Here is a 57671-nt window from a genome sequence, read left to right as displayed (position 1 = left end):
AGCAGCTGTTTGAAGCGACTATGCGAGGTCTAGCTTCTGGTGACAGGAACGGGATGTCTGAGACCTATGCCGAAATCGTGCCGGAACACTTGGATCGATGGCGGGTCAAGGACTTCGCGTCGATGTTGTCAATCATCCCGAAAGACCGGTTCAACGAAGATGATGCTTTTCGTGACGACCTAACAGCTCTTCTGCATAGCTTCGTTGAAAAGCTCACTGCGGCGATTGGCGCAGCTGACGAAGCCGAGCGCCGTTCAGGCTCAAGCCTAAGTTTGGAGTTTTCCAATTGCATTTGGGACTTGGCAGCGCTGTGCGAGAAATTGCCAATTGAAATCGTTCGTAGTGCAATCATACCACTGTTGTCTCAGTTGCCCCAAGAGCCGAGGAGCGAAGTTCTCTCGACTTTCGCAAATGCGTACTCCTGCATGCGAATTCTGGATGCACCGAAAGTTCCAGCGGGCATTGTTGGTGTTTTACTCGACATCTTTGAGGCGGTTGAAGATCATCCCGATTGGAAACGTCCTGAGTGGCGGGAGGACTATGGTCTTCCTGATCAGCTTCACAAATTGGTTCGTATCGCAATGGGGGCAAATTGGGATCGGCCAGCAATGGGGGCGGCCCGCTTCGCTAACAGTGAATGGTCTGATGCAAGGCTACTTGACCCATTGATCGATTGGATGCTCCAAAGATTTGGCCACCTGCCGCAGGTCATGCAAGCATTCTTGCTCCATGTTGAAAGGTCATTCGATCATCGCGAGAGCGAATTCCTCGCTTCGAGGTTGGATGGAATCGCGCCCACCGTTTGGCAGTCTAGAGGGTTCTGGTCCGGGGGAAGAACTGCACAGCTCGCCGGTCTAATTCAGTCCTTTGCCGAACGAGATGCCCCATTGCAGCCTGATGTCCACGTTGAGTTCTTGAAAATTCTCGATCACTTGATTGAACTTGGAGATCGTCGTGCAGCTGCGCTTCAAATTAGCTCGCTCTTTGACCTGCCACGTTTCAAAAAGCCGCCACAGGTTGCAAAAACCGAAATTTCGAAATGAGTCCCCACCACAATTTCGCGTCCAAGTTTCGTTTTGTTGGTCAAGGCCTCACCCGTTTGCATATGCGGCCAATGACCAGATTCCGCCCTTCTTGCGTAAGGTGGTCAAATCGAACAGGTGAAGTCAGGTAGGTTACGACGGTTGCGCCCTCCCGCAACCAATATCACCAAACAATACCAAAGCCTTAGGCCTCGCATCACGCGAGGCATTTTGCTTGTGTGCATTCCATGTCAACGCTACGTCAACGTTTGACGAGTCGCATAAAAAATATTCAATGGAAGCAACGCCACAGCTCGAATGCAGGCACTCTTTTATCGCAGGCAGTTTCCGGATGCGGCTCATTGAAACTGATCCCGAGCAATCGCGATGTCAAAGAAAACACTGATTAAAGCCAATCTCAAAACGCTTGGCGCGCCCAAAGTCACCGATCTCGTGATGGACTTGGTAAAGGGGTCCGCAGTCTTGCAGCGTCGCGCCGTGATGGAGCTAAGCGCAGCACCGGCCCCGCGTGCGGTGCGCAGCAAGAATGCCACGCCAGTTCAAACTCGACAATGACACTCGGTCAGTGTGAAATGCAGACATCAACCTAGGGGGCGGGGAGTTGTCGTACGTACGAGAGCCGCTCGATTCGCCGAGCTGTATTCTATCAAATGAAACTCTAAAAGCTCTGCTGTCTGCGCCTTGCTTCCGTCGGAGAGTCACGCTGCGAAGGTCCGCGGTTTCTGCTGGAGCTTTTCCTTTAAACCGAAGTTGTGGTTTAAGCTCGCACCGAAGTAATCCTCTCCATCTGTCCTATGGGGGCACTTTTCCGAAGCTGGTTTCCACCACGCTGTTCCGCGGCGCAATTGACGATCGCGCAATTCATGTCAACGTTACGTCAACCCGTACAGGCCTATTTGGCTCGGTTTGGCCAGACCCCGCATCACGAGATCAGAGAAGCTGAAGAACACGCCCGCCAAAAGGGCCAAGACAGATCCGGCGGCCACGAGGATCAGGGTTATCATCTCAGTAATATCCTAGCTGGACAGGCCGACGGCGCGCCCGATGTAGAACCGGTCGGTCAATTCTTCGGCAAGGAACCGGGCAACATCGCTTCGGGCGACCTTCAGGTCGAGACCACGGGCCGTATTCGGGACATCTTTGACAACCGGCCTCAGCGTTGCGCTGTCGGTAAAGGCGGCGGGCCGCACGATTGTCCAGTCGAGACCGCTGGCCTGAACCAGCTTTTCCTGCACCTGGTGATCGCGAAACACCGGGGCTAGAAGCGCGCCGAACATGACGAACTTCCACCAGAAATTGAGGGTCTGCCAACTCTCGCCGATGCCCAATGTCGATTGGCAGACAAGTCGAGAAACGTCATGCGTATGCATGGCCTTGATGATGTTCAGGGTGCCTTCCGAGCGCACAACACTTTTGCGGGACATACCTGACCCAAGCGTGACGATAACGGCGTCCTGTCCCCGGACGGCCTGTGCGACATCCTCGGCGTTCAAGGCATCGCCGGACATACGCCGCAGATTCTCGTGGGAAAGCCCAAGCCGTTCCGAAGCGCGCGCGAAGGCGGTGACGACATGACCGGCATCGAGCAAGGTTTCAACGGTGAGGCGGCCGACGGATCCTGTGGCCCCAAAAACAACGACTTTCATTTTCTCTATCCTTCTAGTTTGGGCGAATATTGCTTGACACTGTGTACAGTTGACAGTGTGTCAATTAAGCTTATCTTGACACCATGTCAAGTGATGCACCCCCTACCCGCACTCGTATTTTAGAAACCACCCTGAACCTGGTAGGTTCAGGCAGTTCCAAGACGCGCATGTCCGATATTGCCAAAGCAGCGGGTATCAGCAGACAAGCCTTGTATCTCCACTTTCAGAGCCGCGCCGATCTCCTGATTGCCGCAACCCGGCATCTCGACACGATCAAGGACGTCGACGCACGGATGGCCGCAAGCCGGGCGGCAGCGACGGGACAGGCCCGCTTGACGGCCTTTGTCAAAGCCTGGGGCGATTACATTCCGGAGATTTATCAGTGCGCGTTGGCGTTGCGCGCGATGCGTGCCGACGACCCAGAGGCCGCGGCTGCTTTGGATGATCGCATGCAGGCGGTGCGTGAGGGGTGTGCGGCAGCGGTTGCGGCACTTGACACTGACGCAGCGCTGCGGCCCGAACTGTCCAAAGAGACAGCAACGGACATAATCTGGACCATGCTGTCTGTTGAAACCTGGGAACAACTGACCCAGCAATGCGGGTGGGCGCAGGACCAGTATATAGCGTTGATGCAAGCCCTGACCGCTCGCGCGGTGTGCCGGGAAGATTATCATACATAGGCTGCGTTGCGCTTGACGACCTATGATATCACCATTGCTACAACCTTGAACAACGGGCCCGGCAGCGCGACGCGGTACGGCCGAGCAACGCCTTCAGGCTTTTTCGGGAATGTCCGCGCCCAAACCCGCCCAGATCGCGGCCATAACCTGTCCGATCGGCCGGTCCCGTCGTCGGATCGCAAAAATCTCGGTGTGGCGCGGGGGAAATCCCTCGACGTTAAGGGGCACCAGAGCACCGGTCGCCAAATCGTCCTCCATCAGATGCTCGGGGATACCGCCCCAGCCCAGTCCGGCCTTGATAATCGATTTCTTCGCCTGAAAGTCCGAAACCGTCCACCGCTGACCACCGGACAGAAGATCGCGGCTTTGATCAAAGTTGCGGCCACCGGTGCCGGACACGACGACTTGGGTGTAGGCTTGCATTTCGCGTCTTGAGCGGACTCCGGAACGCTCTGCCGCGGGAAAATCCGGGCTGGCGACAGGACGTATGGTTATTGTACCGACGGCGAGGGTCTCCACCTCCCCAATGGGGACATCGGCAAGGCTGGCGATGATCAGATCGGCCTCGCCGCTGATCAATCGCTCCAATGGTCCGCCCATCATTTCGCTGGCGACCTTGATTTGTGTGCTTGGGAACCTGCGCCCAACCTCCTTCAGAACGTCCAGGATCGGATCAAGCGACATGGTGGCGCTGATCGCGATGGAGATTATCGGTTCTTGATCACTTCGCAGCCCGGCGGCCACTTCCTTGAGCCAATTGACGTGTTCGAGAACGCGCGTTGCCTCACGAAAAAAGACTTCGCCCTCCGATGTGAGCTGCGGGCGATAAGAGTCGCGGGACAGGAGGAGAAAGCCCACTTCCTCTTCCAGCTTCTTGATCTGGTGGCTCACAGCGGATTGCGCCTTGTTCAGGCGCTCCGCCGCAGCGCGGAACGTGCCCGACGCCACGATCGCATCGAGAGTCAAGAGTTGGTCCAATGTCATGGGGCCTCATATGATCGTATTTCTAGATCATATAAATGAAAACTCGATATTATCAATCGGTGTGCATCGTTGCTACCTGTCGGGCACAACGAACATGGAGCGTTTTATGAAACTCTACTACAAATCCGGTGCCTGCTCTCTTGCGAGCCACCTCATGCTGACCGAGGTTGGCATACCCTTTGAGATCGAAGCCGTTGATACGGCTGCCGGGCGGACAGAAAGCGGGAAAAACTACCGCGATATCAATGCCAACGGCTATGTACCAACGCTTGAACTCGATAGCGGGGAACGCATCAGCGAAGGCGCCGCGGTCCTGCAATACATCGCAGACTCCAATCCGGCGCGTGCCTATGCACCTGCACCGGGCACGGTGGAACGCGCGCGCGTGCAGCAATTCGTAAACTACGCTGCCACGGAATTGCACAAATCATGGGCCCCCGTGTTCAGCGACAGTTCTACAGAATCCGAAAAAGCCGCAGCGATGGCCAAAGTCAAAAGCAAGTTCGACTACCTCGAAACGGTCTTTGCCGATGGCAGGGCGTATCTGGTCGGGAATACCTTCTCAGTCGCCGACGCGTACACCTTCATCCTCGTCTTCTGGGCCAACTTCAAGGACATTGATCTGTCTGGCTGGCCCAACCTGTCTGCCTTTGTGGATCGGATCGCTGCGCGACCCGCGACCAAGTCGGTCTTTGCGGCAGAGGGCCTCGCATGACGGGCGCGCCTGATGAAGTGGCTGTCAGAAGCCTGATGAAGCGGTATTTCGACGGGCTCTACCACTCGGACAGCACGGTTTTGCGCAGCGTGTTTCACGACGATCTGACGTATGTGAACGGGACAATCGGAACATACGAACACATGGGCCTTGAGGCATACATGACCCGGATCGATGCTCGTACGCCGCCTGCTACGCGTGGCGACCCCCGCGAAGAGGTCATCGAGCGCGTTGTCTTCAAAGGCGATCAGATCGGCCTTGTCGAGGCGCGCATGACCATGATGGGTCGCAACTACCAAGACCTGCTGACACTCATCAACACGGAGGACGGATGGCGGGTGCTGACCAAGGTATTCTCAATCGTCGAACGAAAGGAATGAACCAATGCCATACGTGAACATCAAGGTGACACAAGAGGGCGGCCCGCAGGGAACCGGTCCCTCGGCGCAGGAAAAGGCCCGGCTAGTTGCAGGGGTCACGGAACTGCTGTTCGAGGTGCTGGGCAAAAACCCTGCGACAACTTTCGTCGTGATTGACGAGGTGTCACTCGACAATTGGGGGATGGATGGCAAGCAGGTGCGGACAATTCGCGCAGCGCAAGGCTGATCGCGCTATCCAGACCTTCAGTCAGAAACGGCATATGTCGGTGCGCTCCAACGCGCGCCGGCGTCTACGCGGGGGGCTTTATGCAGCGGAAGCTATACAAAAACCGGGAAGTGCTCGCAGGTTACGGCTGGATGTCGGTCGCTGTCTTGATATGGGCCAGTTGGCTCGTTCTTACGTCCAGCGGGCGCGTGACCGCGCTGTCCGTTGTGGACCTCGCCTGGTTTCGCGCGGCAATTCCGGCGGCGGTCCTCCTCCCCGTTCTCTGGCGTAACCGGGAGCATGTTGCACGGCTTGGGGTGAAACGCTGTGTGCTACTGTCGGCCTATGGCGCGCCGTTCACCTTATGCGTCGGATATGGTCTCACCTTTGCACCGGTCGCGCATGCCGGTGCGATGGTCCCGGGCCTCATGCCCGTCTTTGCGATTGCCCTTGGGGCGATCTTCTTGGGGCAACGCATCTCGCCCCGGAAAGCTGTGGCAAGCCTTTTCATTCTTTCGGGCACCGGGGTGATCCTGTGGTACACATCAAGTGCCCCTGAGGGCGACGCGGTTTGGGTCGGGCACGTGCTTTTTCTGCTGGGTGCACTTTGTTGGGCCTGTTTTGCCGTGACGCTCGGGCGATCTGACGTCGGACCTTTCGTGGCAACGGCCATTGTCGCAGCCCTGTCGGTCTTGGTGCTGACACCGATCTTGGCGTTCCCCGGTGTATCGCAGATCAGCAGCGCCGACCTCCGCGATGTTACTTTTCAGGCAGTGTTCCAGGGTGTTTTGGCTGGCCTTGTGTCTCTCTTTGCCTTTGGCCGCGCGCTTCAACTTATCGGAAGCAGGGCCGCAGCACTGACCGCGCTCACACCGGGCATTGCGGCTGTGTTGGCAATTCCGGTTCTCGACCAATTCCCGCACGGCGCTGAGGCTGCCGCTTTGATCCTCGTCATTCTGGGTCTTTTTGTCCAAGCTACGGATGCCGCCAACGCACCAAAAGCCAATCACCAAACCCATGCGCGAAGGGACTGAGCATGGCGCACGACCGACAAAAGCGCACCCTTGGGGAGTTCTGGTCCGTCCTGCGAGAAGAAGCCGAAATCGTGGTGCGATCCGAACCCTTCTTGGCCCCGGTCCTGCAAAACGCAGTTCTGCGCTGGAACGCCTTTTCTGACGCGCTCGCCCGGCGGCTCTGTGACGCCCTTGGCTGTCATGAGGTCGCCCGCGACACTTACGGTGCGCTGTTCTCGGACACCATCAAGGCTGATCCAACGATTTCGACCGCGGCGGCACAGGATCTTTTCGCGATTTACAGCGGTGATCCGGCGAGCCTGACATTTGTCCAGGCCTTTCTCAGTCACAAGGCGTTCCACGCTGTGCAGATGCATCGCATTGCCCACCGTCTTTGGCTGGACGACCGGCGCGAACTTGCGCTTTGGCTGATGAACCGCGCATCAATGACCTTGGGTCCCGACATTCATCCGGCTGCCCGGCTCGGGGTTGGATTGATGTTGGATCATGGGGCAGGAATCGTGATCGGCGAAACCGCCGTTGTCGAAGACCATGTCACAATCCTGCAAAACGTGACGCTGGGTGGCACGGGAAAAATCCGGGGAGATCGCCATCCCAAGGTACGGCAGGGCGTGATGATCGGTGCTGGGGCAAAAATTATCGGCAACATCGAAATCGGCGCGTTCAGCAAGGTCGGCGCGGGCAGTGTCGTGCTGAAAGATGTGCCTGCGCGGTGTACAGTGGCCGGGGTTCCAGCCCGGGTCGTGCGCCTCCACCCGCAGAGCACCCCGGATGCGGGGACAGCCCGGTACTTTCAGACTGAGCATTAAAGCGTCATGCGAAAAACCTGAATCACATGACGCATTGACATCCGTCATCTCAGACAATGATTAGTCGGTCAGGTTTCTCGCACCGGGCTTCAGGCAACACCGTCGCGGTGAAGAGGCCGCAGCCCCATGTGCCGGTTCACGTCCTTATACAGCAAATACCGAAAATCACCGGGGCCACCCGCGTAACACGCCTGCGGGCAAAAGGCGCGCAACCACATGTAATCGCCCGCTTCGACCTCGACCCAGTCGTTGTTCAGCCGGTAGGCGGCCTTGCCTTCCAGAACATATAGCCCATGCTCCATCACATGGGTTTCGAGAAAAGGGATCACCCCGCCCGGCTTGAAACTGACTATGGTGACATGCATGTCGTGGCGCATGTCGCCCGGGTCAACGAAACGCGTCGTGGCCCATGCCCCATCCGTGTCAGGCATCACCGTTGGCGCAATCTCCTGTTCGTTTGTGATGATCACGTCGGGCTGCTCAACACCCGGCACAGCCTCATAGGCTTTGCGGATCCAGTGAAACACCAGCGGGTCCGATCCCTTGTTGTGCATTGTCCAGTTGCATGATGGGGGCAGATAGGCATAGCCGCCGGGTTCTAGAACATGTGTTTGCCCGGCAACCGTCAGGGTTGCCTGCCCCTCGACAACAAAAAGAACGGCCTGCGCCTGTGGGTCGGTTTCCGTGCGGTCCGACCCGCCACCGGGCGAAATCTCCATGATGTAGTGGGAAAACGTCTCGGCAAAGCCGGTCATCGGACGCGCCAGAACCCACAGACGGGTGCCCGTCCAGAAGGGCAGAAAACTCGTCACGATATCGCGCATCGTCCCCTTGGGGATCACAGCATAGGCCGGTGTGAAAATCGCACGATCCGTCAGCAGGGTTCTCTGATCCGGGTGTCCTCCTTTGGGGGCGAAATACTGCGCGGACATGATGGCTCCTTTCAGGCTTGCAAGCGCAGTATCGGCAAGGGCTCACTGTCTAACCAGACCGAATAACGCGACAACACCTTTCGGCTTCATTTGAAAATGCCGCGAGATCAGAGGCAGACCCAGGCCCCAAGGTGACTGTCATCAATGTCGGCAAAGTGTATCTTAAGCGGCTCGTGATCATCAACGAATGACGATGCAAACCCACGCTGCGGCAGCGACCGGCGCACAAAGAAACCGGCGATCCAGACACCCAACAGCAACCCGTTCTTTTCGCGCAACTCGATCCGGTGGCCCTGGATGTCGCCATAATCCAGCGTACCGCTCATGTTGGACATACGTGCATCGAAACACACAAGGCCATTGCTGTAAAAGCGCCAGCGCACAGCCCCCCAATCGCATTCATCTATCGTCGCAGGCCCTGTCCAGAGATATTCCCGCCAGCGCAATTCGCCCTTGGCACCCTCGTTCAAAACTCCCTGCGAAGAGGCATCATTGTTTTGCGCCTTCCAGCGGACATAGCCGACGGGCTCGTCCTCGCGGCCGATTGGAATACCTTCACTGGACAGGCCAAATGTCTTTTTGAGGATATTGTCGCCGTCTACACCCTTCTTCTTGGCGTCATCGGCAAGGTTAGAGACAAGCTTGGATGCAACTGACCAGATCATGGTTCCCCTTTCGACGTATCCCGTAAGCAGGCCCGTTCAGACTGGGGAATAACACTGCCCGGTTCAAGGAAAGACTGCGCACGCCCGCGGCACGGGTGGTCAGATCAGTTCAGCGCGACGCGCATCCGGGCAGAACTGCAAAAACAACGCTGCGCGTATTCAACCTTGCGCAGGGCAGAGGCATCATATCCGACGGCAATGTTGCAATCTTCGCGTGCAGCACCGGCCATCTGAAAGGCGGCACCGCTGCGGCGCGCGGCGGCAAGTTGCGCAAAAAAACTTTCCGCTTCGGACAGGCGCGATTCAAGGTCCGTTTGCAATTCATCGCCGACAGAGGACGCCGTGAGCGGAACTTCGCGGTACGTTCGGCAGGCCGCCAGCATCTCGCCCAAGGTCACGGTGACACGCCGGTTCAACCGTTCAGGCCCCGCGACACTCACAAGCAACTCACGCTCGCCACGGCTTGAGACCGTACCGATCCGGTCGACGCTGACCCCCTGTTCCAACAAGGCAGCTGAGACCGCATTCGCGCGGCGCAGGCCCAGTTGATCATTATAGCCTACACCACCAACAGCATCCGTAAAGCCAATGAGTACAGTCGGTTTATACGAAGGGTTTTCCTTCAACTGCTCGGCAATCTCGACAATCTTGGCCTGCGCCTCGGCATCCAGTTCAGCCGAGTCAAAGTCGAAATTGATCGTCCCGATATCTTGTGCGGACAGTGAAACAGGCAAGAACAGGCAAAGCGCCAAGAGCATTCTGAACAACACGTGGGATCCAACCAGCTAATCTACAGTTGTTAAAAGTGATACTGCACTGTCACACTCTGCACAAGAACAGAACAAAAATGAGGCAACTTCTGTACAATTCCCAGTGGAGACTATTTGTTATGTGTTAAAAGAGCAGAATAAAAAATCACAGTGGGTTGCAAGTTATGATGTTGTCCAAACAGGCACTGATGAAGACGAAAACAAGCATCCTCGCTTTCGCGCTGGGGTTGTGTATATCGCAACCTGCGTCGGCGCTGTCGCTGGAAGACGCCATTCTGTTCGTGTTGGAAACCAACCCTGAGATCAAGGCCGCCGAAGCCAACAAGCAGGCGATTGAATTCGAACTTGATCAGGCCAGAAGCTTTTTCGCCCCGCGCGTTGAATTTGAATCCCGCGCCGAGGGCAGCATCAATGATGGCACGCGCACCAGTGATCTGACCTCCTCGGACGATGCGATTTTCGGCTATGAGGTCACGGGCCGCGTGACGCAGCGGCTTTATGACGGCAAGGCGACACGGTCGGAAGTGGAGCGGCAGGCCTACCGGATCGACGCCGCCGCCTATCGCGTTCTTGAGCGTGCCGAATTTTTGTCGCTCGAGGCCATTCGCGTCTACAGCGACGTTCTGCGCACCCAACGGGTGACGCAACTGGCCCGCGAAAACCTGACCTATCACCGTGACATCCTCGAACAAATCCGCAGCGGGTTTGACAATGGCATTCTCGGGATCGGCGATCTGCAACAGGCCGAAGAACGCCTGTTTCTCGCCGAAGACACCCTGCTGCAATTCGAATTGAACGAAATGGACACACGCGCCCTGTTTCTGGAAACCGTTGGCGTGACCCCTGATGGATTGAACGCGGTGCCAAGCCCTGCCGCGCGCTTGCCGGCAACGGTCGAAGAGACGCTTGCCACGGCGTGGCGGCGCAACCCGACAATCCTGTTCTTCCAATCCGACGTCGGGGCCGCCGAGGCCTTGTCGCGCACAGCGAATGCCAACAGGGCGCCCACGCTCGATCTCGAAGCGGTCACGCGCTACGGGGACGATATGCGTGGCTTTGAAGGGGAAGTGCGCGATGCATCGGTCGGCCTCGTTTTACGCTATGAATTTCAGGGCAACCGCAAGCGCGGCGAACGCGAAGAACAAGTGCGCCGCGTGGGAGAGCAACGCGCCCGGCTTTTGACGCAGACCCGTTTGGTTGAACGTGAAGTGCGACAATCCTGGGCGAACCTGCAGTCGGCCCTGCGCCGCGCCGATATCCTTGAGCGACAGGCCACCCTGTCCCGCGACTTGCTGGAAAGCTATACGCAGGAATTTGATGTCGGAAACCGCTCACTGCTGGATGTTTTGAACACGCAGAACGCGCTGTTCCAATCCGAAGTAAATTTACAGAATGCTAGGTCTTTGGAGGTATTCCTGAAATACCGTCTACTGGCTGCGGCAGGAATCCTGCTGCCATCACTTGGAATCGAGCCGCCGGAAGACAGCAATGCATATGCCGCCAGCGCCGAAGGGGCACCGGGGGTCAGTTCCGAACCCGTGAAGCTGCGCGATGACGCGCGCGGCTTTAGCGATTGGCGCAAAAGCGTACAGTCTGAGTGACCGCAGAACGGAGGGTTCCCATCTCCAAACCGGATAAACCAGCCAAATCGCGGGTCGCGCGTATCACCACAGGCAGCGGCACAGAGGCCAAAACACAGGAAATCGTCGCAAAGGTCACGCGGTCCAATCCGGATTGGGCACTGGACGCTGGCCCAACCGACCCTTTGGCGGCATCTCTCGTCGAAGCGATGCGCATCAGCGGGACAGACATCGCCGTCGAAGTGCTGACCGGGGGCCTTGGTCTGCCGTCCGATGGGCGTTTGTCACCCGAACTGGCCGTTTCTGCCGCTGAACGGCATGGCATGCGCGCGCGGCTCGAACGGCGCCGCTTGGGTGACATTGATCCCGCTGAATTCCCCGTCGTCTTACTGTTGCGCGGACGTGACGCCTGCGTTTTGACCGCCCGGAACGAGGATGAAACCTATTCGGTTTTGCGCCCGTCACAGGCGTCAGACACGCTGAAGATTACGCAAAAGGCCCTGCTGGATCTCTATGTGGGCCATGTGATCCTTCTGCAGCGTCAGGCCGAAACGCTGGGGGATACCAAGCTGCCCACGGCCTCCGGCCATTGGCTTTGGGGGGCGTTGCGCCCGTTCTGGCCGGAATACATGCAGGTCGTGCTGGCCTCGGTGCTGATCAATTTTCTCGCCCTCGCGGTGCCGCTGTTCACCATGAACGTCTATGACCGCGTCTTTCCCAATGCGGCCATCATCACGCTTTGGTCGCTTGTTGCGGGTGTTGCGCTGGCTCTGGGGTTTGACGCGCTGCTCAAGCTCTTGCGCTCGGGAGTTATCGACCGGGTGGGGCGCAAGGTCGATGCCTCGGTCTCGGCCAGCGTGTTCCGGCATGTCTCGAACCTGCGGCTGGACGAAGACGTGCCGCCATCGGGCAGCCTGATGAACACGCTCAAAGACTACGAACAGGTTGCGGATTTCTTTTCATCCCAGACGCTGTCGCATCTGATTGATCTGGCTTTTGCGGTGCTGTTTATCGCGCTGATCTATTACATTGGTGGGCCGCTGGCCTATCCCCCTGCCCTTGCGCTGGGATTTGTCCTGCTGATGGGCCTGATTATCCTGCGTCCACTGCGCGGTGCGTCCGAACACAACCGCGCGACCGGCGGGGCGAAAACCCTCGTGGCCTCGGAGGCTGTGTCGGAACTCGAAACCCTCAAAGCCGTGGCCGGGCACAACCGCATGCAATCCCGCTGGGAGCGGCAAAGTGCGGACGCCGCGATGACCCAAGCCAAAAGCCGCCGCCTTGCGACACTCGCCACGACACTGACGGCGCTGGCCACGCAGGCCTCCTCCATCGGGATCGTGGTGATCGGCGTCTATCTCGCGCTGGAAGGGCAGATCACCATGGGTGCGGTCATTGCCGCGATGATCTTGTCGGGCCGCGCGCTTGCCCCCACAGCGGCGGTCACAGGGCTGTTTGTGCGGGGGAGCTTCGCGATCTCGACCTTGCAATCCTTGGGCAAACTCATGAACCAACGCTCTGATGCGGATGGTCGGGGGCGCACGATCAACACGACCGATCGTTCCGGTGAGATTGAATTGAAAGACGTCTCGCTGAACTATCAGGGCGCGGTGGTTCCGGCCTTGAAAAACGTCTCTCTCAAGGTATCCGCCGGCAGCCACATTGGCATTATCGGACCGATCGGGGCAGGCAAAACATCGTTGACGCGGGTGATGGCCGGGCTGTGGCCCCCCACGGATGGGCTGATCCTGCTGGATGGTTTGAATACACGGCAGATCGCCCCCGAAACGCTGCGCCGCTTTGTGCAACTGGTCCCGCAGGAAGCGGTGCTTTTCACCGGCACCCTTGCCGAGAACATCGCCTTTGGCGTTCCCGGTGCACGAGACGAGGATATCCTGCGTGCCGCGCGTGACGCGGGCGTGGATCGGATCGCCGCCAGCCACCCGGATGGGTTTGGCATGCAGATCACCGAACGCGGGCGCAATCTGTCGGGCGGGCAACGCCAGATGATCGCGCTGGCCCGCGCATTGCTGCCGCAGCCGCGCGTGCTGATACTGGACGAACCGACTTCCGCGATGGATATGCAATCAGAGATGCTGTTTATTGACGGTGTTGAACGGGCGCTGGCGCGCAAACCCATGACCCTTGTGGTCTCGACCCATCGCATGGCGCTTATGCGGCTCGTTACACATGTGGCTGTCATGACCAGCGGCACCTTGCGCAGCTATGGACCCCGTGACGAGGTGCTGTCGTCGTTGAAAGACGCTGGCAAGGGCACGCCATCATGAGCGGCACGGAATGGGATTTCGAGGCGTCGCGCCGCCCCCGGTCGACTGGTCGCGGGCTGTTAACGCTGGTTTTTCTGTTGGTCCTTCTTGGCTTGCTGGTGGGGGCCGTGTCCTGGGCGTCTTGGGCACGCATCGAGGTGATGGCCCGTGCGCAGGGTGTTGTCGTACCCTCCGGACGTGCGCGGAATGTGGAAAGCCTTGAGGGCGGCATCGTGCGCGACATTCTGATTTCCGAAGGCGATGCCGTGACACAGGGTCAGGTGTTGATCCGCATTGATGACATCGGGGCCGCGTCGACCCTTGGCGAAATCACCGCGCGGCGCGATGCGATGCTGGCCAAGGCCCTGCGGCTCGAAGCAGAGTTGCTGGGCGAGGACGCTCCGGATTTTTCCAGCCTCGGGCTGGCCGAAGATCACCCGCTCGCCCTGCGGGAGATGGCGCTTTTCGACAGCCGTCAGGCGGCTGATCTGTCCCAGCGCACGGTGCTTGTCTCGCAGGTGGAGCAACGCTCTCAGGAGATCGAAGAGCTTGGCAGCGCCTTGGCCCGCATTGACGAAAGCCTCGAATTGCTCGACGAGGAAATCGCCTTGCGCACAGCTTCCGGCGTCGTGCCACGCGCGCAAATCATCCCGATTGAACGCGAGCGGACCAGAAAACGGCAGGAACGCGACTCCGTCCTCAGCCGCAGCCGTCAGGCCGTCACGGCACTGGGCGAAGCCGAAGCGCGCGTGCGCGAACTGAACCTCAACCGGCGCGCAGAGATCAACACCGAACGCTCGGATACCCTGAATGAACTCAGCGTCTTGGACGAAACCCTGAAACGCGCCTCCGATATCCTGAACCGCACCAGCCTGCGCGCGCCGGTCGAGGGCATCGTGTCGGTCCTGAACGTCAATACGCTCGGATCCGTCATCGCACCGGGTGAAGAGGTCGCGCGCATTGTGCCCGCCGATGACAATCTAGAGGTCGAGGCGCGCGTGCGGCCCGAAGACATCGCGTTCATCCGCCTTGATCTGCCCGCAAAGGTGAAACTCACGTCCTTTGATTTCACGATCTACGGCGCACTGGAAGGCCGCGTCGTGCGCATTGGCGCAGATGCGGAGCGCGATGAAACAACCGGCGAGACGTATTTCCCCATCATCGTGCGCACGGACTCGAATGCGCTGTCGCGCAACGGTGAAACCCACGAAATCCGCACCGGCATGATCGCCTCGGTCGATATTCTGACCGGGGAACGGACGGTACTGGATTACCTGCTCAAACCGCTGCGCAAAGCGCGCCTTGAGGCCCTGCGCGAGCGCTAGACGATGGCCGTTTGCGCAGCACCCACGCTGTCTTCGAAAATCACTTCGACCTGCGCCGGGATACCACCACCTGCCGATCCGACCTCGAACGCATTGCTGCCATCCACCTGCAAGACGCCGGTGGAATTGTCATAAGACACGCGGCCGCCAACGCTGTTCACACCATTCACAACTTCGCTCAGATCAATCTGATCGCCTGCGCCATAATCACCGATCTCATCCGCGATTGTCACGGGGCCGGAGGCGAGCACAAAGATGTCATCGCCCGCACCGCCAAGCAGCGTATCGCGCCCGTCGGATCCTTGCAGGATGTCATTGCCCGCACCGCCGTCAATCGTGAAGCCGCCCGCCGCCCCGCTGAGGTCGATGAAGTCAGACCCACCCATCAACTGGAACTCGGTGATCCCGGCATAATCGCGCTGCGTTGCCAGCCAATCCACGGCATCATCATTGTCGGTGCCTTTTGCGACGGTCCCGCCGAGCGTCGCATCCCCCGTGACATCCGTCATCAGGCTGCGCACAACACCGTCCGGACCCGTGACAACGGTGCCGCTGTCCTGCATCTGCAACGTATCAATATCCAGATTTGCCGTAGCTGAGGAGCGCGCAGGAACCGGGGCGCTATCGACAACTTCGTATTCCAGCACCGGTGTGCCGACGTATCCCGGCGGCACCGTGATGGTCACATCTGTCCCCGCGACGCTGATCTGAACCAATGGATCGGGTGAGGTGATGTTTTCCACCGTCATGGCCGTCGTATCACTCGCATTGGCAAGCAAATCTGCAAAAGTCACAACCTGCGACTGATCAAACGTAGGTGGCACATCGACCGGTGCGACAATATCCGGACGCGCGTTGATATTGACCGCCAAGGGCACATCCGGTGCGGTGCCATGATTGGTCGTGACCGAAACCGTGCCCGTGATATCGCCCGCAAAGCTGGCAGGCACCGTCAGGGACAGCGCCGCAATCGCCAGCGCAAAATCGGCAGGCGACAAAGCGCCGCGTGCGAAGGTCAGCGTGGAACGGGTCGCAGAGAGCGCGCCGTCTGATGCCAATGTGCCCGCAGGCAGCGGCTGATCAAAGGTCACAACCACCGTTTCAAGTGTTTCGGATGGCGTCGATTGAATATCCGTGATCTGCGCATCAATCCCCAGCGCGACCAGCAGATCCACGCCTTCCTGCTGTGCAAGGTCTGTGTTCGTCACACTGACATCGACATCCAACTCGCCGGTGATATCAAGATCAAAGCTCTCGCTTACGTTGCCGCCTTCATTCGTGGTGGCTGTCACGGTCGACGCAAGCGGCGTGCCGTTTGTGGCAAAGTCCGTCGGGAAGGTGATGACCAGCGCGTTAAACTCTGCCTCGGTCCCGGTAAAGACAAGCGTGCCACTTGCCGCAATATCGCCTGCACCGACGGAATAGGTGGTGCCCGCAGGCACGCCAGACATCTCGAAGGTGACGGAATCAATGCTCTCTGACCCGTCGGTATCGGTGACATCAAGGGCCACGTTTGACGAAGGCGTGAACGTCACCTGCGCATCCGTTTCTGGCAGGGTCACCACAGGGTCCGTCACCGTCACCGTCAGATCCGGCGTCGCGGTGATCGCGAGGTTCAGGTTCGCGACATCCGACAGTTCGGTGTCCGTGTAGCTGTAGGTTGTGCTCTCATCCGTTGTGATGGCCACAACATCAATCGACACATCCCCTGCGAAATCAGCAGGTGGTACAAAGGACACCGTCCCGGCTGGAATGAACCCGATGCCCGGCCCGCTAAAGCTCGGGTCCGGGATACCCGGAATGACGACGATACCGCTGGCCGGTACTGTTACTGGCGTCCCGCCGACAAACAGCGCACTGCCCGCAGGCAAGGTGACTTCAAAACTGATCGTTTCATGCACATCGGGCGAGGTAGCGGAAAGGGTGATATCATATTGCGTCCCATCATCCTCGGCCCCTCCGGTCGGGGAGATACTGGCCTGCACGGTCGGTTTATCCGCATCAGGTAGGACCCGCAGGACAAAATCGGTCACGCCCTGGTTCTGATCCGAGTTGGCCAGCTCCAGCGTGTTGATCGTGATGGAGACCGGGATTTCGGGCAGAATGGTTGCGTCTTCGCTGTCTGGCGTGCGGGCGTGTTCATCCACCAGTGAGATCGTCAGCGCATTCAGTTGGGACACCGGCACGGTGAACGTGTCGTCCCCATTGTCGATAATGCCGCTGGCACCGGACAGGATCACGTAATCCGGCAACGGCCCAATCACGGCAGAGGCTGTTTCCGATCCGTCCTGATCCGGCGATTGCGCGGTCTGGAATATCTCGCCAAAGCTGATGGGTTTGTCCTCAACGATGGTCACGATCGGTACAGGCCCCGTCGGGTCCGTCACCAGTGGCAGTCCGGTTTCGGTCGCCGTCTGATCCGGATTATAGACGAACTCGGGCGCATCAGCGACCGGGATGATATCAATCGTCCGCGTTGTTGTGTTTGACGCGACGCTACCGTCAATGTCTTCGCTGGACGCAGTTACGGTGATGTCCAAGGGTCCGCTGAAATGCTCTGCCGCACGGACTTCAAGTGTGCCCACGGCGTTTGGGCTCAGAGTAAAGGTGGGCGGATTGCCCGTCCCCGGCCCGGTGCCTGCATCCGGTGTCAATTCACCATTGGCGTCAAACAATCTGGCGTCCGGGTCCCCCCCCAAGGGTGATGACAACATCGCCTGTCGCACGCTCGCCCTCATCGACACTGGACAGGGTAATGTCAGCCGAGAAAGCGGTGTCTTCGAGGGCGGATGCCGGTGCGCCGATGGCAATCGTCGGGCCATCCACGACGGGCTGCACAAACACAGGCATTGTACCGGGTTGGCTCGAAAAACTATTGCAGGTGAAGTTGTTCAGAACCGATGTGGTCTGAATGTCGGGCAGGCTATCGTAAGGGTCAGCCGTACCGAATGTATCACCGACGGGGAACGGATTGCTTGGGCTCGATTCTTGCGGTGGTGGAGTGTAAGTCACTGTCCCAGCAGTCAAAAGCGGGTTGCTGCTGTCCGTTCCAAGGGCGGCAAAATCGATTGTGTACTGGCCGGTGATCGGATCAAACAGCACTGCACCCGGCGTTGAGGACGTCAGCGTCGCGCCCGGCGGCAGTGTCAGGCCCACGCCGAAATCACCACTCACACCCAAGCTGTCCACACCCAGTGGCTGACCGCTCAGATCATCAATGCTCTCCCACTGTCCGGGGACTTCGGTGAGCTGGATTTTCAGCTCATTGCCGGTGTCTTCGAATGCATCCCCAACAAAGGTCAATTCGGGGATCGGCAACTGCCGGGGGTCACCTGGCGGACAACTGCCACCACCGACCGCATTCCCGCTGGGCAGGACAATGATCGAGAAATCCGAGGAAGTCACACTGCCGCCCGTCAACCCGTCAATATCGTTCAAAACGTCCTGCACGTCGACACCCGGACCAATCTGGCGCACGCTGGACAGATCAACGTCGTTTTCTGTGACGATGGCGTTCAGTGTCAGGTTGAAATAGCTCGGATCGCTCACGGCCACATTCGGCACCACGGTCACAGTGGCCAGTTCCGCTGCGGTCACAAGGTAAGTCTCGCCGCTGGCATCTATGGGTGTGCCCCCGACAAAACGGAGTTCGGGCGGAATATCCGTGATGATGTAATACAGCGTCTCAGACCCATCCGGACCGCCGTCGGCAAAGAGGATCTCATCACGCGCACCCGTCAACGGATCCGCCGCTTCAAACGTATTTGTAACGGCCGGGTCATTGAATCCCAGCTGCAGCGCATCATCGCTGAGGCGTTCGATCAGCTGGAACGGCGTGTCGTCGAACCCGGCGTAGGCGTAGGCGAGATCCTGATTAGGCACACCGCCGGTTGTCCCACTTGGATCATAGATCGCATTGATCGTGGTCTTGTCGATCCCACCGGGTGTCGCGGCAGGGTCGGCGTCCTGAACAGCGACGTCCGGCGTGTCTGCGACGCCTTCGACGTTGATCGTCACGGTGCCAATGCCGGTTGTCGTCTCGGCAGGGCCGGGCGTACCCGGAAGTACGCTGGATTCGACATACGTCACCTCGACCTGAAAGACGACCGCCTCGTTGCTGTCCTGCCCGGGCAAGACATGCAGGTTTGGCGACTGCGCGGCAGTAATGTTGTAGGTGCCAGACGCATCAGGGGAAATCAGGTTGGAATAGATCGGATCGCCCGCAGGCGTCGTGCCCGTCTGATTTGGCACACCATCAAAAAACAGCGGCAGACGTCCTTCGCTATCGGCCTGAACATTGAAAATGGTATAGGCGTCTTCGATGATTTCCGGAGATTCCGGCGTCTGGTCGATGATATTGCCATCCAGAACAACGCGCACCGCCTGATCTTCGAGTGTGCGGAACGTCTCGCTGGGGTTCCCGCCATCCGCGACCGGATCAATGCTGATGGTAGCGGTCGACAGGTTCGTCACGCCGGTCGTGCCATTCGCCTCAAGGGTCACGATGTCGACGGCAATCGGGATATCGCCAGAGAAATGCTCCGGCACACCGCGCAGTTCAACGCCTTGCCACTGATCTTCGTTCAGGCTCCAGTCCAGTGTGCCATCGCCGTTGATCTCGGTCAGCAATGCCGGGATTTTCGGCCCGCTTGGATTGGCCGGGTCGGTCACATAGACAGTCAGGAAGTTCGGGATATTGCGCAACACGGCAGAGATGATCGTCTCCGACCCATCCATATCCTCGATAAAGGGGGTAAAGGAGAAATCGAATGTACCACCGGCGGCATCAATCACCGCCTCGTTTCCGCGTGGGAACGCCTGCACAAAGGCCTCGTTGTTGACCGGATCGACATCAACGTCGACCGTCACATCAACACTCAGATCCCGGGTCGTAACCGTGTTTCCATCCGTGGTGGTCAGCGCGAAATTCAGATCAGCGCCAAAGAAGTTGCCATCATCCGTGAACGGATCCCCATTGGCACGATCCACATCGTAGTCTTCGTAAAGTGCTGGGTAAACTGCGACCGTTCCGGCGAAATCGGTCACATCCGGCAAGAAAGCGATGGTCAGTTCGCCGGTATTCGCGTTGTAGGTCGCCGTGTCGATCTTGTCGAATTCAGCCTGCGCGATCGCGCCAGTGCCCGTGATGTTGAAGAACATCGACTGGTTCAGTGTCACGTTCTGCGTGGTTTCCGCCACGCCGATCCAGGATGACGGGATGTTCGACACCACGATTTCGGTCAGCTCTTCGGAGCCATCCGTGTCGGGCGTCAGCGCGCTGAGACGCAGGAACGCCTGAACCTGACCCTCGCCGGTGCTGTCGTTGGTGCTTTCGATCAAGGTCAGCGTCGTTGTGTCCTCAACCGTCGGGTTCGCCCGTGTCGCCACCGCGCCAACTTCATCCGTGCCCGCTGCGACGACGAAATCGGTATCCACGACAAACACACCGGCATCCAGCGTGGCTTCGGTCACGGGTCGCACGGTCACAACGGTCGAGAACGCGGCACTGCCGAAATTGTCGACAAAATCGATCTCTTCGTCGCCCGTGTCGGTCTCTTTCCAGAAGACTTCGCCTTGCGTGGTCAAAACACCGGAGAATTTCTGCGGCACACTATAGCGCAACCCGGTAATTGCCGAGGCAAAGTCTGTATCGCTCACCCCGGCAGGTCGGGTCAGAGCAATGCTGATTTCATTGTCACCGGGAACAGGGTCCGTGCGGGCCACGTCCACAGAGCTGTCGCGCCCGTCGAAATTCAACACCAGATCGCTGAGGCTTGCCGGATCGAACGTATCGCTCAATGTATCCACGGTGACGGTGAAAATGACGGCGGTAAAGCTTTCCGAGGCATCGGTGTCCTGAAGCTCAAGCCGCGTGATACCCGCATCGACCACGCGGCGGTTGCCGAGGTTTTCATTCGTGTTGCGGTCACGCGTGCGCAGGTTGATATCGTCAACAACAGCGTCAAGGTTGACATCAACACCATCGCGCGCCGTGGCGGTATCGCTTGGCAGTCCGGCAGCGGTATCAACCGACGTGACCGTGGCCAGAAGATCACCGCCTGTCAGGGTCTCCACGTCCTGATCCTGATCGCTCAGCGGAATCATCTGAAGCTGCGCGTTGAACGCCACGACATTCGGATTCAGGGTGATCGTCAGCGTCGTTCCCACCACATCGGCGCTGGCCACATCACCGCCACCGGTTGCAAAACGCGACGCATCGACGGCACCATCCCCTGCTGTCAGCCATCCGGCTGGCACGTTTTCAATCACGATTTGCTGTAGCGCTTCGGACCCGTCCTGATCCGGGGTGGTGGCATCAATCTGCAACAGGAAACCATCGTCAGAGGTTCTGTTCGTATCCTCGCCCGCGTCTTCCTTGACAGAAAACGCGTCAGGGCCGACCGACGTGACAAAGGCACCCGGCACCACTGTCAGGACAATTTCGGGTTCGGCCACGGGGGTGACCTCAACGGTTGTCGAAACGCTCTCTCCTGCGGGGCCGGTTTCATTGGTCACAACCGTTGTTGTCAGGTCAATCACACCGGAGAAATGCTCCGGGAAACGCACAATCGACAGGCCCGAAAGGTCGCTCAACGTGGTGCCCGTCCAGACATTGGAGCTGGCCGTCAGAAGCGTGCCATCAGACAGTTCGACGGGGCCATTGGTTGGCAGCCCCGTGAAAGTCACGGACAGCGCGGTCAGCGTTTCAGACCCATCCTGATCGGTGATCGCCGCCGTCAGGCCAAGGTCAATCGGCGTGCCGAGGTCTTCGATCACAACGGAATCGACACCTGCGATGAACACATCCGCCTCTGGCGTGACCTCGATCGTGATTGCCTGCGCCAGATTGCCCGTCCCCGGTGCAGGCGTCGTTTCACTGTTGAGAATGGCCTCATCAGTGATGAAATTCAGCGTGCCGGTAATCGCGCCCTCGGGGCGTTGCGTCGAGAAATCATCCGGCAGGCGCAATACCACTGCTTCGAATTCAGCTAGAGACGAGACCTCGAAATTAGCAGAACCCGGTGTGCCAAAAGGCGCAAAAGTGGCCCCGCCATCCAGAGAAATCTGCGCATCCACTGGCAGGTCCGCCAGCGTAATGATCACACGACTGATTTCTTCTGACCCGTCCGCATCTGTTGGGCTGGCCGTCAAGACATCCGCCAAACGCACATCCTGCGGTATTTGCACGGTCCCGTCTAAATCAAACGCACCCGGCGCATCGTTTTCACTCAGGGTCACTGTCCCCGTGCCGATCAGCTGCAAATCGCCCTCGGCGGAGACGGTGACATCGAATGTCTCGTTCGCTGAACCAAATTCATCCGTTGTTGCGATGACGGTGCCCGTCAGCGTCGTTGCAGGCGACTGGGTTGAGAAATCGGCAGGCAGCCGAATGACAAGCGCGTCATATTCCGCAAGCGTGCCGACGAAATTCAGATCAAAGCTTGCTGTCTGAAAGGTCACGCCATCTCTTGAAAACTCCGTGCCTGTGGGCAGCGCATTGAAGGTGACATTGACCAGTTGAACGGATTCCGACCCATCCGCATCCGTGGCGATGGGGTCAAGATAATCAGAAGGCTTGAAATCAATCGGCGCATCCGTTTCGACAAAATCGGCCGTTCCGATCCGGTCAATCCGCACGTCGCCTTCGGGTTGGACCGTGACATCAATTGACGCTGTGACCGGGGCGTTCAGAACACCATTCTGGATACTGACCACGACCAATTCCGCTTGCAGGGGCAGGTTCGGGTTTTCTGATGAAAAGTCCGTGGGAAAGGTCAGGGTTATGTCTGCCGGATCGACAAGAGGTTCGGCCGTTGAATCAAACACAAAGGTAAATAACCCGGACCCGTCAGGGGTGAACGTGCCAACAGGCTGTCCCGCGCCATCGAGCGCTACCATCCCCGCAGGCAAATCCGGCAGGGTGAAAACCAGTGAAGACAGGGTTTCATTCGCTGGGTTGATTGTCAGGTTGATGAAGTCGGAAAACAGCACGGAAACCGGGCTATCCGTTTCCGTGGCAACGATTTCACCGCTGATATTGATGTCAGGTGTCGGTGTGATCACGATTGCGGTCGGGCTGCTTTCGACGCCTTCCAGCGTTGTCACAGTGACATTCGCCAATGTGGTGCCTGCATAATCGCCCGGAAAATCAATTTCAAGGTTGCGCGCGTCGTCGACCGTGCCGGTCCAGTTTGTCCCGGTCAATGTGCCGGTGGTAAGGCTTGCCCCCGGTGGCAGATCGGTAAACTCAATCGTAACCTCAGCGCTGAAGGGGGAGCCCGCCACATCCGTTTCGGACCCGTCATTGTCTGTGATGTCGATCAGGATATTCAGCGGGACCCGCACGCCAATGCTGCTGTTTTGGACGCCGCCGTCTTCTTCGGCTGTGATCTCCAGCGCGAGCGTGAGGTCGATATCCTCGACAAAATCCACGTTGACAAAAGACTGTGCGGTGGCTTGCCCGCCTTCGTCCGTCTGGGCGGTCGCGCTGACCGCAATCGGCTGGGTCATGCCTGCGTTCAAATCGGAGCGGTTGGCGGTTGAAAAATCGACCGGCAGACTGATGGTCGCGGCATCGAACGCGGCCTGAATATTACCGCTGTCAAAGACAGCCGTCAGCGTTTGCGTGCCGTCAACAGGCGATGTTGCAAGCGACACACTGGATCCGAAACCAGACACATTCGCCAGCGTGAAATCAATCGCGGGCAGGCCGGTAATCTCGACCGAGACGGACGACAGAGCTTCCGAACCATCGTTGTCAGTAACCTTCAGGTCCAGCACATCGCCCAGGGCAAAGCTTTGCTGGAACTCTTCTTCGGTCAGAGTCGGGATGACAATCGGGTCAATCTGCACGTCACCTTCCGGGGTGATCCTGAGTTCGACGTTATCCGGGCCCGCGCTGCCTTCGTTCGAAACACCCGAAATTGTGCCTGTGATGACGCCGCTCGCCAGCGGGGAGCTTTCGGTGGAATAGTCTTCGGGAAAGACCAGCCGCAGCAGGGCATATTCACTGGGGGTCCCTGAAAAGGTCAAAACGCCACCAGCCGCAGGGTCATAGGTAACACTGCCGGCCGGCGCGTTTTGGACAACGACCCCCGGAGGCAGGTCATTGAGGGTCAGTGACACGGATTGCAGGGTTTCAGGCGGCAACGCACCGTCTGTATCGGACACCGAAACGGTCCAGCTCACCGACGGATTGATAACAACCGGCGCGTCCGTTTCCGCCGCGACAATCGGCGAAACGTTTATATCAACGTCACCTGCCGGTGCCACAACGAACGTCTGCGTTGCTGTCTCGCTTCCTTCCGGGTTGGTGGCCGTAATCACCGAAGAGAATGTACCGGAATAATCGCCCGGCACATCCAGCGTCAGCGCGTTCGCCTCAGCCATTGTCCCGGTCCAGATCGCCGTCGCGGGATCAAACGTGCCATTTGAGAAAGTGGTGCCGGTGGGCAGGTCGGTAAAGGCCATTTCCACCACGGTGGCATCTTCTGATCCGTCAATATCCTCGACAAAAATGCGGTCGGTAATCGCGTCGGGGGTCGGGTCTATCGTAACGCCGCTGCCGTCTGCACCGTTGCCATCCTCAATCGCGTTGATGGTCTGGGGCAGGGCAATCACGATATCCGGTGTTGCATCCACAATCAGGTTCATCGGGCGGATTTCGTTGCCGCCCTCATCTGTTGTCGCCTGAACCGTCGCGGTGATCGTGTTGCGCGGATTGGTGGTCGAATAGTCGGCCGGAAGCTCGACAAAAATCTGCTCATACTCGGCCAATGTGCCCGAAAACGAATAGGTGCCCGAAACGGCGGTGTAATTTGCACCCCCATCGGTGGAAACACGTGCACCCGCAGGCAGGCCCGTCAAATCCACAGAAACGGACAATATGGATTCCGATCCATCCGCATCTGTTGACTGGGGCGTGAGGCCATCGTTCAACCTGAAAACGACGGGCGAATCCGTCTCCGGGGCGCGCAAGACGCTGGCACCAAAATCCAGATCCCCCTCTTCGGCGACCGTCACCGGGAAATCCAGCGACGCCTGACCCAGAAAGTTCGAACTTGCCGTGATCGTACCCGTCAGATCACCGGGCGTGGAGTCGTTCCGGCTTTCGGTGGAGAAATCCCTCGGCAGCGTGATTTCCAGCGCGTTATATTGTTCAAACGTGCCGTTGAAGCTGAAGGTCTGCGTTGCACCATTTGACGAAAAGGATCCGTTGTTCGCCACCGTTCCCACCGGAAGCCCGGGCAAGGTCAGTGTCACATTGGTGATCTGCTCGCCAACGTCAGCACCCCCGGCAATCACCTCGACAAAGTTCGAAAACCGCATGACAAGGCCGCTGTCCGTCTCGACCAGCGAAACCAGACCCGCGCCGCCAAACTGAACATCCGGCTCGCCAAAGCCGCCATCATCTGCGCCAACATCGCGGTCGCGCCGTTCTGGAAACTGATACTCGGTCGGGGGCAGCAGCGGCGAAATCGGCAGGCCGTTCAACGGATCGCCCGCCAGTACCTGTTCCTGCTCACCTGACCCGCCGTCACGTCCGGGCACTGTTGTGCTCAGAACCTGCAAATCCACCTCAACCGCATCTGCGACCGTCGTCCAGGCGCCCTGCTGCAGGGCAACGGCGATGATGTTCTGCGATGGGATCGTCAAATCCTCAGCACTCAGTGCAAAATCCGCCTTGGCCCCGTCCAGCAGGCCGATGATCGTCCCGTCGGGTTGCACAAACAGCAGATCATCGCCCAGAATGAGCGGTTTGGTGATTTCGGCCCCTTCAGCGACCATCACATCCAGCTTGGAAGCGGCATCAAGCAGCATCAACCCGTCAATGCTGGCCCCGTCCTTAAAGCTCGCGACGATATCCGCAACCTCTTGTTGCGTCGCTATCGCCGAGATTTTGGGAGCATCCGTCATCGCCGTATTCACCTACCGTTTAACTCAATCCACGCCGGGCCAACATGGCCGTTTGCTGTCGCACTCTGATGCGGGGCTGGCCTCCTTCATCGGCGGATTGCCGGGAAAACACGCGGCCGCAGGCCCCATTCCATGCTCAGAAATACCCCGAAAACGGTCCAAATTACAATACAACTAAAATGCAATTCAATTTTGTGGTTAACCTGCATCATGCTGTGGAACCACGGAAAACTGGCGCATGCGTCCAAGCTCGCCGCGCATTGTCGACTGATTTGCAGCGCTGCAAGGCTGCGGCGCAACACCCTGTTGGCCACCCGCTAAACCTTTAATCTAAAATGATTATATCTGTTGATAATGCCAGCCGCGCCATTCCATCTGCTCAGGGCGCTCTGTCTGACGGCTGGATTTCGCTTTAGGTCCGCTCACTAAGCGCTTAAAGCTGGTGCCATCTTGGGCGGACTTGCGTAGGAGAATGCGATGTATGTGACGCGGCGTAACTTCAACCTTGGCGCGCTGGCCCTCGCCTTGTCAGGCTGCACGGCCAGCCCAACCGGGCGCCCCGCGACCACCGCCCTCCCCGATGATCTCAGGCCCGTTCGCAACAGTGCCTACGATGCCTGGGTGGCCAGCTTTCAGCAACGTGCGCGCGCCGCGGGCATCACGGATGACACCCTGCGCCGCGCTTTCCAGGGCACGGGCTATTTGCCCGGTGTGGTGCGCCGCGACCGCAACCAGACCGAATTCAAACGCTCGCTTGAAGACTATCTGTCCATCGCCGTGTCAGACGAACGCGTCGCGCAGGGGCGCGATGCGCGGCGTCAATACGCCAGCGTTCTGGAAACGCTTGAGGCGCGCTACGGGGTGGATGCAAACATCATTACGGCCATCTGGGGGCTGGAAAGTTTTTACGGCGCGCGGCGCGGGAATGTGCCCGTGGTTTCCGCAACATCTACACTGGCCTTCGATGGTCGGCGGGGGGCGTTTTTCGAAAAGCAGCTCATCGAAGCCCTGCGCATTGTGCAAAGCGGCGACATCACGGCGGACCGTCTTGTTGGCAGTTGGGCGGGCGCGATGGGTCACACCCAGTTCATCCCGACTTCGTATCAGGCTTTTGCCGTGGATTTCACCGGCGACGGTCGCCGCGATATCTGGTCGGATGATCCGAGCGATGCGCTCGCATCTGCCGCAGCCTACCTTGAGCGCAACGGATGGGTGCGCGGTCAACGATGGGGCAACGAGGTGACGGGCGCGGCCTCCGGCACGATCATTCAACCACAGGAAAACGGCCCCCGGTTTGCAGTGAACCAAAATTTCCGCGTCATAAAACGCTACAACAATTCGGATGCCTATGCCATCGGCGTCGGGCACCTGTCAGATCGCATCGCGGGGCGCGGTCCGCTGGTTACACCCTTTCCGCCGGACGAAAACGGCCTGACAAAAGATGACCGGATCGCCCTGCAAATACGGCTGACCGCAAGCGGGTTTGACACCCAGGGGGCCGATGGTGTGATTGGTCCCAATTCGCAAGCGGCCATTCGCGCCTATCAGGCCAGCCAGGGACTGCCGGTGACGGGCGTCCCTTCCCCGCAGCTTCTGGATCGTCTGCAGTAGTCAGGCGCGGGCCAGCCGTGTTTCTTTCCACAGCGCATATGAATAAAGCGCCAAGGCACACCAGATCATCGGGAAGGCGATCATCCGCGCGCGGCCAAATTGCTCCCCAAAAACAAAGACCGCGATCAGGAAAATCATCGTGGGCGCGATGTATTGGAGCATGCCAATCGTGGAAAGGCGCAACAGTTTTGCCCCGTTTGCATATAACATCAGCGGAACCGCCGTTACGACGCCGCAGCCGATCAGCAGCCACGTATCAGGCGCACTGCCCATCATGAAATGCCCAGTGCCGGAATAGGCCAGATATGCAATGAACCCCAAAGCCGGCACAGACAGCAGCAGAACTTCGAGCAGGAATCCTTGATTTGGTCCGATGGGGAGCGACCGTTTGAAGTATGCGTAAAACCCCCAGGTTCCGGTCAGTGCAAGTGCGACGATGGGAACGGAACCGCTTTCCACTGTCAGAATAATGACCGCCGCCAGGGCGAGCGCCATGGCAGCCCATTTGATCTTGTCGAGCCGTTCCCCCAGCAGCAACGCGCCCAGAAAGACGCTGAACAACGGGTTGATGTAATAGCCAAGGGCGGCCTCAAGCGCCTTGCCCGAAAAGATGGACCAGATGTAAATCCCCCAGTTCGCCGAGATCAGCGCGGCCGTCACAGCCCCCATCGCGAGCGTGCGCGGCGACATCAACGCCGCGCGCAGGTCTTTCGTGCGCCCCAGTGCGACGAGCACGATTGCTGCAATCGGGATCGACCAGACGACCCGATGCGCAAGGACCTCGAGCGGTGTGACCTCCGCCAGTGCCTTCATGTAGATGGGCAAAAAACCCCACAAAAAGTAGGCAGACATCGCAAAGGCAAAGCCCTGCGGCGTGTCAGCATGCGCAGATTTCAAACCAGACCTCCGTCAAAGAGCGCAGAATTGCGGGGATACCTTGCCCTTAAACACGGATTGAACGGCGACGCAATTGAACATTGACCCCAGCCGATGGGGTTGCTGACAATCCGGCGCTAAAGCGTCAAGCGAAAGTCCTGTTTCACGCAATGCTGCCTGAAACAAAGGGTTTCAACGCTCACGTTTTACTGGAGGTTTCAGGTAATCCGCCAGACGCGCTAAGTGCGCCCGATCGGGTACAGCACCACGCGTGTCTTGAGCGGGACACGGTCATATAGGTCGATCATCTGGTCATTGATCAGACGCGCACATCCATTCGACACACGCCGACCGATGGTTTCGGGGTCATTGGTGCCGTGAATGCGCAAAAACGTGTCGCCCCGGCTGGGCGTGAACAGGTAAAGCCCGCGTGATCCAAGCGGATTGTTGAGCCCGCCCGGCATCCCGTCTGCAAAGCGCGCATAGCTTTGCGGGTCGCGCTCGATCATTTCCGGTGTCGGCGTCCAACTCGGCCATTCCTTTTTGGCCCCAACAAAAAATTCGCCATGTTCATAAAGGTGCGTGCGCCCAATACCGACCGCATAGCGGATCGCCCTTTTATCAGGGAGCGTCCAGTAAAGCGCATATTGCCCCGGATCGACATGAATTTCAAAAGGGTCGAGGTCATTACGCAAGCGCACTTCGCGCGGCAAGAACTTCTCGGGCATGTTGTAATCCGGCAGGGTGATAGGCACTGCGGCGTGGGCCGCAACCGTGCCCCCCATAAACACACTCACTGCAGAACTCTGCAAAAACTCACGACGCTTCACTGATCCCTCCCCTACACAATCGACATAATTACACGGTCGTCAAAATCTTACGCAGTCCAGCCGGCGCAAGAATACTCTGTCGCGGCACCCGCGCCGTCGAACGACTCGTAGCATGGTCAGACTTAAAATCCGGTTTCTGAGCCAAAGCACCGCCAAAGAAATCGCGCCAGAGCGAAAAGGGCAGACCAACCACTACTTTGACCAGCGCTAACGGGCGACAATCGGTGGCGCAACATTCTTTCAAATATTAACCAGCAATCCATTGGAGTCATTAACTTTTGGCGGATTGTCGCAGTATTAATTTACAATTTACCAAGATTAGAAAAAAATTATTTACAGGATAATTGTTCTTAAACAGCTAAGTAGTTACTAATTTTCAAAACTCACGTAAAAGTTATTCAACAAAGGCGCTGGGTAATTTTCTGACCCGCCCCGCGCTTCAACTGTCGAAATACTACTGTGAGGAGAAAACAATGACCAGAACACCCCACGTCACCTTATCGCAATACGCGTCTCTTTATTCGGAGTCTGTTTCGGATTCTGAGGGGTTTTGGCGGCGTGAGGGGGGGCGGGTTGACTGGATCAAGCCGTTCACCAAGGTCAGGGATGTGAACTTCGATCTCGGCTCTGTGTCGATCAACTGGTACGGCGATGGGACGTTGAATGTGGCGGCCAATTGCGTCGATCGCCATCTGGCCACGCGCGCCGATCAGACCGCGATCATCTGGGAGCCGGATGACCCCAAGGATGCCGCCAAACATATCACCTACAAGCAATTGCATGTTTCGGTCTGCAAGATGGCCAATGTGCTGGAAAGCCTTGGCGTGCGGCGCGGCGACCGGGTGGTGATCTACCTGCCGATGATCCCCGAGGCGGCCTATGCGATGCTGGCCTGTGCGCGCATCGGCGCGATCCACTCCATCGTCTTTGCCGGGTTCTCGCCCGATGCACTTGCCGCGCGGATCAATGGCAGTGACGCCAAAGTCGTCATCACCGCCGATCACGCCCCGCGCGGCGGGCGCGCCACAGCGCTCAAGGCCAATACGGATGCGGCCCTGCTGCACTGCAAGGACAGCGTGAAGTGCCTCGTCGTCAAGCGCACAGGCGGGCAGACCACCTGGATCGACGGGCGCGATTTTGACTGCGGCGAGATGATGCTGGAGGCCTCCGATGTCTCCCACCCCGCCGAGATGAACGCCGAAGACCCGCTGTTCATCCTCTATACCTCCGGCTCCACCGGGCAGCCCAAGGGCGTCGTGCACACCTCGGGCGGCTATCTCACCTATGCCGCGATGACCCATGAGATCGTGTTTGATTACCACGATGGCGATGTGTTCTGGTGCACCGCCGATGTGGGCTGGGTGACGGGCCACAGCTATATCGTCTACGGGCCGCTGGCCAATGGCGCGACCACCATCATGTTCGAGGGCGTGCCGACCTACCCCGATGCCAGCCGCTTCTGGCAGGTCTGCGAAAAGCACAAAGTCAACCAGTTCTACACCGCCCCCACCGCCATCCGCGCGCTGATGGGACAGGGCAAGGAGTTCGTCGAAAAATGCGATCTGAGTGATCTCAAGGTGCTGGGCACCGTGGGCGAGCCGATCAACCCCGAGGCCTGGAACTGGTACAATGACGTGGTGGGCAAGGGCAAATGCCCCATCGTCGACACCTGGTGGCAGACCGAAACAGGCGGGCATCTGATGACCCCTCTGCCCGGCGCGCATACCATGAAACCGGGCTCGGCGATGAAGCCTTTCTTTGGCATCAAGCCGATGGTGCTGGAGCCTGCGTCAGGCGAGGTGCTGGAGGGCAACGACGTCGAGGGCGTGCTGGTCATCGCCGACAGCTGGCCCGGCCAGATGCGCACCATCTGGGGCGATCACGAACGCTTCGAAAAGACCTACTTCTCTGATTACAAAGGCTATTACTTCACCGGAGATGGCTGCAAGCGCGACGCGGACGGCGATTACTGGATCACGGGACGGGTCGATGACGTGATCAACGTCTCGGGCCACCGCATGGGCACCGCAGAGGTCGAAAGCGCGCTGGTCGCCCACGCCAAAGTCGCCGAAGCCGCCGTTGTCGGATACCCGCATGACATCAAGGGACAGGGCATCTATTGCTACGTCACCCTGATGAACGGCGAAGAACCCAGCGATGAACTCTATCAGGAATTGCGCAAATGGGTCCGCGCAGAAATCGGCCCCATCGCATCCCCAGACCTCATCCAATGGGCCCCCGGCCTGCCCAAAACACGCTCCGGCAAAATCATGCGCCGCATCCTGCGCAAAATCGCCGAAGACGACTTCGCAACCCTCGGAGACACCTCAACACTCGCAGACCCAACCGTCGTCGATGACCTCATCAAAAACAGAATGAACAAACAGGACGCTTGATAATATGGATGGTTCAACACACCCAAACACCGCACCGGTCCTGATCCTGCTTGGCCCTCCGGGAGCCGGCAAGGGCACGCAAGCCCGCATGCTGCAGGAAAAATTCGGCCTTGTGCAACTCTCCACCGGTGACCTGTTGCGCGCGGCTGTGGCCGCGGGCACCAAGGCCGGGATCGAAGCCAAGGCCGTTATGGCCGCCGGCGGGCTGGTCAGTGACGAAATCGTCCTGCAAGTTCTTGCCGACCGCCTGTGCGAACCTGATTGCGCCGCTGGCGTGGTGCTTGACGGGTTTCCGCGCACAACCGGTCAGGCCGAGGCACTGGATCAGATGCTTGCGAAATCTGGCCAGCGCATCAATGCCGCAATCGCGCTGGAGGTCGACAACGTCAAGATGGTTCTGCGCATCGCGGGCCGCTTCACCTGTGCCGACTGCGGTGAAGGCTATCACGACAATTTCAAACCGACCCGGGCAGAGGGTGTTTGCGATGGCTGCGGCAGCACCAAGATGACGCGCCGGGCCGACGACAATGCCCAGACCGTCATGTCACGCCTTGATGCATATCAAGAACAAACCGAACCACTGATTGCATATTACGACGCTAAGGGATCGCTGCGTCGGGTCAATGCGATGGGCGACATCTCGGCCATCGCCCAAAGCATCGCGCAAATCGTTTCGAGAGTTACAGCTTGAAAACACCTGCTGGCCACATCCGGCCCGCAACAGAACTTAAAAGGAGGAACGCCAAAATGGCAGAACAACAAACAAACACAGACAGCCGGGCTGCGGAGGACGCGGGTGGGTATTGGACCGCCAATATCCGCATGATCCGGATCAGTCTGATCATATGGGCCCTTGTGTCCTTTGGCTTTGGCATTTTGCTGCGCCCGGTGATTTCGGGCATTGGCGTTGGCGGTACGGATCTGGGCTTCTGGTTTGCCCAGCAAGGTTCCATTCTCGTCTTTCTCGCACTGATCTTTTTCTACGCCTGGCGGATGAACAAGATCGACAAACAATACGGCGTGGAGGAATAGGCAATGGACCAGTTTACACTGAACCTGCTGTTTGTGGGCGCGTCTTTCGCGCTTTACATCGGCATTGCGGTCTGGGCCCGTGCAGGCTCGACCTCCGAATTCTATGCCGCGGGCCGGGGTGTTCATCCTGTCACCAACGGTATGGCCACGGCGGCGGACTGGATGTCTGCGGCGTCCTTCATTTCCATGGCCGGTCTGATTGCCTTCACCGGGTATGACAACTCCTCCTTCCTGATGGGCTGGACAGGCGGCTATGTGCTGCTGGCACTGCTCTTGGCGCCTTACCTGCGAAAGTTCGGCAAGTTCACCGTGTCTGAATTCATCGGTGATCGTTTCTACTCCCCCACGGCGCGTCTGGTGGCCGTGATCTGCCTGCTGGTGGCCTCGATCACCTATGTGATCGGACAGATGCAGGGTGTGGGCATCGCCTTTGGCCGCTTCCTTGAGATCGACGCCTTCTGGGGTCTGCTTCTGGGGTCTTGCGTCGTGTTCGCTTATGCCGTTTTCGGCGGCATGAAGGGTGTTACATACACGCAGGTCGCGCAATACTGCGTGCTGATCCTCGCCTACACGATCCCGGCTGTGTTCATCTCTCTGCAACTGACGGGGACACCCATCCCGGCGCTCGGTCTGTTTTCAGAAACGCTCAACGCAGATGGCACAAGCAGCGGTGTTTACCTGCTGACAAAACTGGACCAGATCGTAACCGACCTTGGTTTTGCCAGCTACACCGAGGCGCATAAAGACAGCCTGAACATGGTTCTCTTTACCCTGTCACTGATGATCGGGACCGCCGGTTTGCCGCATGTGATCATGCGCTTCTTTACAGTCCCACGCGTATCTGACGCACGTTGGTCGGCGGGCTGGACGCTGGTCTTCATCGCGCTGCTCTATCTCACGGCCCCTGCGGTTGGTGCGATGGCACGCCTGAACATCTCCGAGATGATGTGGCCAAACGGTGTGAACGGCGAAGCAGTATCGGTTGAGACAATCGAGACATCGCCCGAGTACAACTGGATGGCGACATGGCAGAAAACCGGTCTTCTCGATTGGGAAGACAAGAACGGCGACGGCAAGATCCAGTACTACAACGACAAGAACGACGCGATGGCTGAAAAGGCGGCGGCAAACGGCTGGGAAGGCAATGAGCTGACCAACTTCAACCGCGACATCCTCGTGCTGGCCAACCCTGAGATTGCGAACCTGCCGGGCTGGGTGATCGGTCTTGTGGCTGCGGGCGGTCTTGCCGCGGCGCTGTCCACGGCGGCCGGTCTGTTGCTGGCGATCTCCTCAGCGGTCAGTCATGACCTGCTCAAGGGGCAGCTGACGCCGAACATGTCGGAAAAATCCGAACTGCTTGCGGCGCGGATCTCCATGGCGGCAGCGATCGTGGTCGCGGTCATCCTCGGCCTCAATCCTCCGGGCTTTGCGGCGCAGACGGTGGCTCTGGCCTTTGGTCTGGCGGCGGCGTCGATCTTCCCGGCCCTGATGATGGGGATCTTCTCCAAGCGGGTGAACAACGTGGGCGCGGTTGCCGGTATGCTTGCCGGTCTGGTCTTCACGCTGGTCTATATCTTCCTGCACAAAGGCTGGTTCTTCATCCCTGACACCAACTCCTTTGCGGATACGGCAGAGGGCAGCTTGCTGGGCATCCAGTCCACCGCCATCGGTGCGGTTGGCGCGGTGATCAACTTTGCGGTTGCCTTCGGTGTCTCTTCGATCACCAAGGAAACACCGCAGGAGATCAAGGACCTTGTCGAAAGTGTTCGTGTGCCAGCCGGTGCCGGCGGTGCAGTAGATCACTAAGCCTTGCGGTTGGCCGGGAAATCCCCGGCCAGTCCACAAAACACACCTGCCCCGCATGACGTGGGGCAGGTGCCTTTCTTCAAGGATGTTTCGATGAACGAAGATGCCCTGACCTTTCTGTCGCGCCAGCACCCCTATGATGAGTTGCCCGCCGGTGTGCTCAACGATGTGGCCGCACAGGTTGAGAAACTCAGCGTCGCTGAAGGCGAGATGATCTATGCTTACGGCGAACCGCTTGAGGGGCTCTACATCATCCAATCCGGGCTGGTCGATGTCCGGGATCAATCCGACACGCAGGTCTCCATGCTGGAGCGTGGAAACTCTTTTGGCGAACGGGGATTGCTGGCAGATGGCAATGCCGTCACATCGGCCCGCGCCGTCAGGGACACGCTTTTGATCCGCGTGCCCGTTTCGCTTTTCAACACCCTGCGCACCGAACAATCCCCTTTTCAGCGCTTTTTTGCACGCAGCAGCGCACGCCCCGACAAGAGCGCAACGCAGCAGACCAGCCTCGCGCAGGTCTCGGTCGATGCGCTGATGGTCCGTAATCCGGTGACCTGCACGCCGGGGACTTCGGTGGTGGATGCGGCGGTTCTGATGACATCACGGCGCATTTCCTGCCTGTGCATCACCGAAGAGGACCGTCTGACCGGGATCGTGACCCTGCGTGACCTTGTGGGCAAAGCGCTTGCGGCAGGTCTGCCCCCGCAAACGCCGCTCAGCGACATCATCCAGAACGAACCCGTGTCACTGCCACCAACCGCCATCGGTTCGGACGTGCTGCATATGATGATGGAATACAACCTCGGCCATTTGCCGATTGTCGACGCGGGCAAGCTGGTCGGGATCGTCACGCAAACCGACCTCACCCGCTATCAGGCGACAACTGCCGCGGGGCTCGTTGCTGATGCGGCACGCGCCCAAAGCGTCGAGGCGCTCGCGGATATCACGGGCCGCATTCCAGCACTGCTCGTGCAACTGGTTGCGGCCGGAAACCGGCATGACGTCGTAACGCGCATGATCACGGACATCGCGGATGTGGTGACACGCAGATTGCTGAACATGGCAGAGGAAAAACTCGGCCCCGCACCGCTACGGTATCTGTGGCTTGCCTGCGGATCACAAGGGCGGCAGGAACAGACAGGTGTGTCGGATCAGGACAATTGCCTGATCCTTGAGGATGGCGCATCGCGGGATGACATCGCCTATTTTCACGAGATGGCCACCTTTGTCAGCGATGGGTTGAACGCCTGCGGCTATGTCTATTGCCCCGGCGACATGATGGCCACGAACCCGCGCTGGTGCCAGCCGCTGTCGGTCTGGAAAGAGTATTTCAACGGCTGGATCAAGAGCCCGAGCAAGGAAGCACAGATGCTGGCCTCCGTGATGTTCGACCTGCGCCCCATCGGCGGCGACGCATCGCTCTTTCACGGTATGCAACAGGCCACGCTGGAAAAAGCCGCCAAGAACTCGATCTTCACCGCGCATATGGCCAGCAATTCACTGACCCATCAGACACCTCTGGGGCTGCTGCGCGGTCTTGCCACCATCAGCTCCGGCGATCACCGCAAGACCATCGACACCAAGCTGAACGGGGTCGTACCCGTGGTTGATCTGGGGCGCATGTATGCCCTGCAAGGCAAGCTCACCGTCGCCAACACGCGCGCCCGGTTGATTGCCGCGCTCAACAACAAGACGATCAGCGCCAAGGGCGGGCGCGACCTGCTGGAGGCCTATGATCTGGTTGCACAGACGCGGCTTGAACATCAGGCGCGGCTGATCAAGGAGGGCAAGGCACCCGACAACTACCTGCCCCCGGCCCGCCTGTCGGATTTCGAACGCAGTCACCTGCGGGATGCTTTTGTCGTGATCAAAACAATGCAGTCGGCTCTGATGCAAGGACGTGGCATCTTGGGCTGATATCTACGGCAATTCTCGGGGAGGAGAAGGCTCATGTTTTTCGAATTGATCGGCACGATTATCGCAGGCGTTGCCATGGCGCTGCTTGTCTGGGCCGTGAACCGGACCCTGCTCAAGGGGCGTTTGCCAAGCTGGCTGGTACCGGTGTCCGCAGGTCTGGCCATGCTGGTGGCGACGATCTCCAGCGAATACGGCTGGTTTGCCCGCACGCAGGCCAATATGCCCGGAGGTTTCGTCGTCGCGCAAAGCGTGGAAGAACAGGTTTTCTACCGGCCATGGACCTATGCGGTGCCCTATGTCAGCCGCTTTGTGGCCGTGGATCAGGCGACCATGCGCACACACGCAGAACAACCCGGCCAGCGCATCGTCGATCTGGTGTTCTATGGCCGATGGGCGCGCACGGCCAAGGTGCCTGTGCTGTTTGACTGCACGCAAAGTCGGCGCGCTGACATCATTGACGGCGTGGAATTTGGCGACAACGGTGAAGCACTGGGCGTTGACTGGATCGCCGTCAGTGCCAGCGATCCAATCCTGAGGGTCGCCTGCGAGGAGGTGTGAGATGAAAAACCTCAGCCTCCGGCTCCGGGTCTTTCTGTTCTTTTGCCTGACGGCCTTTGGCAGTATCGCGATCTGCCTTGGCGCGCTTTACATGGGGTTTCGCCAGTTGGGGGACGGTGATGCGCTGTCGGCCTTCATCACGTCCGGTGTGATCGCGGGCTTTGGCATTCTGGGTCTGGTGGTCCTGATCTGGCTTTTGTTCGACGAAAACGTCAGCAAACCGATCGAGGCATTGGCCGCCAGTCTGCGCGTGCGCACCCACGTCGATATCGACACGGAAATCGAAGCGGAAACCGCCAAATACCTCGGTGATCTGGCACCGGCTGTCTGCGCGATCCACCGCAAGCTCAGGGATGAGACGCGCGCCTCCTCCGAGGCGGTGGTGGAACGCACCGCGCGGCTGGATGCGCAGCGCTCGCAACTGTTGCAAATCCTGTCTGACATTCCCGTCGCCGTGATCGTGGCGCGGCAGGATCACCAGATCATCCTTTATGACGGGCAGGCCGCCGACCTGATGGAACGGGAATGCCCTGCCCGCCTCAAAGGATCGGTGTTTGACTACCTTGACAAACAATCCGTGCTTGAGGCCCTGTCTGCGCTGAAAAAGCAAAACGCCCTGCGCCATGAGATCGCCCTCAAAGGCCGCTCCGGCGCGGTTTACAAAGGTCACATCCGGGTGTTCGGCGCGGATGCGGGCTACACCTTGATGCTGGAGCCACTGCGCCCCGATGCCGCGCGCCCTCTGGTCTATGACTTTGACCTGCTCGACTTCGAAGAACCCACATCGCTGGATCAAACGAGACTGCGTGATCTGACATTCGTTGTTTTTGACAGCGAAACGACCGGTCTTGATCCACATACGGACGAGGTTGTGCAATTGGGCGCCGTGCGTGTCGTCAACGGCAAGATCATCGAAGGCGAGGTCTTTGATACGCTGGTCAATCCCGGCCGGACCATCCCGCCGGGGTCCACGGCGGTGCATCAGATCAGTGATGCCATGGTCGCCGATGCGCCGGGCTTTGATGTCGCCTGCCGCGCGTTCCATCAATTCGCCGAACACGCCGTGATCGTCGCCCATAACGCCCCCTTTGATATGGCATTCCTCAGACGCCAGTGTCGTGATCAGGACTATGCGTTCGACAACCCCATTCTGGATACGGTACATCTGTCCGCGGTGGTTTTTGGCGGCTCGGCAGAACATACGCTGGATGCTTTATGCGACCGTCTGAACGTGCATATTCCCGATGACGTGCGCCACACCGGGCTTGGCGATGCGCTGGCCACGGCCAAGGCGCTGGTTGCGCTGATCCCGGTGCTGGAGGCGCGGGGTTTTACAACCTTTGAACAGGTCCGCGCGGAAATTCAGAAACACAGCCGCATTCTGAAGGTTGAAGCCTAGCGGGATTCCCGCCTGCGCCAGAGCCAGCCGTGCAGGGCAAGGTAGGGCAGATAGAACGCAAAGACCTGAATGACATCGAACGGCCCGGAAAAGTCATCCCGTGACCCAAGCCCACCGGTCAGGATTTCCCAAACGCCGTAATGCACGCGGTAGAGCAATGAGGCCAGCGCGAGGATCACCAGTCGTTCGGCCCAAAGCCGGTGAAGTGGGTGCCGCAACCGCGCATAGCGCACTGTCTGGACGCAGGCCAAAAGCATCAGGATGCCATATAGCGCAAAGCCGATGCTCATGACCGGGCCACCAATGGTGCCTTGCAGCACGATATAGATCAGCCCGCCGAGGCTGGTGAACATGGCCGCACTGACAAGAACATACCCCAAAGTGCGGTGCAGCAGGGCCGCGCGCTGGCGCAAAACCCGCGACAACTGCAGCGGCGCGAGTGCGGTGATCAAACCACCCGCGATCATATGGCCGTAGACCGCGGTATTGCTCAGTGCGGCACCACCGTGAAACAGCCGCGACAGTGCCTGTTCGCCGGGATCGTTCAGCATCATGCCGCGCGCCACCGCATAATAGGCGAAGGGCAGCGCAAACAGGATCAGGGCAGCCACAAACAGCGAATTGCCCACAGGTCGCTTCGTGCTCTCAGGTATCATGGGGTCGAGTTGATCACGTCATGGGCCGCTTTGAAAAGCGCTTTGCGTCTAAAGCGATGCCGTGATCCCGCCATCCACGAATACGGTCGTCCCATTGACAAAAGATGACGCATCCGATGCCAGAAAAATACAGGTGCCGACCAGTTCCTCGACCTTGCCCCAGCGCCCCGCAGGGGTGCGTTTTTCAAGCCACGTCGTGAACTCGGGGTCCGCGACCAAGGCGGCATTCAGCGGCGTGTCGAAATACCCCGGCGCCAGCCCATTGCACTGCAACCCGTATTGCGCCCAGTCGGTGGCCATGCCTTTGGTCAGGTTGGCAACCGCGCCCTTGGTCATCGTGTAAGGCGCGATCCCGGGCCGTGCCAGCGCGGTCTGCACCGAGGCGATATTGATGATCTTGCCCTTGCTCCGGCGGATCATATGGCGCGCGCAGGCTTGGCCCACATGGAAAACACTGGCGATGTTTGTCTGCATCAGCTTTTCAAAGGCATCCGCGGGGAAATCCTCAAGGGCGGTGCGGTGCTGCATTCCGGCATTATTCACAAGGATATCAATCGCCCCGTGCTCGGCCTCGAACCCGTCCACCGCCGCACGCACACCCGCGTGGTCCGTTGCATCAAAGGGCAGCTGATGCGTCCCCTCGCCCAACTGCGCGGCGGCAGCGGCGAGTTTGTCCGTGTCGCGCCCGTTCAGCACGATGTCAGCGCCCGCCGCTTGCAGGCCCTTGGCGAGTGCAAAGCCGATGCCTTGCGACGATCCCGTAATCAGGGCGCGGCGGCCCGTCAGGTCAAATAGGCTCAGGCTCATGATATTCCTCTTTGTGCTCGACAATTGCGATCTGTCCCGCTTATTTTACCCCCAACCCTCAGAGTCAAGGACGCCGGGCAACCCGCCCCTTGAACAGCCCAAAGAGACCTCTATGAAATCGCTTGTTATCCACGCCGCGCATGATCTGCGCATCGAAGAGCATGAGCCACAGGCCCTTGGTGCCGGACAGGTTCGGATCGCGCTGGCGACCGGGGGCATCTGCGGATCGGATCTGCACTACTATCACAATGGTGGCTTTGGCACGGTACGCCTCAAGGAACCCATGGTGCTGGGTCATGAAGTATCCGGGCATATCACAGCACTTGGGGCGGGGGTCAGCGGGCTTGAGGTCGGGCAGTTGGTGGCGGTGTCACCCTCGCGCCCCTGTGGCACCTGCAGCTATTGTGCTGAAGGGATGCGCAACCAATGCCTGAACATGCGGTTTTACGGCTCCGCCATGCCGTTGCCACATATTCAGGGGGCATTCCGGCAGGTTCTGGTCGCGGATGCTGCGCAATGTGCCGTGGCCGACGGTTTATCCGCTGGCGAAGCTGCCATGGCCGAACCCCTGGCCGTCTGTCTGCATGCCGCCAGTCAGGCTGGCCCGCTGCTCGGCAAGCGCGTGTTGGTGACAGGCTGCGGCCCCATCGGGTTGCTGAGCATTCTGGTTGCCCGCCGCGCGGGTGCGACGGAAATCGTCGCGACGGACCTGACCGATTTCACGCTGCAAATGGCCGCCGCACAGGGGGCGGATGTCACGATCAACGGCGCGACCGATCCCGACAGATTGGCGACCTATCAAGCGGGCAAGGGCACCTTTGACGTGCTGTTTGAATGCACGGGCGTGGCCGCCGCACTGGCTGGCGGGATCGCAGCCCTGCGTCCGGGTGGCATCATTGTGCAACTGGGGTTGGGCGGAGACATGACCCTACCGGTGCAGGCATTGACGGCCAAGGAGTTGCAACTGCGCGGCTCGTTCCGCTTTCATGAGGAGTTCTTTACAGGTGTGACGCTGATGCAAAAGGGGCTGATTGACGTAAAGCCCCTGATCACGCAAACGCTGCCGCTGGCAGATGCCATTGCCGCCTTTGATCTGGCCAGCGACAGAACACAGTCGATGAAGGCTCAGATCAGTTTTGCCTGACTTCCTGACATCCTTGCGCGCACCAAGCAGTGTTGCGAGCCGCTGCCCGGCGTGGAACGGGTAAACGATGGACCTGACAATGCTCATCGTGATCGCGGGCTTTGCCTTTCTGGTGTCCGGCGCAATCAAAGGGGTCACCGGCATCGGCCTGCCGACGGCGGCCATTGCGTTCATGACGCTTTTTCTGGACCCGCGCACGGCAATCGCGCTGGTGCTTTTCCCGATGCTGGGCTCGAATCTGTGGCAGATGCTGCGCGGTGGATTGCTGAAACGAACAGCACGCCGATACTGGCTTTTTGCCGCCGTTCTGTTTCTGGGCGTCGGGACAACGGCCATCATGACGCAAACCACATCAGACCGCGCGCTGCTCGCTATTCTTGGCATTGTGGTGCTGATCTTTGTCGCGGTCAGTTGGCGCAAACTGCTGCCGCCCCTCGCCGACCGCTATGACACTGCTGCGCAAATCTTCTTTGCGCTTGTGGCCGGAGTGGTGGGCGGCATGACCGCCGCGTGGGGGCCGCCGATGGCGATGTACCTGCACACCAAAGGCGTCGATAAGGATGAGTTCATTCGCGCCACTGGGTTTATGATCTCGGTCGGGTCACTCCCGCTTGTGGTGACTTACGCGCAGGTCGGGTTTTTATCTGGTGAACTTGCCGCGATCTCATTTTCCATGCTGCTGCCGACCCTGATTGGCTTTACCGCCGGGGAAATTCTGCGCCGCAAGATGTCCATCGAAGCCTTTCGCAACGCCATCCTGATCCTGTTCTTCTTTCTGGGTCTGAACCTGATCCGCCGGGCAATCTGGTACGTCTAATGGCGATCAAGTTGTAAATTCGTCATAGTACCACTCGCCTGCTCCGCGCCTCTGCGCTAGCCTTGAGGCAAATCAGCAAGGGGATCACAGCCGTGAGCGCATTGGGTCGGCAGCCACAAAACAACCTCTCTCATGTCTGCGGGTCGACGGCGGATCCATTGTGGAACGTGACGATCCCGCAGCTTCTGGCGCAAACGGCAGCACGTCTGCCGGATCACCCCGCCGCGGTTTTCACCCGGCAGGCCATCCGCTGGACCTATCGCGATTTTGAGCGCGAGGTGGACCGGCTTGCGGCAGGTTTGCTGACGCTTGGCATCGAAAAAGGGGACCGCGTCGGCATCTGGGCGCCCAATTGTGCAGAATGGCTGCTGACACAATTCGCCACGGCCCGGATCGGCGCGATATTGGTATGTATCAACCCCGCCTATCGTCTGTCCGAACTGGAATACGCGCTCAACAAGGTGGGCTGCGCAGCGCTGGTCATGGCACCGCGGCACAAATCATCAGACTACGTTGCGATGCTGACGGAACTGATGCCGGAACTGGCAAACGCCACACCCGGCGCGTGCCAAGCCGCCCGCGTGCCCATGCTGCGCCATGTGATCGTGACCGGCGACGCACCACCGGCGGGAACCACCGGGTTTGACGCGCTTTGTGCAGCGGGCAGTGGGGTTTCGGTCGAAACACTGGATCAGATTTCCAACGACTTATCCCCCCAAGACGCAATCAATATACAATTCACCTCCGGCACCACGGGCAGCCCGAAAGGCGCGTGCCTGACGCACCACAACATCGTCAATAATGCGCATTTCGTGACGCAAACGATGCAGTTTACCGAAGCGGACCGACTGTGCATCCCGGTGCCGTTTTATCACTGCTTTGGCATGGTCATGGGCACGTTGGGCTGCGTGTCCAAAGGGGCCACGATGGTCATTCCCGGCGAAGGGTTCGATGCGCGCACCACCCTTGAAGCCGTCACACGGGAAAAATGTACGGCCCTTTACGGCGTGCCCACGATGTTCGTGAACGCCTTGGAACTTGCGGATTTTGACGCCTTTGATCTGTCCAGCCTGCGCACCGGGATCATGGCAGGGGCACCCTGCCCGATTGAAGTCATGCGGCAGGTTCAGGCGCGCATGCACATGCACGGCGTCACAATCGCCTACGGTATGACGGAAACCTCACCTGTGTCTTTCCAAAGCAACGTGGATGACCCACTGGAAAAACGCGTGTCCTCCGTCGGTCGCATCCACCCGCATGTGGAGGTGAAAATCGTCGATGCCACGGGCAACACCGTCAAAACAGGTGAACAGGGCGAACTGCTGACACGCGGCTATTCCGTGATGCTAGGATATTGGGAGGACGACGCACAAACCGCCGCCAGCATTGACGCGCAGGGATGGATGCACACCGGCGATCTGGCGCGTCTGGATGCGGATGGGTTTTGCACCATCACAGGAAGGCTCAAGGATATGATCCTGCGCGGTGGCGAAAACATATATCCGCGCGAGATCGAAGAGTTCCTCTATACCCACCCTGACATCCTGCAGGCGCAGGTCTTTGGCATTCCCGACCACAAACTGGGCGAAGCGGTCTGCGCGTGGATCGTGGCCCGCGCGGGCAGTGACCTGACCGAAACCGATGTGCAGGATTTTTGCCGCAGCGCCATCGCGCATTTCAAGGTCCCTGCCTATGTTTCCTTCAAGGATGAGTTGCCCATGACCGTGACCGGAAAACCGCAGAAATTCGTAATGCGCGACCGGATGGTCAAAGAGCTTGGGCGGGGTTGACGGCGAGGTACGCGCCCGTGCCCGCTGCGTCCCACAGGTAACCTGTGTCGTATAAAATTCATCGGCCACACCCTTGGACAAAGGGCGCCCGGACCGATATAGGCGGAATGATAAAACGTCTCCCGAAAGGTTCGTCCAATGGCACTCAACCGCTCATTCAAAATCGCGCCGTCGATCCTCTCTGCCGATTTCGCGAACTTTGGCGCGGAATGCGAAGCCATAGAGGCGCAAGGCGCGGATTGGGTGCATGTGGATGTGATGGATGGGCATTTCGTACCCAACATCACCTTTGGCCCCTCGACCTGCGCTGCGATCCGCCCGCATATCAAGACCGTCATGGACGTGCACCTGATGATCGCACCCGTCGATCCTTATATTGATGCCTTTGCCAAGGCGGGAGCCGATGTCATCACCGCCCATGTCGAAGCGGGCCCGCATATCCACCGCACCATGCAGGCCATCCGCGCAGCTGGCGCAAAGGCCGGCGTTGCGCTGAACCCCGGCACCCCTGCCTCTTCGGTCGAATATCTGCTGGATATGGTCGATCTGGTCTGTGTCATGACGGTAAACCCCGGTTTTGGCGGGCAGAAATTCATCCACAGTCAGGTTGAAAAGGTGCGCCAACTGCGTGCGATGATCGGCGACAGGCCCATCCATATCGAAATCGACGGCGGTGTTGATCCCACCACCGCGCCCTTGGTGGCGGCGGCGGGCGCGGATGTACTGGTCGCGGGATCGGCCGTCTTTCGCGGCGGGTCCGTCAGCAACCCCGCGCCTTACGGGGCGAACATCAAGGCCATACGCGACGCGGTTTTGTCGACAACCGTCTGACACACCGCCCTGATCGCGATATCAGCGCCGGTAAATGAAACACCGCCCCTCGATGGCGTCTTGCGGCAGCGCGATCTGCGTCAAGGTCTCAAAATACATCCGGTCACTTGACACCATCAGCCCCCCGTCGGCCAGCAAGGGTTCAATCAACGGGGACACCCGGCGCGCAAATTCATCGTTTTTCTGCGCGTTGTGCCCGCCAAGGTCTGCATGAATAAGCCGTGCCGTTGCGCCAAAGCGCGTCAGGGCCAGCGGCAGCGTTTCAAAGACATCCCCCAAAAGAACCCGATCGTCCGGCGGCGTGCTGTCGGGATGAGAGGCAATCGCGCGCTCAAAAACATAGATGTCTTGCTCTGGCATGATCTCGCACATGTGATGATAGGTGCGCCCATTGCCCAGACCAAGCTCGAAAACCGGCCCCGAGATATCCGCCGTAAGCTGAGCGGCATGGTTCAGGCAGGCCCGTTGTGACACCATGCGAGCAATGAATAAATCAAGTCGGCTCATCTCGTCATCCTTTGCAAAACTCGCGCTCCCAATGCCTGCTTTTGTCAAAAATTGGTAGCACAAAGCGCAACTCTCCGTTCAACGCTGGACCTGAGGAAAGAAATCGCGTTGACTGATACCGTTAACCCCGTCGCCGCCATGCTGGAAGAGATAGAAGAAGTGGCCCCTCGATGACGACACCACTGCTGGATGTATGCAACCTGAGCATCGGTTTTGGTACTGCCGACCCGGTCGTGCGGGACGTGAGTTTCAGTGTCATGCCCGGTGAAACGCTCGCACTTGTCGGAGAAAGCGGGTCCGGCAAAACCATTTCCTGTCGCTCCGTGCTGCGCATTCTGCCCGAGGCGGCACAAATTCGCAGCGGCACGATCAATTTTGCATCCGCGAGCGGGCCGACCGTTGACCTGCTGGCGATCAAGGAACGCGCCATGCGGGCCATTCGCGGTGATCAGATTTCGATGATTTTTCAGGAGCCGATGCGCTCCCTCTCGCCGCTGCACCGGCTGGGCGATCAGGTCGCCGAAGTCTTGACGCTGCACCGCAACCTGAGCCGCGCGGAGGCGAAGAAATCAGTGTTGGAAACATTCGAACGTGTTGGTTTTCCCGACCCGGCGCGGGTCTGGAAATCCTATCCGTTCGAGATGTCCGGCGGGATGCGCCAGCGCGCCATGATTGCGATGGCCATGGTCGCCAAGCCTGAGCTGTTGATCGCGGACGAGCCAACAACGGCCCTTGATGTGACCACACAGGCACAGGTCTTGGGGCTGATCAATGATTTGCAACGCGACACCGGCATGGCCGTGATACTGGTCACGCATGATTTGGGTGTCGTGGCAAATATGGCTGAATCCGTTGTGGTCATGAACAAGGGCCGGATCATGGAAAGTGGCCCCGCGGCGGCGGTTCTGGGCGCTCCTGCACATGGGTACACGAAAAAACTCTTCGCCGCCGCGCCCTCCATCCCGCAGGTTGCACATCCGGTTGAACGCACCAAAAGCGCAGATCACATCCTCGAACTGCGCAGCGTCTGCAAGACCTATACGATGCGCGCGGGCGGCTGGCGTGCGCCGCAAAGTATTACCGCCTGCCACCAGGTTAACCTGACACTGGAACGTGGCAAAACCCTCGCTGTTGTCGGGGAAAGCGGGTCGGGCAAGACAACCTGCGCCCGCATCGCCCTTGGGGCCGAAGCACCAGATGAAGGCGGCCACGTCCTGTTTCGCGCCGAGGCAAACGCGGAGCCGCTGAAAATTCACGCGATGACGCCTGCGGAGCGGGTCAGATTCCAGAAACAGGCGCAGATGGTCTTTCAGGACCCTTATTCGTCGCTGTCGCCGCGCATGCGGATATCGCAAACGATGACGGAGCCGATGGAAATTCACCGGATCGGCACCAAGGCTGAGCGGCGCGACAAGGCGGCAGAAATGCTGCGCTGGGTGGGGCTTGATCCATCCATGCTGGTGCGCTTTCCGCATGCCTTTTCCGGGGGGCAGCGGCAGAGGCTGTCGATCGCGCGGGCGCTGACGCTGGACCCGGTGTTACTGGTGTGTGATGAGCCGACCTCGGCGCTCGATGTCTCGGTCCAGGAACAGATCCTGACCCTGCTGGAGGACATTCGCGACCGTATGGGTCTGAGCTATCTGTTCATCAGTCACGATCTGGCCGTTGTCGCGCGCATCGCCGATGAGGTCGCGGTCATGCGTCAGGGTGTTGTGGTCGAACAGGCCGCCCCCGACATGCTCTTTTACAACCCGCGCCACCCCTATACGCGGGCTTTGATCGCGGCCCAGCCGACGCCCGATGTGAACCGTCCCATTGACCTTAATCTGGTATCGCAGGGTGCGGGCTCACCAGCCAGCTGGCCCGATGAATTCCGCTTTGAGGGGGTCGCGGCCCCGGCGTTAACTGAACTCGCACCCGGTCATAAGGTACGTTGTCATGTATAGATTTCTGTCTGCCCTTATCGTGATCATTTGCCTGCATCAGCCCGCTCTGGCGCAGACACCGGCGGCTCTTCAGGAAAGCAGTTTCTGGGCGCAGGAAGTGTCCGCCGGGAACATGCCACCCGTTGCCGAACGTTTGCCGGTTGACCCGCTCGTCGTTGATCTCACCGCGAAGGGGCGCACCTATGGGCAACAGGGGGGCACGCTGCGCACGCTGATCTCGCGTTCAAAGGACGTGCGCCAGATGGTCGTCTACGGCTACGCCCGGCTGGTCGGATATGATCACAACTATGAAATCTATCCGGACATCCTGCGCGATGTTGAAGTCGAGGAAGGGCGCAAGTTCACCTTGCACCTGCGCCGGGGACACAAGTGGTCTGATGGCCAACCTTTCACCTCTGCCGACTTTGAATACTACTGGCGTCATGTTGCCCTGAACAAGGAATTGAGCCCGTCCGGTCCGCCGCAAAACCTCTTTGTGGATGGTGTGTTGGCCAGCATGACATTCCCGGATGCGCATACCGTGGTCATCGAATGGCCCACGCCGAACCCCGGTTTCTTGCAGCTTCTTGCGCAGGCAAGCCCCTTCCTGATCTATCGACCGGCGCATTACCTCAAACAGTTTCACGCCGATTTCGTGGACAAGAAAGACCTGCGCAAACAGATCAAGAAGGCGCGGGTCAGAACCTGGGCCGCGCTGCACAACGGGCTTGATAACATGTACAAGTTCGACAATCCGGCGCTGCCCACCCTGCAACCCTGGATCAACGCCAGTGCTGGTAAATCCAGCCAGCGGCTGTTTGTGCGCAACCCCTATTACCACCGGGTGGACAAGCGCGGCGTGCAACTGCCCTATATCGACATTGTCAAAATGACCGTCGTGGGTGGCGGGCTGATCGCGGCAAAGGCCAACGCCGGCGAGGTCGATTTACAGGCCCGCGGTCTGGATTTCCCCGATATCTCCATCCTGAAGAAGGGTGAGGTAGATGGCGCGGGATATAAAACGCTGCTTTGGGCGAACAGTACGGCGAACCAGATTGCAATTTATCCAAACCTGAACTTTGCGGACCCGGTCTGGCGCGAGGTCATCCGCGATGTGCGGTTCAGACGCGCGCTGTCGATGGGCATTGACCGGCGCATGATCAACCGCGCGCTCTACTTTGGCCTTGCCTCCGAGGGGGGGATGACCGCCCTGCCCGCGAGCCCGTTTTATGACACCGCAAATGTGTACAAATGGTCTGTCTACTATCCCGCCAAGGCCAACGCATTGCTGGATGAAATGGGCCTGACCGAGCGGACAGCAGATGGGATCCGCCTGCTGCCCGACGGACGCCCGATGGAATTTGTGATCGAGACCGCGGGCGAGCGCAAGGAGGTTGAAAACGCGCTGGCGATCATCACCGACACATGGCGCGAGATCGGCGTCAAACTGGTCATGCGCCCGCTGGATCGCGACATCCTGCGCAACCGCGTCTATTCAGGCCTGAGCATGGCCGCCGTCTGGTTCGGCTGGGACAATGGGTTGCCGCAACCCTATACGCCGCCGGAATATCTTGCGCCCAAACATCAGGAATTTTTCGCCTGGCCCAAATGGGGGCAGTATTATCAGACCGGTGGCGAGGTCGGCGAAGCACCCGATATGCCAGCGCCCAAACGCCTGATGCAGCTTAGCTACGACTGGAGCCATACAACAGACCCTGCTCTGCGCTCGGAAATCTGGCGCGAAATGCTGGCGATCCACGCGGATAATCAGTTCGGGATCGGCATACTGGCCCAAGCCCCCCAACCCATTGTCGTCTCGGAACGCCTGCGCAATGTGCCGGAAACAGGCAAATGGGCATGGGATCCGGGGGCGCATTTCGGCATCCACCGCATAGACGAATTTTACTACGAAGACGCCTTTCAGCAGTTCACCCAATGATGTTTCTCCGCTACGCCATCTATCGGTTTATCACGATGCTGCTGACCCTCTGGGTCGTGTCGCTGCTGATTTTCGTGATCATCAATCTGCCTCCGGGGGATTACCTGAGCAACCAGATTGCCGAGTTGCGCGCAACAGGTCAGGCCGAAGGTGTGGCAAAGGCGGAATTCCTGCGCACCGAATATGCGCTGGATCGCCCGATCTGGGAACAATATCTCATCTGGGTTGGCATGGCCCCCGGCCCGCAGGGCTGGTACGGGTTGATACAGGGCAATTTTGGCTGGTCCTTTGAATTTGACCGCCCCGTCGATGAAATCGTCGGCGACGCGCTGTGGCTGACGGTACTGGTCAACCTCGCCGCGGTGCTGTTTGTCTATATGGTCGCGTTGCCCTTGGGGGTTCTGGCGGCGGCGCGCTCTGAAACATGGGTCGATTATACGGCGGCTTTCGTCGGGTATCTTGGCTTGGCCACACCGAACTTTTTGCTCGCCCTGATGCTGTTTTACTACGGCAACAAGTACTTTGATCTGCCCATTGGTGGCCTGATGGACCCAAGGTTCGAGGGGCAGCCGATGTCGTGGGACAAGGTGCATTCCATTCTGATCCATCTGATTGTGCCGACCTTTGTGATCGGAACATCCGGGGCTGCCGCGATGATGCAACGCCTGCGCGCCAATATGCTGGATGAACTCAGCAAGCCCTATGTAGAAACGGCCAAGGCCAAGGGGCTGGCCCCCTCGAAACTGTTGGCGAAATATCCGCTGCGTATGGCGTTCAACCCTTTCGTGGCAGACATCGGCAACCTGTTGCCTGCGATGGTGTCAGGCTCTGTGCTCGTGTCTGTGGTTCTGGGGTTGCAAACGATTGGCCCATCGCTGCTGACGGCACTCAAATCGCAGGATCAGTTTCTGGCCGGGTTCATCCTGATGTTCGTGGCCCTGCTGACCCTGATCGGCACGATGGTGTCTGATCTGTTGCTGGTGCTGCTGGATCCGCGCATCAGATACGGGGCGCGCGGGCGATGACAAGAATGCCAGACGGTCGCTATGTCGACGACGCCCCCTATACCGATGATGTGGACCTCAGCGCGCTTGAACGCTCTGATATGGATGCGCCGAACTGGGTGCTGGTTTGGCGCAAATTCAAACGGCACAGGCTGGGTCTGATATCTGGGATATTCCTGCTGCTTAGCTACATGATGCTGCCCTTTGCGGGCTTTATCGCGCCCTACACACCGAATGAGCGCAGCGCGGATTACCTTTATGCGCCGCCACAATCCATCAACCTGTGGCACGACGGGCGCTTCATCGGGCCTTATGTCTATCCGATCACTGCCACGGCGGATCTGGTCAATTACCGCTGGACCTATGAAACCGATACCAGCACACCCATGCCGCTGGAATTCTTTTGTGAAGGACAGCAATACAGGCTCGCGGGCTTTATCCCGTCCAATACCCATCTGTTTTGCGCAGCCGATGGGGCGACCGTGTTTCTCTGGGGGTCGGACAGGTTGGGGCGTGACGTGTTCAGCCGCATTCTCTACGGCGCACAACTGTCCCTGACCGTGGGTCTGATCGGGATCACCGTTTCCTTTGTGCTGGGCATCTTCTTTGGGTCGATTGCGGGATACTTCGGGGGGCGCACGGATTGGATCATCAACCGCATGATCGAAATCCTGAGATCCCTGCCGGAACTGCCGTTGTGGCTGGCGCTATCGGCCGCGGTTCCGTCGAACTGGAGCCCGGTGTCGGTCTTTTTCATCATCTCGATCATTCTGGGGATATTGGATTGGCCGGGGCTGGCGCGGGCGGTGCGATCCAAATTCCTGTCCCTGCGTGAAGAGGAATACGTGCGCGCCGCCGAGATGATGGGGGCCAAGCCGGGGCGCGTGATCCGCCGCCATCTCTTGCCGAACTTCATGTCGCATCTGATCGCTTCGGCAACGCTCTCCATTCCGGCGATGATCCTTGGCGAAACCGCGCTCAGCTTTCTGGGGCTGGGCTTGCGCGCGCCTGCGGTCAGTTGGGGTGTCATGCTGAATGACGCGCAAAACCTCGCGTCGATCGAGATCTACCCATGGACTGCCATCCCGATGCTGCCGATCATCTTTGTGGTGCTGGCGTTCAACTTCCTCGGCGACGGCCTGCGCGCCTCTCTGGACCCCTATAGGGGATAATGCGGTCCTGTGCTTCGCCTTGATGACCTGTTTAAGGGCTGCGTTGACCTGTTCAGCACACAACCTGAAATCGTTTCCCAGCATCTCAAGACTAAAGCTGGTGCACGCGGCCATGATATCGCGACTGGACCACCTCAACACCTCAACACCTCAAAAATTTTTCGAGCACAAATCGCCTCGCTACCATCGAAACTTCAGAAAAACGAAGTGCAACCCCCGTATGAGTTGAATTTTAATTGTATTTTAGGATTACTTAACACCGCATATTGAAGCCATCTTCCGAATTTGAGACAAACTCAACAATGAAAAATCCGACCTCCAGAAGGGAATACGTTTTGAAAATTACAACACTTTTACTTACTGGTGCACTTGCTCTTACCACGTCGCTGGCTTCCGCAGCTACACTTTCGGACATGACTTTGACGCCGAACAGCGGCAGTAACAGCACGACGTTTTTCGACGCTGACAATGATTTCAGCGAAACATTTGCATTCGGCAGCAATATCGTTGCCGGGTCAGTTATCGACAGTTTTCGCCTGACGCTGGATGTGAGTGGGGCCACGAATGAATCTGGACTGTTCCTTGGATTTATCCCGGTTAAAGAAGACTGGAATATTCGTGTGCAGGGCTCAGCAAGCGGATCCGCGGATGATTACTTCGACGACATCACCGGTGATGGCCTAATTTCTTTCGTTATCGACGCGACCACGGACGGTGGCGGGGTGGATGCTTTTGCCACTTCCGTGAATTCGGGTGTTTTCACATTTTGGCTGTCTGAAAATAGTGCGGATTCATTCGTGGCAAATCCATCAATCACGATAACTAGCGCGCGCCTTGAAGTGCTCGGCACAGCGCCGACCCCGGTGCCGGTGCCGGCTTCTGCTTTGCTGTTGCTCGCGGGCGTCGGTGGACTGGCCGCAATGCGCAAACGTAGCAGCACCTAGATAAATCAAGTCGTACGACGACCTTACTCGGGCGCTTTTGGAGCGCCCGTTTTTTTGATGGTTGCCATGCATTTGATCCTGTCAAACGAATTCAAGCGCGGGGCGATAATCTCCGTTTCGGCATGTGGCGGCACATAAAACAACTATCCTGCTGCAATCCAACTCCTCTTTTCAAATCGAGAATTAGATTAAGGATGCGGCACCAATAGCTTGTCAAGACGACCGCGGCGTATAATCAGCTGTGTTTGCCATCGCCTTTGACAGGCCCATACGCACCATCCCGATCAACACGTCAAATGTGTCTGTCGCCCAACGACGGGGCCGCCGCGCAGCCTAGCGGTCATCCGTCTCGGGTGCGCCGCCCTCCAGTGCGTCATCGTCCACCGCGGCGCGGGCGGCGGCGGTGATGGCCTGTTTTTCCTTTTCGGTCAGGTTCTCTGGCTTGGAGTCGGAATCTGCAAGACGCACGGTGACTTCTTTATGCGCGAAATGTATGCCTTCGCGTTCGAACAGCGACCGGATTTCCTCATAGACTTTCTTGCGCACCAGCCATTGATCGCCCGGCTTGGTCATGAATTTGACGCGGATGATCATCGCGCTGTCCTGCATCTCGACCACACCCTGCGATTTCAGCGGTTGGATGAAGTTCTCGCCAATCACGGGGTCATCCAGCAACTCAACGCCCAGCTTCTTGATCAGCTTACGCACTTTCTCAACGTCGGTGTCATAGGTGACGCGCAGCTTGAGCTTCATGATCACCCAATCGCGCGAGTAATTCGTCATGACCTGAATTTCACCAAAGGGGATCGTGTGCAGCGCGCCAAGATGATGGCGCAACTGGAATGAGCGCACAGAGATTTTTTCGACCGTGCCTTTCACACCCCCGACGTCCAGATATTCGCCCTTGCGAAACGCGTCATCAAACAGGAAAAACCCGCCCGAAAAGATATCGCGCACCAACGCCTGTGAGCCAAAACCCACGGCAACCCCCACAACACCCGCACCGGCAAAGAGCGGCCCGACATTGACACCCAGCTCCATCAGAACAATCAGCGTGATGGTCACAATCAGCACGATCAGGATAAAGTTGCGAAACAGCGGCAGCAGCGTCGCCAGCCGGGACGCAGACGACGCACCGCCCTCATCACCCAATTCGCCCTCGCTCACATCGCCCAGTTCATCAGCGATCTTGTTGTCGATCCAGATGCGGAAGGCGTGATAAACCACATAGCCAATAAACAGGATCACCATGACGTCCAGCAGCCGATTGGCAAAGCTTTCGACCATCTGCGTGCTGTTATTGTCCCAGATGTAGAAGAACGCATATGCGCCCGCGACAAAGGCCACAATGCCCGCAACCCGCTGCGCCAGTTCCTCGTAGGTGCGCATTGTTTTGGGCGCGTAATGCATGCGCTCTTGCGTTTTATCCTCCGCCTCCGAGCGATCGTCTGCGTCGTCGGTGTGCTGAGGGTCGCCCTGGTTCAGCGCCCGGATCGCGCGGGCGCGGGCAAAACCACGTTCGATGCCAAAGTTGATTACGCCAAAGACCACGAGGATCGACAGCAGGATCGCATAGGCTCCCGCAATCAATGGCACCGCAGGCGGCGTGCCCAGCACCAGATCATAGGTGACCTGAAACCATGCGTAGAGCATATAGGCGATCACCGCAGGCGCCCAGATTGACGACAGCGCCTTGATGATCCAACTGCAATTCTCGCGCGGCTCGCCTTTGCGGATCGCATTGGAGAGTGCGCGGCGATTGACCAGTACCATCACGATATTGGCTACCACCACAGCCGCGCCAAGCAGGGACGCCATGAAGGCAAAGACATCGTAATTCAGCCCAAGCTCGCGCACCCAGAGGGTGAACAGAAGCCGGACGATATCGAACGTCCCCAGTGTGACCAGCCAATAGTTCAGACGCTTTGCATCCCGCGTATTGAGGTGCGGGATGCGATATTGCGGCATATAGGGCGACAGGATCATCCGCCAGAGCGCAGCCACGGCACGGCTCAAAAAATACGCCACATTGATGACGCTGACCGTGAACTGCAGGCCCGGATCTTCAAGGGGGCCGAAAATCAGCGCACCCAAGGCATAGGCCACCGCCATGGAAACCAGAATACCAATAACGCCAAGGAAAAAGCGGAACACCAGCCAAGGCATCTTTTCCGAATAGCCCTGTGGATTTTCCAGCGTCCGGGCCACGATCATGGAGCGCGCGATATAACGTCCAAAGACATATCGCTGCACCAGCATGCCCACCCCAAAAAGCGCCATTGAGATGTAAAGCGCCTGAAAATAGGCCCACATGGTGCCATCCGGGCTGGTGGCCCGCAGGATATAGATCACCTCGTTGAAATCATCCGGCAACCCAAGGATACGCTGAACGAGGGTCGCGCGGAATTTCACCAGTGAATCCTGTGCCTTCATCAAGGCGGAACCGCTGCTTTCGACCGGCGCGACTTCGGCATTGGGCGGGGGCTGACCCGCGGTCGATACAACGTTGCCCTCCAGATCAATGACCACGACGCCAACGCCGTTTTCGGCGGCTTTTTCCATGATGTCAGATATGCGATCCGCGCTGCCGTCTTCTTCGGCGGCCCCGGCAGTGCCAAAAAGCGAGCCGACGCTTTGTGCATGACTGTCGCCCGGCAAGGCGAGGATGGCCGTCAAAAAGACAATGAAAAGAGCGATAAGGGAGGCGCGCATCGCGGAATATGTCCAACACAGTTATTCCAACAGACGGTAGGTGAGCTTGGCAGACAATGCAAATGCGCAACATCCCGGGCGGTACCGCTGGATTCGTGTTTTGCACTGCCGGTGCTTTTGTGCCAAAGAGGCATCGCGACGAAGCAATGCCGATATGAGCGGACCAAGGACCGGGCAATGTGCCAGATAGACATCCACCCTGCCTTGGCCTCTGACAGCATCACAACACCACGGTCAGACTGCGAGGCCCGCGCGTTATGAATTTTCAGAACCGACCGGCGGGTGGTGCCTCGCGCAACGACCCTGACGTGTGCAACGCAAAACCGCGCGCCAGACGCATCATGCTCTATAGTCATGACACCTTTGGCCTGGGGCACCTGCGCCGCTCGCGCGCACTGGCATCCGCCTTGACCGCAGCGGATGATACGACCTCCGCGATCATTCTGACCGGATCGCCTGTTGCCGGGCGTTTCACATTTCCCGAACGTGTCGATCACGTCCGTTTACCGGGTGTTACCAAGCTGCATGACGGGTCCTATGTGAGCGAAACGCTGGGGCTTGATATCGACAAGACGACATCGCTCAGGTCCGCCCTGATCCAGAGTACGGTTGAACAATACGACCCGGACCTCTTGATCGTTGACAAGGAACCCGCCGGCTTTCGCGGTGAGCTTTTGCCCACGTTGGAATGGTTGGCAGAACGCGGGCAGACCCGGCTCGTGCTGGGGCTGCGCGATGTCTTGGACGAGGCCGACGTGCTCGCCGCTGAATGGGCGCGCAAAGGGGCCATCGAGGCGACCGAGAAATTCTATGATGAAATCTGGGTCTATGGTCCCCGATCCGTCTATGATCCGACCGAAGGTCTGCAACTGTCCCCTGAGACCCGCGCGCGCATGCACTGGACGGGCTATCTGCGCCGCGAAATCACCGATGACGTTGAAACACCTGATACACCTTACGTGCTGATCACGCCGGGGGGTGGCGGTGACGGGGCGGCGCTGGTTGATCTGGTCTTGCAGGCTTATGAACAAGCCCCCGATCTGTCGCCAGATGCGGTGCTGATCTATGGGCCGTTCTTGTCCGGCGACGTGCGCGAGGCGTTCGAACAGCGGGTCGCGCGGCTGAACGGGCGCGTCAGTGCCGTGGGCTTTGACGGGCGCATTGAATCACTTTTTGCGGGCGCGCAGGGTGTCGTCTGCATGGGCGGGTACAACACATTCTGTGAAGTCCTCTCTTTTGACCAGCGGGCGGTCATCGTGCCGCGCACCGTGCCCCGGCTTGAACAATGGATCAGGGCCGCGCGCGCCGAGGAAATCGGACTTGTGCACATGCTGGACGAAAACCGTGACGGTATGACCGCGGATGCCATGATCAAGGCGATCCGTGGGCTGCCAACACAACAAAGGCCATCGCAGGCGGGTGCCGAAGGCTTGCTGGATGGTCTGGACGTCGTTGTTGCACGAACCAAAGCGTTGATGGCACAGAAATGACAACGACGCCCGCACGGCTTGCCGTTCTGGTCAAGGGATGGCCACGCCTGTCCGAGACCTTCATTGCGCAGGAACTTGTCGCGCTGGAAGACGCAGGGCTGACGCTCGAACTCTGGTCCTTGCGCCATCCGACCGATGTGAAAACGCATCCGCTGCATGACCGGCTGAAGGCGCGGGTGAATTACCTGCCCGAATACCTTGAGGATGATCCGCCGCGTGTCCGGCGCGCGCTGTTCAGCGCCAGACGCCTGCCCGGTTTCAAAGACGCCGTGCGCTGCTTTCGTGCGGATTATGCGCGCGATCAAACCGAAAACCGCATCCGCAGGTTTGGTCAGGCCTGCGTCTTGGCGCGCGAATTACCGCCGGGTGTGACCGGCCTCTATGCGCATTTTCTGCACACACCGTCGTCGGTCGCGCGCTATGCCGCGATCCTGACCGGGTTGCCGTGGTCTTTCTCCGCCCACGCCAAGGACATCTGGACCTCACCGGACTGGGAATTGCGCGAAAAACTATCAGCCCAGACATTCGGGGCGCAGTTCGGGGCCACCTGCACCGCCTTTGGTGCGGAGCATTTGCGCAGCCTTGCAGACAGGACCGACCGCGTTGATCTGGTCTATCACGGGCTGGATCTGACGCGCTTTCCTGACGCGCCGCACCGCAAGGCGCGCGCACCGGATGCACCACTGGCCCTTATGTCGGTGGGTCGGCTGGTGGAGAAAAAGGGCTTTGATCGGCTGATCGAGGCGCTCGCCCTTTTGCCGGATACACTTCGTTGGCACTGGACGCATATCGGCGGCGGTACACTCAAGCACCAGATGCAGGATCTGGCCGCTGCAAAAGGCGTGGCAGACCGTATCACATGGCGCGGCGCCTGCGATCAGCCCGAGGTTATCGCAGAAATGCGCACATCCGACCTGTTCGTTTTGCCCAGTCGCATTGCGGCAGATGGCGACCGCGACGGCCTGCCCAATGTCTTGATGGAAGCCGCCAGTCAAAAGCTGCCCATTCTGGCGACCCCTGTTTCTGCCATTCCGGAATTCATTGACACGGGCGTGCATGGCATTCTGGTGGATGATGCCCCGGACAGCCTTGCGCAGGCGATCCGGGATTTTGCCGCGCGGCAAGATGGCGGCCGTGCCTTTGCCGATGCGGCTTACAAAAGGCTGAAAACCGAGTTTCAGATGCAGCCGGGCATCAATCAATTGACCAGACGGTTGCGCACGATGATGCAGGACGCGGCGTGATACCCGCCGCCTTTTACGCACCGATGAAACCACCTGATCACCCTGTGCCCTCAGGGGATCGCGCCATGGCCCGCGCCTTGCTGACCGCATTGCAGATGTGCGACGTCAAGGCAGATGTCGCCTCGCTCCTGCAAACTCGCGACGGGACCGGGGATGCACAGGTACAAGCGGAAAAACAAACGGCGGCTTCGGTTGAAATCGACACGCTGATCCCAAAGGGGCGACAGGCCGGATGGCGGTTCTGGATCACCTATCACAATTATTACAAAGCGCCCGACCTGATCGGGCCAGCCGTCGCGCGGGCGCTGA

Annotated in this window: 45 protein-coding genes (2 of these 45 only partly in view); 31 read left to right on the top strand and 14 right to left on the bottom strand. The window is 58.8% G+C overall.

Going from position 1 to position 57671, the window contains the following annotated elements:
- Nucleotides 1–1043, top strand: the 3' portion of a protein-coding gene (locus RD1_RS05235) for an NACHT domain-containing protein (protein ID WP_011567417.1). 4162 nt of this gene lie to the left of the window's left edge; the window shows 1043 of its 5205 coding nt (coding positions 4163–5205); its start codon lies beyond the left edge, outside the window; its stop codon occupies nucleotides 1041–1043.
- 366 nt (nucleotides 1044–1409) lie between these two features.
- Nucleotides 1410–1598 (top strand): DUF6880 family protein, encoded by a 189-nt coding sequence (locus RD1_RS05230; RefSeq protein ID WP_011567416.1) that lies wholly within the window; start codon nucleotides 1410–1412, stop codon nucleotides 1596–1598.
- A 317-nt stretch (nucleotides 1599–1915) separates the two neighbouring features.
- Here RD1_RS05230 and RD1_RS21370 read toward each other — a convergent pair whose 3' ends face one another.
- Both RD1_RS21370 and RD1_RS05225 read right to left on the bottom strand, forming a co-directional pair.
- Nucleotides 1916–2047: a hypothetical protein gene (locus RD1_RS21370; RefSeq protein ID WP_011567415.1), complete on the bottom strand. Its 132-nt coding sequence runs from the start codon at nucleotides 2045–2047 to the stop codon at nucleotides 1916–1918.
- Nucleotides 2048–2059: 12 nt separating this feature from the next.
- A complete protein-coding gene (locus RD1_RS05225; RefSeq protein WP_011567414.1) occupies nucleotides 2060–2689 on the bottom strand; it encodes an NAD(P)-dependent oxidoreductase in 630 nt (209 codons plus the stop codon).
- Between the two features lie 167 nt (nucleotides 2690–2856).
- Here RD1_RS05225 and RD1_RS05220 point away from each other — a divergent pair, with 167 nt between their 5' ends.
- On the top strand, nucleotides 2857–3369 hold the full coding sequence (locus RD1_RS05220; protein WP_245897201.1) for a TetR/AcrR family transcriptional regulator: 513 nt from the start codon (nucleotides 2857–2859) through the stop codon (nucleotides 3367–3369).
- A gap of 93 nt (nucleotides 3370–3462) precedes the next feature.
- Here the strand turns inward: RD1_RS05220 and RD1_RS05215 are convergent, their stop codons facing one another.
- On the bottom strand, nucleotides 3463–4353 hold the full coding sequence (locus RD1_RS05215) for a LysR family transcriptional regulator (protein ID WP_011567412.1): 891 nt from the start codon (nucleotides 4351–4353) through the stop codon (nucleotides 3463–3465).
- Nucleotides 4354–4459: 106 nt separating this feature from the next.
- Here RD1_RS05215 and gstA point away from each other — a divergent pair, with 106 nt between their 5' ends.
- From gstA to cysE, 5 genes are all read left to right on the top strand, one after another.
- On the top strand, nucleotides 4460–5068 hold the full coding sequence (gene gstA / locus RD1_RS05210; RefSeq protein WP_011567411.1) for a glutathione transferase GstA: 609 nt from the start codon (nucleotides 4460–4462) through the stop codon (nucleotides 5066–5068).
- A complete protein-coding gene (locus tag RD1_RS05205; RefSeq protein ID WP_011567410.1) occupies nucleotides 5065–5448 on the top strand; it encodes a nuclear transport factor 2 family protein in 384 nt (127 codons plus the stop codon). Before gstA ends, RD1_RS05205 begins: the two co-directional genes overlap by 4 nt.
- 4 nt (nucleotides 5449–5452) lie before the next feature.
- The gene (locus RD1_RS05200; protein WP_011567409.1) at nucleotides 5453–5674 is read left to right on the top strand and encodes a tautomerase family protein; all 222 of its coding nucleotides are present in this window, start codon (nucleotides 5453–5455) and stop codon (nucleotides 5672–5674) included.
- A gap of 80 nt (nucleotides 5675–5754) precedes the next feature.
- The gene (locus tag RD1_RS05195; protein WP_011567408.1) at nucleotides 5755–6687 is read left to right on the top strand and encodes a DMT family transporter; all 933 of its coding nucleotides are present in this window, start codon (nucleotides 5755–5757) and stop codon (nucleotides 6685–6687) included.
- Nucleotides 6688–6689: 2 nt separating this feature from the next.
- The gene (cysE, locus tag RD1_RS05190; protein WP_011567407.1) at nucleotides 6690–7496 is read left to right on the top strand and encodes a serine O-acetyltransferase; all 807 of its coding nucleotides are present in this window, start codon (nucleotides 6690–6692) and stop codon (nucleotides 7494–7496) included.
- A gap of 89 nt (nucleotides 7497–7585) precedes the next feature.
- On the opposite strand, the gene RD1_RS05185 is transcribed toward cysE, so the two are convergent.
- From RD1_RS05185 to RD1_RS05175, 3 genes are all read right to left on the bottom strand, one after another.
- Nucleotides 7586–8428, bottom strand: a complete 843-nt coding sequence (locus RD1_RS05185; RefSeq protein WP_011567406.1) for a bifunctional allantoicase/(S)-ureidoglycine aminohydrolase — start codon at nucleotides 8426–8428, stop codon at nucleotides 7586–7588.
- Between the two features lie 107 nt (nucleotides 8429–8535).
- Nucleotides 8536–9093: a hypothetical protein gene (locus RD1_RS05180; protein WP_011567405.1), complete on the bottom strand. Its 558-nt coding sequence runs from the start codon at nucleotides 9091–9093 to the stop codon at nucleotides 8536–8538.
- 104 nt (nucleotides 9094–9197) lie between these two features.
- The gene (locus RD1_RS05175; RefSeq protein WP_011567404.1) at nucleotides 9198–9863 is read right to left on the bottom strand and encodes an OmpA family protein; all 666 of its coding nucleotides are present in this window, start codon (nucleotides 9861–9863) and stop codon (nucleotides 9198–9200) included.
- A gap of 188 nt (nucleotides 9864–10051) precedes the next feature.
- On the opposite strand from RD1_RS05175, the gene RD1_RS05170 reads away from it, so the two are divergent.
- From RD1_RS05170 to RD1_RS05160, 3 genes are read left to right on the top strand one after another with little or no spacing between them, the layout of a single operon-like run.
- The gene (locus RD1_RS05170; RefSeq protein WP_011567403.1) at nucleotides 10052–11464 is read left to right on the top strand and encodes a TolC family outer membrane protein; all 1413 of its coding nucleotides are present in this window, start codon (nucleotides 10052–10054) and stop codon (nucleotides 11462–11464) included.
- Nucleotides 11461–13731 carry a type I secretion system permease/ATPase gene (locus RD1_RS05165; protein WP_011567402.1) on the top strand — a complete coding sequence of 757 codons (2271 nt, stop codon included), beginning with the start codon at nucleotides 11461–11463 and terminating at the stop codon, nucleotides 13729–13731. Before RD1_RS05170 ends, RD1_RS05165 begins: the two co-directional genes overlap by 4 nt.
- Complete coding sequence (locus RD1_RS05160) at nucleotides 13728–15035, top strand: HlyD family type I secretion periplasmic adaptor subunit (protein WP_011567401.1); 1308 nt, start codon at nucleotides 13728–13730, stop codon at nucleotides 15033–15035. The genes RD1_RS05165 and RD1_RS05160 overlap by 4 nt, the downstream gene beginning before the upstream one ends.
- On the opposite strand, the gene RD1_RS05155 is transcribed toward RD1_RS05160, so the two are convergent.
- Nucleotides 15032–17710 (bottom strand): hypothetical protein, encoded by a 2679-nt coding sequence (locus RD1_RS05155; protein WP_074958840.1) that lies wholly within the window; start codon nucleotides 17708–17710, stop codon nucleotides 15032–15034. The two genes, RD1_RS05160 and RD1_RS05155, sit on opposite strands and share 4 nt — an antisense overlap.
- Complete coding sequence (locus tag RD1_RS05150) at nucleotides 17703–25952, bottom strand: beta strand repeat-containing protein (protein WP_011567399.1); 8250 nt, start codon at nucleotides 25950–25952, stop codon at nucleotides 17703–17705. Before RD1_RS05150 ends, RD1_RS05155 begins: the two co-directional genes overlap by 8 nt.
- Before the next feature lie 477 nt (nucleotides 25953–26429).
- Between RD1_RS05150 and RD1_RS05145 the strand changes: the two genes are divergently transcribed.
- Entirely contained in the window at nucleotides 26430–27563 is a 1134-nt protein-coding gene (locus tag RD1_RS05145) for a lytic murein transglycosylase (protein ID WP_011567398.1), read from the top strand.
- On the opposite strand, the gene rarD is transcribed toward RD1_RS05145, so the two are convergent.
- Together rarD and RD1_RS05135 are read right to left on the bottom strand one after the other, a co-directional pair.
- A complete protein-coding gene (gene rarD / locus RD1_RS05140; RefSeq protein WP_050759124.1) occupies nucleotides 27564–28415 on the bottom strand; it encodes an EamA family transporter RarD in 852 nt (283 codons plus the stop codon).
- A gap of 263 nt (nucleotides 28416–28678) precedes the next feature.
- The gene (locus RD1_RS05135) at nucleotides 28679–29224 is read right to left on the bottom strand and encodes a L,D-transpeptidase (RefSeq protein ID WP_245897199.1); all 546 of its coding nucleotides are present in this window, start codon (nucleotides 29222–29224) and stop codon (nucleotides 28679–28681) included.
- A 518-nt stretch (nucleotides 29225–29742) separates the two neighbouring features.
- Here RD1_RS05135 and acs point away from each other — a divergent pair.
- From acs to RD1_RS05100, 7 genes are all read left to right on the top strand, one after another.
- On the top strand, nucleotides 29743–31665 hold the full coding sequence (gene acs, locus RD1_RS05130; protein ID WP_011567395.1) for an acetate--CoA ligase: 1923 nt from the start codon (nucleotides 29743–29745) through the stop codon (nucleotides 31663–31665).
- Nucleotides 31666–31669: 4 nt separating this feature from the next.
- A complete protein-coding gene (locus RD1_RS05125) occupies nucleotides 31670–32356 on the top strand; it encodes an adenylate kinase (protein WP_011567394.1) in 687 nt (228 codons plus the stop codon).
- 56 nt (nucleotides 32357–32412) lie between these two features.
- Entirely contained in the window at nucleotides 32413–32697 is a 285-nt protein-coding gene (locus tag RD1_RS05120) for a DUF4212 domain-containing protein (RefSeq protein WP_011567393.1), read from the top strand.
- Nucleotides 32698–32700: 3 nt separating this feature from the next.
- Complete coding sequence (locus tag RD1_RS05115; RefSeq protein ID WP_011567392.1) at nucleotides 32701–34503, top strand: sodium:solute symporter family protein; 1803 nt, start codon at nucleotides 32701–32703, stop codon at nucleotides 34501–34503.
- Nucleotides 34504–34596: 93 nt separating this feature from the next.
- Complete coding sequence (locus RD1_RS05110) at nucleotides 34597–36423, top strand: DUF294 nucleotidyltransferase-like domain-containing protein (RefSeq protein WP_011567391.1); 1827 nt, start codon at nucleotides 34597–34599, stop codon at nucleotides 36421–36423.
- Nucleotides 36424–36456: 33 nt separating this feature from the next.
- Entirely contained in the window at nucleotides 36457–36981 is a 525-nt protein-coding gene (locus RD1_RS05105; RefSeq protein WP_011567390.1) for a hypothetical protein, read from the top strand.
- A 1-nt stretch (nucleotide 36982) separates the two neighbouring features.
- The gene (locus RD1_RS05100; RefSeq protein WP_011567389.1) at nucleotides 36983–38380 is read left to right on the top strand and encodes a 3'-5' exonuclease; all 1398 of its coding nucleotides are present in this window, start codon (nucleotides 36983–36985) and stop codon (nucleotides 38378–38380) included.
- Here RD1_RS05100 and RD1_RS05095 read toward each other — a convergent pair.
- The gene (locus RD1_RS05095; protein ID WP_245897197.1) at nucleotides 38377–39009 is read right to left on the bottom strand and encodes a DUF2306 domain-containing protein; all 633 of its coding nucleotides are present in this window, start codon (nucleotides 39007–39009) and stop codon (nucleotides 38377–38379) included. The two genes, RD1_RS05100 and RD1_RS05095, sit on opposite strands and share 4 nt — an antisense overlap.
- Before the next feature lie 75 nt (nucleotides 39010–39084).
- Complete coding sequence (locus tag RD1_RS05090) at nucleotides 39085–39843, bottom strand: SDR family oxidoreductase (RefSeq protein WP_011567387.1); 759 nt, start codon at nucleotides 39841–39843, stop codon at nucleotides 39085–39087.
- 112 nt (nucleotides 39844–39955) lie between these two features.
- Between RD1_RS05090 and RD1_RS05085 the strand changes: the two genes are divergently transcribed.
- The 4 genes from RD1_RS05085 to rpe all read left to right on the top strand — a co-directional run bounded on the left by RD1_RS05085 (nucleotide 39956) and on the right by rpe (nucleotide 44425).
- A complete protein-coding gene (locus RD1_RS05085; protein ID WP_011567386.1) occupies nucleotides 39956–40987 on the top strand; it encodes an L-idonate 5-dehydrogenase in 1032 nt (343 codons plus the stop codon).
- Nucleotides 40988–41054: 67 nt separating this feature from the next.
- Nucleotides 41055–41804, top strand: a complete 750-nt coding sequence (locus tag RD1_RS05080; RefSeq protein ID WP_011567385.1) for a sulfite exporter TauE/SafE family protein — start codon at nucleotides 41055–41057, stop codon at nucleotides 41802–41804.
- A 92-nt stretch (nucleotides 41805–41896) separates the two neighbouring features.
- The gene (locus RD1_RS05075; RefSeq protein ID WP_011567384.1) at nucleotides 41897–43594 is read left to right on the top strand and encodes an AMP-binding protein; all 1698 of its coding nucleotides are present in this window, start codon (nucleotides 41897–41899) and stop codon (nucleotides 43592–43594) included.
- A gap of 138 nt (nucleotides 43595–43732) precedes the next feature.
- Nucleotides 43733–44425, top strand: a complete 693-nt coding sequence (gene rpe, locus RD1_RS05070; RefSeq protein WP_011567383.1) for a ribulose-phosphate 3-epimerase — start codon at nucleotides 43733–43735, stop codon at nucleotides 44423–44425.
- A 21-nt stretch (nucleotides 44426–44446) separates the two neighbouring features.
- Here the strand turns inward: rpe and RD1_RS05065 are convergent, their stop codons facing one another.
- Nucleotides 44447–44932 carry a class I SAM-dependent methyltransferase gene (locus tag RD1_RS05065; RefSeq protein ID WP_044033354.1) on the bottom strand — a complete coding sequence of 162 codons (486 nt, stop codon included), beginning with the start codon at nucleotides 44930–44932 and terminating at the stop codon, nucleotides 44447–44449.
- Nucleotides 44933–45102: 170 nt separating this feature from the next.
- On the opposite strand from RD1_RS05065, the gene RD1_RS05060 reads away from it, so the two are divergent.
- The 5 genes from RD1_RS05060 (at nucleotide 45103) to RD1_RS21265 (ending at nucleotide 51916) form a co-directional block, all read left to right on the top strand.
- A complete protein-coding gene (locus RD1_RS05060) occupies nucleotides 45103–46878 on the top strand; it encodes an ABC transporter ATP-binding protein (RefSeq protein WP_011567381.1) in 1776 nt (591 codons plus the stop codon).
- A complete protein-coding gene (locus RD1_RS05055; protein ID WP_011567380.1) occupies nucleotides 46871–48796 on the top strand; it encodes an ABC transporter substrate-binding protein in 1926 nt (641 codons plus the stop codon). The genes RD1_RS05060 and RD1_RS05055 overlap by 8 nt, the downstream gene beginning before the upstream one ends.
- Nucleotides 48793–49821, top strand: coding sequence for an ABC transporter permease (locus tag RD1_RS05050; protein WP_011567379.1), 1029 nt, complete (start codon nucleotides 48793–48795; stop codon nucleotides 49819–49821). The genes RD1_RS05055 and RD1_RS05050 overlap by 4 nt, the downstream gene beginning before the upstream one ends.
- Nucleotides 49818–50972 (top strand): ABC transporter permease, encoded by a 1155-nt coding sequence (locus RD1_RS05045; RefSeq protein WP_011567378.1) that lies wholly within the window; start codon nucleotides 49818–49820, stop codon nucleotides 50970–50972. Before RD1_RS05050 ends, RD1_RS05045 begins: the two co-directional genes overlap by 4 nt.
- Nucleotides 50973–51307: 335 nt before the next feature.
- The gene (locus RD1_RS21265; protein ID WP_245897195.1) at nucleotides 51308–51916 is read left to right on the top strand and encodes a VPLPA-CTERM sorting domain-containing protein; all 609 of its coding nucleotides are present in this window, start codon (nucleotides 51308–51310) and stop codon (nucleotides 51914–51916) included.
- Between the two features lie 333 nt (nucleotides 51917–52249).
- Here RD1_RS21265 and RD1_RS05035 read toward each other — a convergent pair whose 3' ends face one another.
- Complete coding sequence (locus tag RD1_RS05035; RefSeq protein ID WP_011567375.1) at nucleotides 52250–54628, bottom strand: mechanosensitive ion channel family protein; 2379 nt, start codon at nucleotides 54626–54628, stop codon at nucleotides 52250–52252.
- A gap of 257 nt (nucleotides 54629–54885) precedes the next feature.
- Between RD1_RS05035 and RD1_RS05030 the strand changes: the two genes are divergently transcribed.
- The 3 genes in view from RD1_RS05030 to RD1_RS05020 are tightly spaced (each overlapping or abutting the next) and all read left to right on the top strand, a layout consistent with a single transcriptional unit that may run on beyond the window.
- On the top strand, nucleotides 54886–56118 hold the full coding sequence (locus RD1_RS05030; protein ID WP_011567374.1) for a glycosyltransferase family protein: 1233 nt from the start codon (nucleotides 54886–54888) through the stop codon (nucleotides 56116–56118).
- A complete protein-coding gene (locus RD1_RS05025; RefSeq protein ID WP_011567373.1) occupies nucleotides 56115–57362 on the top strand; it encodes a glycosyltransferase family 4 protein in 1248 nt (415 codons plus the stop codon). The genes RD1_RS05030 and RD1_RS05025 overlap by 4 nt, the downstream gene beginning before the upstream one ends.
- On the top strand, nucleotides 57359–57671 hold the 5' end (the start) of the coding sequence (locus RD1_RS05020) for a glycosyltransferase family 4 protein (RefSeq protein ID WP_011567372.1). It continues 764 nt past the right edge of the window; the window shows 313 of its 1077 coding nt (coding positions 1–313); its start codon is at nucleotides 57359–57361; its stop codon lies beyond the right edge, outside the window. The genes RD1_RS05025 and RD1_RS05020 overlap by 4 nt, the downstream gene beginning before the upstream one ends.

The sequence above is a fragment of the Roseobacter denitrificans OCh 114 genome (genome assembly GCF_000014045.1).
Classification (GTDB): Bacteria; Pseudomonadota; Alphaproteobacteria; order Rhodobacterales; family Rhodobacteraceae; genus Roseobacter; species Roseobacter denitrificans.
Note: the sequence above shows the minus strand (reverse complement) of the source record. Positions and strands in the feature narration are given on the sequence as shown.

Bases quoted from the DNA above. Each gene is read 5' to 3' on its own strand.
- RD1_RS05230 (WP_011567416.1), top strand. From the start codon at position 1,410: ATGTCAAAGAAAACACTGATTAAAGCCAATCTCAAAACGCTTGGCGCG.
- RD1_RS21370 (WP_011567415.1), bottom strand. From the start codon at position 2,047: ATGATAACCCTGATCCTCGTGGCCGCCGGATCTGTCTTGGCCCTTTTG.
- RD1_RS05225 (WP_011567414.1), bottom strand. From the start codon at position 2,689: ATGAAAGTCGTTGTTTTTGGGGCCACAGGATCCGTCGGCCGCCTCACC.
- RD1_RS05220 (WP_245897201.1), top strand. From the start codon at position 2,857: ATGTCCGATATTGCCAAAGCAGCGGGTATCAGCAGACAAGCCTTGTAT.
- RD1_RS05215 (WP_011567412.1), bottom strand. From the start codon at position 4,353: ATGACATTGGACCAACTCTTGACTCTCGATGCGATCGTGGCGTCGGGC.
- gstA (WP_011567411.1), top strand. From the start codon at position 4,460: ATGAAACTCTACTACAAATCCGGTGCCTGCTCTCTTGCGAGCCACCTC.
- RD1_RS05205 (WP_011567410.1), top strand. From the start codon at position 5,065: ATGACGGGCGCGCCTGATGAAGTGGCTGTCAGAAGCCTGATGAAGCGG.
- RD1_RS05200 (WP_011567409.1), top strand. From the start codon at position 5,453: ATGCCATACGTGAACATCAAGGTGACACAAGAGGGCGGCCCGCAGGGA.
- RD1_RS05195 (WP_011567408.1), top strand. From the start codon at position 5,755: ATGCAGCGGAAGCTATACAAAAACCGGGAAGTGCTCGCAGGTTACGGC.
- cysE (WP_011567407.1), top strand. From the start codon at position 6,690: ATGGCGCACGACCGACAAAAGCGCACCCTTGGGGAGTTCTGGTCCGTC.
- RD1_RS05185 (WP_011567406.1), bottom strand. From the start codon at position 8,428: ATGTCCGCGCAGTATTTCGCCCCCAAAGGAGGACACCCGGATCAGAGA.
- RD1_RS05180 (WP_011567405.1), bottom strand. From the start codon at position 9,093: ATGATCTGGTCAGTTGCATCCAAGCTTGTCTCTAACCTTGCCGATGAC.
- RD1_RS05170 (WP_011567403.1), top strand. From the start codon at position 10,052: ATGAAGACGAAAACAAGCATCCTCGCTTTCGCGCTGGGGTTGTGTATA.
- RD1_RS05160 (WP_011567401.1), top strand. From the start codon at position 13,728: ATGAGCGGCACGGAATGGGATTTCGAGGCGTCGCGCCGCCCCCGGTCG.
- RD1_RS05150 (WP_011567399.1), bottom strand. From the start codon at position 25,952: ATGACGGATGCTCCCAAAATCTCGGCGATAGCGACGCAACAAGAGGTT.
- RD1_RS05145 (WP_011567398.1), top strand. From the start codon at position 26,430: ATGTATGTGACGCGGCGTAACTTCAACCTTGGCGCGCTGGCCCTCGCC.
- rarD (WP_050759124.1), bottom strand. From the start codon at position 28,415: ATGTCTGCCTACTTTTTGTGGGGTTTTTTGCCCATCTACATGAAGGCA.
- RD1_RS05135 (WP_245897199.1), bottom strand. From the start codon at position 29,224: ATGGGGGGCACGGTTGCGGCCCACGCCGCAGTGCCTATCACCCTGCCG.
- acs (WP_011567395.1), top strand. From the start codon at position 29,743: ATGACCAGAACACCCCACGTCACCTTATCGCAATACGCGTCTCTTTAT.
- RD1_RS05125 (WP_011567394.1), top strand. From the start codon at position 31,670: ATGGATGGTTCAACACACCCAAACACCGCACCGGTCCTGATCCTGCTT.
- RD1_RS05120 (WP_011567393.1), top strand. From the start codon at position 32,413: ATGGCAGAACAACAAACAAACACAGACAGCCGGGCTGCGGAGGACGCG.
- RD1_RS05115 (WP_011567392.1), top strand. From the start codon at position 32,701: ATGGACCAGTTTACACTGAACCTGCTGTTTGTGGGCGCGTCTTTCGCG.
- RD1_RS05110 (WP_011567391.1), top strand. From the start codon at position 34,597: ATGAACGAAGATGCCCTGACCTTTCTGTCGCGCCAGCACCCCTATGAT.
- RD1_RS05105 (WP_011567390.1), top strand. From the start codon at position 36,457: ATGTTTTTCGAATTGATCGGCACGATTATCGCAGGCGTTGCCATGGCG.
- RD1_RS05100 (WP_011567389.1), top strand. From the start codon at position 36,983: ATGAAAAACCTCAGCCTCCGGCTCCGGGTCTTTCTGTTCTTTTGCCTG.
- RD1_RS05090 (WP_011567387.1), bottom strand. From the start codon at position 39,843: ATGAGCCTGAGCCTATTTGACCTGACGGGCCGCCGCGCCCTGATTACG.
- RD1_RS05085 (WP_011567386.1), top strand. From the start codon at position 39,956: ATGAAATCGCTTGTTATCCACGCCGCGCATGATCTGCGCATCGAAGAG.
- RD1_RS05080 (WP_011567385.1), top strand. From the start codon at position 41,055: ATGGACCTGACAATGCTCATCGTGATCGCGGGCTTTGCCTTTCTGGTG.
- rpe (WP_011567383.1), top strand. From the start codon at position 43,733: ATGGCACTCAACCGCTCATTCAAAATCGCGCCGTCGATCCTCTCTGCC.
- RD1_RS05065 (WP_044033354.1), bottom strand. From the start codon at position 44,932: ATGAGCCGACTTGATTTATTCATTGCTCGCATGGTGTCACAACGGGCC.
- RD1_RS05060 (WP_011567381.1), top strand. From the start codon at position 45,103: ATGACGACACCACTGCTGGATGTATGCAACCTGAGCATCGGTTTTGGT.
- RD1_RS05055 (WP_011567380.1), top strand. From the start codon at position 46,871: ATGTATAGATTTCTGTCTGCCCTTATCGTGATCATTTGCCTGCATCAG.
- RD1_RS05050 (WP_011567379.1), top strand. From the start codon at position 48,793: ATGATGTTTCTCCGCTACGCCATCTATCGGTTTATCACGATGCTGCTG.
- RD1_RS05045 (WP_011567378.1), top strand. From the start codon at position 49,818: ATGACAAGAATGCCAGACGGTCGCTATGTCGACGACGCCCCCTATACC.
- RD1_RS05035 (WP_011567375.1), bottom strand. From the start codon at position 54,628: ATGCGCGCCTCCCTTATCGCTCTTTTCATTGTCTTTTTGACGGCCATC.
- RD1_RS05030 (WP_011567374.1), top strand. From the start codon at position 54,886: ATGAATTTTCAGAACCGACCGGCGGGTGGTGCCTCGCGCAACGACCCT.
- RD1_RS05025 (WP_011567373.1), top strand. From the start codon at position 56,115: ATGACAACGACGCCCGCACGGCTTGCCGTTCTGGTCAAGGGATGGCCA.